Consider the following 54,833-nt stretch of genomic DNA (forward strand, 5'->3'; position numbering starts at 1 on the left):
GCTTCGCAGCCCAGCGCGGGGCAAGCCCGCTCACCACAGCAAGCCAGCTCACCACAACAAGCCGGCCTGCCACAGAACCCTCGCTCACCGCCTATGCCGCCTAGCTCACCAGGCTGCGCAGCGCACTGATCTGTGGAATCTCCACCCGTTTCATGTACACGCGCAGCGGCTCGCTGATGTTGATGCGGTCGTCGATATTCTGGTCGAGCAGCAACTGGATACGCTCGCGGGACAGGGTCATGGTCTGCTCGGGGGCCGGCAGCCAGACAAATTCAGCGGTGGGGATAATGCCGTCGTCGGCCACGTCCATGCCGAAGGAATCTTCGCTGAAACGCACGATGTACTGGCCGGTCTTGCGGTTGAGGCCAACAAAACCGTGGAGTTGGTCGGCGGCCTGGCAGATAAGCTCGGAGGTGATGCGCATGGTAAACCTCACTGAAAAGTCCCACAGGGACTGGAAAGATGGCTTACACGCGTGGCAGAAAATACCGTCCTCTAGCGGGGCGGCTGCGAGCAAGAGTACTGCAATGCCGCGCAAAAAAACCGAGAAAATTGGCACGTGCGCACGTTAATGTCGGTTTGGTGATAGCGCCTTTCGCAATCAATTGTTAAAAAGGAGGCCTTCTCAAAGCTACCTCCACGAAAGGACTTCGCATATGCCTGTCACGTTTTCCAAGAGCGCCCTGCTGCTCGCACTGGCGCTTGGCCTCGGCCAGGCACAGGCTGCCGAACCGATCAGCCCGGCTGAATTGGCGACAAACGAAGGCATTCCCTACCCCGCCGTGATCGCTCACCGTGGCGCGTCCTACGACGCGCCGGAATCCACCGCCGCCGCCTACAAAGTCGCGCGCGACCTGGGTGCCGACTACCTGGAACTGGACCTGCAGCGCAGTAAGGACGGCGTGCTGTTCGCCCTGCACGACAACAACCTGCAGCGCACCACCGACGTGGCCACCAAGTTCCCTGAGCGCAAGGACGCCCCGGCCAACGAGTTCACCTGGAAAGAACTGCAAACCCTCGACGCCGGCAGCTGGTTCAACGCTGCCTACCCGGACCGTGCGCGTCCAGGTTTCGTTGGCCTGAAGATCCTGAGCCTGGACGACATCATCAAGATCGCCGAAGGCAACCCGCAGCACAAACCCGGCCTGTACATCGAAACCAAGGAACCCAAGCAATTCCCGGGTATCGAAGCCGACCTGAAAAACAAGCTGCTGGATAAAGGCTGGTTGAGCTCCGCCGGCTCCAAGCTGGGCAAGAGCAACACCGGCGTCGGCCAGGGCAAGGGTCGTGTGGTGCTGCAGACGTTTGAAAAAGACAGCTTGAAAGAGCTGCAGAAAGAGATGCCGAACACCCCGAAAATCCTGCTGTTGTGGGTTGGCCCGGGCAGCATCGAGCCGAAATCCACGCAGACCTTTGCCGAATCCGGCGAACCGACCAAGGCCGCCTATTACGCCAAGCAAGAGCCGAAAGACGCTGCCGAGTTCGAAAAGTGGGTCGACGAAGCCAAGAGCCTCGGCGCCATCGGCACCGGCCCATCGGCTGAGCTGACCGCCCATGGCGACCAGAGCTACACCGACCTGGTGAAACCTGAAATGAACAAGCTGACCCACGACAAGGGCCTGCTGGTACACGTCTACACCGTGGATGAGCCGGTCGATTTCGACAAAGTGATGAAAGCCGGCGTCGACGGTATCTTCACCAACCGCGCCGCCGAACTGCTGAAGTTCTACAAGCGCTGGCCGTCGTCCAGCGTTCAGGACCTGCTGAACGACTATAAGTACTGAGTGAGTCGGGCATTGGTGTCAGTGCGCCATTAAGGATGAGTTAAGTTGCGCCGGTTAATCTGGCGCCACTTAAACAGCTCACCAGAGAAGGACACACACCATGAAAACCCTGACCGCCCTGTTCGCCGCCACCGCCCTGACCCTGACCGCCGGCCTGGCCCAGGCCGATGTTCGCCCGGACCAGATTGAAGGCCTGCTCAAGTCCGGCGCCGTGATGCCGTTCGAGAAACTCAACGCCGCCGCCGTGGCCACCCACGCCGGTAGCAGCATCACCGACACCGAGCTGGACCACAAAAACGGGGTACTGGTCTACGAAGTCGACCTGACCGACACCGCCGGCAAGCGCTTTGAAGTGAAGCTCGACGCCAAGACCGGCGCGGTGCTGGAAAACAAGCAAGACACTTGAGTTGATCCTCGAAAAAACGCGCCACCTCCGGGTGGCGCGTTTTTTTATGCGCAGCGTTAAAACGTCATATAACTGTCATACCTCCTTGCAATGATTCGCCCACGCGAACCTGTGAAACGTCCTACAGGCGCTTTCTCTGCGAGTCTCCATGAACCACAGCCTCGACCACAGCCACCAGGACTCCGACCTGTTTGGCTTGCTTTACGGTTTTCGTTTTCGTCCCGGTGAAAAGGGCGAACAGATTGATTCGGCCGCGGCCCTCGCGGCCTTGCAGCAACCCGCCGACCCGGAAGAGTTCCTGTGGCTGCACTTGAACCTGGCCCACGCCGCCTGCGAACGCTGGATGCAGGCCAACCTGGATTTACCCGAAGAATTCTTCGAGGCCCTGCACGAAGGCTCGCGCTCCACCCGTATCGAACACGTCGACTCAGCCTTGCTGGCGGTGGTCAACGACGTGGTGTTCAACTTCAGCAGCATGGTTTCGTCGGATATTTCCACGCTGTGGGTCTGCGCCCGCAGCCGGCTGTTGATCAGCGCACGCCTGCAACCCTTGCACTCGGTGGACAAGCTGCGCTCGTCGGTGAAGGCCGGCGAACGCTTTCGTTCGCCGCTGGAGTTGCTGGTGCACCTGCTGCGCGACCAGGGGGAAGTGCTGACCCAGATCGTGCGCAAGACCAGCATCAGCGTCGACCATATCGAGGACCAGTTGCTGTCCTCGCGCCTGTCCACCAACCGCGCGGAACTGGGGGCGGCGCGCCGGGTGCTGGTGCGCCTGCAACGCCTGCTCGCGTTGGAGCCGGGTTCGCTGCTGCGCCTGCTCAACCGCCCGCCGCAATGGCTGCAAAAGGAAGACGTGAAGGAGTTGCGCAAATCCACCGAGGAGTTTGCGCTGATCATCAACGACCTGACGGCGCTGGGCGAACGGATCAAGCTGCTGCAGGAAGAGATCGCCGCCAACCTCAACGAGCAAAGCAGCCGCACGCTGTTCACCCTTACCGTGGTGACGGTGCTGGCGTTGCCGATCAATATCATCGCCGGTTTTTTCGGCATGAACGTGGGCGGTGTGCCACTTTCACAGGACCCCGAGGGGTTCTGGATCCTGGTGGCGTTGGTCGCGACCTTCACGCTGATCGCCGGGCGCTGGGCGTTTCGCAAGTTTTCAAATTGAAATGCAATCAACGGTCGAATCGTCGCACCGCCCCTCCCCCATAAGGACTACGGTGTTTTGTAGACCAGTGGCAGATCCAATTACCTAAACAATGATTTGCGGCAGCATCGCTGTAACATTCTGCAATGAATATGAGCGGCATCCTCCCCACACGGATGCCCCGGCATGGCCACCCCTTCCCTGACTGCCTCCACGCACTCATCCTCCGTCGACTCAAAACCGCGCCTGGACAAGAAACCCGGCCTGGTGACGGTGATCGTTTTCTTTGCCGTGCTTGCCATGGGCCTGTTGTTTACCGCCTACAGCCTCATGCACGACATGCACGAAATGGGCGCCCAGCTCACCACGTGGACGCCGTTCCTGCTGCTGGGTGTGGCGCTGTTGATTGCCCTGGGTTTCGAGTTCGTCAACGGTTTCCACGACACTGCCAACGCGGTGGCGACGGTGATCTACACCAACTCGCTGCCGCCGCAGTTTGCGGTGGTGTGGTCGGGCTTCTTCAATTTCCTCGGTGTGCTGCTGTCCAGCGGCGCGGTGGCGTTCGGCATCATTGCCTTGCTGCCGGTGGAGCTGATTCTGCAGGTGGGTTCATCGGCCGGCTTCGCGATGATCTTCGCTTTGCTGATCGCCGCGATCCTGTGGAACCTCGGCACCTGGTGGCTGGGTTTGCCGGCCTCGTCGTCCCACACCCTGATCGGTTCGATCATCGGCGTCGGCGTGGCCAATGCCTTGATGCACGGGCGTGACGGCACCAGCGGTGTGGATTGGAGCCAGGCGATCAAGATCGGTTATGCGCTGCTGCTCTCGCCACTGATCGGCTTCGCCTTCGCCGCCTTGCTGTTGCTGGCCCTGCGCGCCTTTGTGAAAAACCGTGCGTTGTACAAGGCCCCCAAGGGCGACACCCCGCCGCCGTGGTGGATCCGCGGCATGCTGATCGCCACCTGCACCGGCGTGTCCTTTGCCCACGGCTCCAACGATGGGCAAAAAGGCATGGGCCTGATCATGCTGATCCTGGTGGGCACCCTGCCCATGGCCTATGCGCTGAACCGCACCATGCCGGCCGAACAGTCGTTGCAGTTCGCCGCAGTCGCCGAAGTGACCCAGGTGGCGCTGATGAAAACAGCGCCGCGGGCGTTGGCGGGTGACCCGCGGCCGGTGCTGTCGACCTACATGCGTACCAAGGAAGCCACACCCGAGTTGATTCCGGCCCTCGCCGCCCTCGCCGGCCAGATCGGTGACCAGGTCAAAGGCTACGGCTCCCTCGCCAAAGTCCCCGCCGAAGCCGTGGGCAACGTGCGTAACGACATGTACCTGAGCAGCGAAACCATTCGCCTGATGGACAAAGGCAAGGTCGGCAATTTCGACGCCGACACCCAAGGCAAGCTGCAACTGTTCAAGCAACAGATCGACGATGCCACGCGCTTTATTCCGCTGTGGGTCAAGATCGCCGTGGCCATCGCCCTGGGGCTCGGCACCATGGTCGGTTGGAAGCGCATCGTGGTCACCGTGGGCGAGAAGATCGGCAAGACTCACCTGACTTACGCCCAGGGCGCCTCGGCCGAGACGGTGGCGATGCTGACCATTGGCGCAGCGGATATGTTCGGTCTACCGGTGTCGACCACCCACGTGTTGTCGTCGGGTGTGGCGGGGACCATGGTGGCCAATGGGGGTGGGCTGCAGATGCGGACCATCCGCAATTTGCTGATGGCGTGGGTGCTCACCTTGCCGGCGGCGATTGTGTTGTCGGGCAGCCTCTACTGGCTGTTCACCCAACTCTTCTGACCAAGCCAAGATTGAAAATGTGGGAGGGGCTTGCTCCCCCCCACATTTGGATGTGTGTCCTGTCAGTTGTTGAAGAGTCCCGCCATGGCCTTGAGCCGCTTATTGTACACCCGCCGCGCCTCCAGTGCCTGCTCCAACGTCACCGCCACAAACCCCGCCCGCTGGTTCGGCTGCATCTGCCCGATCAAGTCCAGGTCGGCACTGATCACCGTGCCAATCATCGCGTAGCCACCGCCGGATACCGCATCGCGGTGCAGCACAATCGGCTCCAGCCCCGCCGGTACCTGTATCGAACCGATGGGGTAGCAACTGTCGACGATATTCGACGGATCCGACCCCGCGCCGAACGGCTGCTCACGCGGTTCAAAGCTCAGCGCACTGCCGCCCTTGAAGCGGTAGCCGATGCGGTCCGCCTCGGAGCCGACCGTCCACGGTTCGGCAAAAAAACTGCGCTTGGCACCCGCGGTCAAGCGCTCGTAATACAGCCCCGGCACCACGCGCAACGTGACATCGCCGCCCACCGAGCGGCGCAATGCCATCGGCAAACTGTTGCCTGCCCGCCCGAGACCGCTGGCTTCACCGATGGGCAGCTCATCGCCTGCCTGCAAGCGTCGCCCGTGGAAACCACCAAGGGCGCCGAGGGTGTAGGTGGAACGGCTGCCAAGCACCAACGGCACGTCAATGCCACCGGCGACGGCGAGGTAAGTGCGGGCACCGGCCTTGGGAAATTCGAAACGCAGCACCTGCCCGGCACGTACCTGGAACGCGGTGTCCTGATGCACCACTTCACCGTCCAGGCGCGGCGACATCAACGCACCGCTGAGCGCGACCAGGGTATCGCGCTGAAACTCCAGTTCCGGCCCGATCAAGGTGCATTCCAGGCCGGCAGCGCCTACCGGGTTACCCACCAGATGATTGGCCGCACTCAGGGCGTATTGGTCCAAAGCACCCGATGGCGGAATGCCCAGGTGGTAATAACCTTCGCGGCCCAGGTCCTGCACAGAGGTGGCGAGGCCGGGTTTGAGGACCTTGATCATGCCAGCGCCTCCTGCAGGGTTTTCGGATAGCCGATGGGGTCGGCGAGAAACGCATCGAGGGAAAATTCCACCGGGCGAATGCGCAGGTCGAAACGTCCTGCCTCCACCTCGGCAACCGCCAGGTCGTAGGCGTCCCGGTCGATGGGTTTGAATTGCACGATGTCACCCGGCCGGAAAAACACCATATGCGCCTTGAGGTAGGCCAGCTGCTGCGCCGGGTCGTAGATCGGTGCCGGGGTCACGCCAAACATCTGGTAGCCGCCGGCGCCGCGCACCGAGTAGATGCAACCGAAGCAACCGCCATGGCCGAGCGTCAGCTTCGGCGTGTCGGTGCGCGGGCGCAGGTACTTGGGTACCTGCAACTGCCGCTCGCGCTCGACCATCTGGAACATGAACGGCAAGCCCGCGACAAAACCCACCATCGAGACAAACCACGGCGCACCACTGTGGGCGGCGATAAACGCCTCGACATCGGCCAGGCCATTGATGCGCGCGGCGTATTCCAGGTCGGTGGCGCCGGGGTCTTGATGGCGGTCGCGAAAGCGCATCAGGGTTTCATGGGTCCAGGGGTCGTTATAGAGCACCGGGATTTCGATGATGCGCGTGTGCAGGGTGCGCTCGGCCACGGCCTGGGCTTCGGCGCTCTGCACGGCGTCGAGCAGCACATGGGGGGCGATGCGGTCGGGGTCGAAGCGAATCTGGAACGAGGCATTGGCCAGGCACACATCCAGCACGCCCTCCAGCGCCAGGCGTTCCACGGCACGGGTCACGGCCATGCCCTTGAAAAAAGCCTCAAGGGACATGCTCTCGCTGACTTCGGCGAACAGGTGTTCATCACCGCCGAAGCTGTAGCGGATGGGGGACGTTTCAGCCATGTCTGTTCCTCTTGGAATCGTTATAGAAAGGCAGGCAAAAAAGTAAACGTACGATCTTATTAGGGGGTTTTGACTGTGATGCCGGCCTGGTCCAACGCTTCACGGGTGGCCTCCACCAACTCCAGCGCGCCGGGGGTATCGCTGTGCAGGCAGATGGAGTCGAATTCAATAAACAGGTCTTCGCCTTCTACGGTACGCACCAGCCCCGTCTGACACGCCCGTAGGACACGGGCCGCGACCGTGGCCGGATCCAGCGCACGTACGTTGCGGGTAAACACAATGGAGCCGGTGAGATCGTACTCACGGTCGGCATAGAATTCGCGCACCACCGGCTGCCCGAGTTCCTTGGCCACGCGCCAGATCACCGAGTTGGGCATGCAGTACAGCAACAGCGTCGGCTCGATGATTTGCAGGTTCTGTACCAGCAGGCGCGCGGCTTCTTCGTCGCGGGCCAGGTGCATGTAGAGCGCGCCATGAGGCTTGATGTGTTGCAGGGTCATGCCCTGGGCGCGGGCGATTTCGCGCAGGGCGCCCAGTTGGTAGAGCATGTCGTCCACCAGTTCCTGGGCCGGCGCATGGATATGTCGACGACCGAAACCCACCAGGTCGCGAAAGCCAGGATGCGCGCCGATGGCCACCCCCAATTGCTTGGCCCGCGCGACGGTGCGGCGCATGGTGCCGGGGTCGCCGGCATGGAAGCCGGTGGCGATATTGGCCGAGCTGATATAGGCCATCAGCTCCGCGTCGACGCCGTCGCCGATGGTCCAGGGACCGAAGCCTTCGCCCATGTCTGAATTGAAATCCACTGCCTGCATCGGGGACGCTCCGCCAAAAGGTGATGCTCGAAAGTAGGCTGCGGCTTGACCCCTTGGGAAGATCTATTATCAGATGGCTCATCTTCTGAAAATCAGATAAAGCCATGTCCCTGACCTTGCGCCAAATCCGCTACTTCGTGGCCACCGCCGAAATCGGCCAGATTTCCCAGGCGGCGATTCATCTGAACATCTCCCAGTCTGCCGTGACCACGGCGATCAAGGAGCTGGAAGCCCTGCTCGGCGGGCAACTGTTTGTGCGCTCGGCCCAGGGCATGAACCTGACCGATGCCGGGCGGCACTTTCTCAACCGCGCCTACGTGATTGTGCGCAGTGTCGACGATGCGCTGAACAGCCCGTTGCCCGACTACCGCGCCAGCGGCGTGCTGCGGCTGGCGGCCAGCTACACGGTGCTGGGTTACTTCCTGCCGCACCACCTGCAGCGCATGGAGCACTGGCACCCGGATGTGACCCTGGAGGTGTTCGAGCAGGAGCGCCAGGCCATCGAACAGGGTCTGCTCGATGGCCAGTTCGACATGGCCGTGGTCCTCACCGCGAACCTCACACACCCGGCGATCGTCTCGGAAATCCTGTTCAACTCGGAACGTCGTTTATGGCTGCCCAGCCATCACCCATTGTGCGAACGCGGTGCGGTGAGCCTGGCGGATGTGGCGCAGGAGCCGTACATCCTGCTCACCGTCGATGAGGCCGAACACAGCGCCATGCGGTACTGGGAACAGGCCGGGCAAACGCCCAAGGTGCGGCTGCGCACCAGTTCGGTGGAGGCGGTGCGCAGCATGGTTGCCAATGGCAGCGGCGTGGCGATCCTGTCGGACCTGGTGCACCGGCCCTGGTCGCTGGAAGGCAAGCGCATCGAAACCCTGACCGTCACCGACCCCGTCACGCCCATGAGCGTCGGCCTGGCCTGGCACCGCGAACGCGCCTTTACCCCGGCAATGCAGGCATTTCGCGATTACTTCCACGACGCCTTCCTCGCGCCGCAACAGCTGTCGGCGCGGCGTTAAAGCTGCGAATGCAGAATGGTCGCCAGCCAGTCCATGAACACCCGCACCCGCAGGGGTAGATGCCGCTGCCCGGCGTAGAGCAGGGACACATCCAGCGGCGGGGCCGGATAGTCCGGCAGGACCGCCACCAGCTCCCCGCTGGCCAATTCGTCACCCATGCCCAGGGCCGGCACCTGAATAATCCCGAAACCGCCCAGGCAGGCGGACTTGTAGCCATCGGTGCTGTTGACCGTGACCCGCCCGCCCATGGGAATGCGCAGCACCTTGTTGCCCTGCACGTACTCAAACCCCGCCGAGCGTGAACCCAACGGCCGCACGTAATGCACCAGGTGATGGTCGGCCAGGTCGGCCAGTGTCCGGGGCACGCCGTAGCGTTGCAGGTAGGTGGCGCTCGCGCAGTTGATCATCGGCATGCTGCACAGCAGCCGCGCCACCACGCTCTGGTCCGGCTGCGCGCCCACGCGCAGCACGCAATCGAAGCCTTCGGCGAGCAGGTCGACCTGGCGGTCGGTGGTGCTGATCTCCAGTTCGATCAGCGGATGCGCGTCCATGAATTGCGGCAGACGCGGCAGGATCAAGTCCCGCGCCATCATGTTGGGCATGTCCACCCGAATCCGCCCGGCCAGTTGCGCTTCGTCCTGGCGAAACAGCCCTTCCAACTCCTCCATGTGCGCGAGCAAATCCTTGCTGCGCTCATACAGCACGCGGCCATCCTGGGTGGCCTGCACCTTGCGCGTGGTGCGCTGCAACAGGCGGGCGCCGAGCAGCTCTTCCAGCGCCTGCACATGTTCCGACACCGTGGAGCGCGGCAGGCCCAGGCTCTCGCCGGCACCGGTGAAACTCGACAGCTCAGTGACGCGCACAAAGGTGCGCAGCAGCTCCAGTTTGTTCATGGGATTGTTCGCCTTATTCGGCCAGTGATTCCGGTATAGCGCTGTTTATCACGTTATCCACGGACAAATACACTTATTCCCACGATCACATCAGAGGACTGCACCATGACCCGTAAAATCGCATTGATCACCGGGGCCAGCCGTGGCCTGGGCAAAAACACCGCCCTGCACCTGGCGGCACAAGGCGTCGACATCATTGGCACTTACCACAGCAAGGCCGATGAAGCGCAGGCATTGGTCGCACAGATCGAACAGCTGGGCGGCCGTGCCGCGATGCTGAAACTGGACGTGAGCCAGAGCGCGACATTTGCTGATTTCGTCGGTGAGATTGCTGGCGTACTCAAGGACGTTTTCGCACAAGACCGCTTCGATTTTCTGATCAACAACGCCGGTATCGGCATTCACGCCAGCTTCGCCGAGACCACCGAAGCGCAGTTCGATCAATTGGTGGCGATCCAATTCAAGGGTCCGTTTTTCCTGACCCAACAGCTGTTGCCGTTGATCCACGACGGCGGGCGCATCGTCAATATTTCCAGCGGTCTGGCGCGTTTCAGCCTGCCCGGCTACGCCGCTTACGCCGCCATGAAAGGCGCGATGGAAGTGCTGACCCGCTACCAGGCCAAAGAGCTGGGCGGCCGTGGCATCAGCGTTAACATCCTGGCCCCCGGCGCCATTGAAACCGACTTCGGCGGTGGTGCCGTGCGCGACAACGCCAACCTCAACGCCATGGTCGCCAGCAATACCGCCTTGGGCCGCGCCGGGTTACCGGACGATATCGGCGGCGCGATTGCCAGCCTGCTCGCCGACGGTAGTGCCTGGATCACCGGCCAGCGTATCGAGGCGTCGGGCGGCATGTTTCTGTAGGAGCTTGTCGCGCAGTACGTCATACCCCCAGTGATACACATAGGTGTACGGCAGGAAAAACAGCAGTACGCCTATGTCGAGGATAAACGCCTGCACCAGGCTGATGTTCAGCCAGGCGGCAATCAGCGGTACACACACCAGGATCAACCCACCTTCAAACATCAAGGCGTGCAGCACGCGGGTCCAACCGTTGCTGGCCAGTTGCAGGCGCGCCTTGAGGCGGTCGAACAGGCCGTTGAAAATCACGTTCCAGGCCAGCGCCAACAGGCTGATCGCCAGGGTGACCATGCCCATCTCCAGGGCAGGCTTGTCCATGATCCACGCCAGCAACGGGGTGCAGATCAACAATGCCAGGGCTTCGAAACCAATGGCCTGGCAAACACGTTCAGTAATCGACTTGGTAGGGTTCATGACCCGGCTCCGTGAGTGACGATGGTTGTCATCATTAGCCTTTGACTCGATACTTCATAACCAATAACCATCGATCAAGGCGATAGTCATGGCCTCTAACGAAGTGCTGCAGGCGTTTGTGCAGGCGGCCACCCAAGGCTCGTTCTCGGCGGCGGCGCGCAAGCTCGGCAAGAGCCAGTCCACCGTCAGCGCGGCCGTGGCGAGCCTGGAGATTGACCTGGATGTGGTGCTGTTCGATCGCAGCAGCCGCAAGCCGACGCTGACGCCGGCGGGCCATGTGTTGCTGCAACGCGCCGAGCAGGTGCTGGAGGCCAGCAGCCGGCTGGAATTGGCGGCGAGCCAGTTGGCCCAGGGGTTGGAGCCGAAGCTGAGTATCGCCATGTCCGATACCTACCAGTCCGACCGTTTCGAGGTCGCCCTCAGCGCCTTTGAACAGCGCTACCCGGACCTGGAGCTGGAATGCCTGATCGCCGAATGCGAAGACCTGATCGCCCTGGTCCAAAGCGGTCGCGCGCAGATTGCGTTTATTGAACACCAGGAAGAGTATCCGCCGGACCTGACCCGCGCGCCCGTGGACGAGCGCACGGAAATTGCCCTGTTCGTGTCACCCAGACATCCGCTGGCGGGCGTCGGTACCCTCACCGCGCACACCCTGCAACAGCACCGCGAATTGCGCCTGGCCAGCATCATCAACCCGAACGAAACCCGCGCCAATGGCCGTGTGTGGTCGGCCCCCAGTTACCTGATGCTGTTGGAGATGGCCCAGTTGGGGTTTGGCTGGGCACCGATTCCGCGCTGGCTGGTGGAGCGCTTTGGTGGTGGGCAACTGGTCGAACTCAAGGCCCGGGGTTGGCCGCGCTCGGTAGCCGTGGATGCACTGTGGTCCCGACACCATCCGCCGGGGCCGGCGGGGAGTTGGTTGTTGGGGAAGATGCTGGAGTGATTTTTTTCAGACAATTGAGATTAATGTGGGAGGGGACTTGCCCCCTCCCACATTTTTGATCTTCATTGCTTGGGGAGATTGAGTTCGGCCAGGCGGTGTTTCAGGAAGCGTTTTTCCGGGATTTGCCGGGTCAGCGACAGGGCTTTTTCGTAGGCTGCCCGGGCCTCTTCCACCCGCCCCAACTGCCGGCAAAACTCGCCCCGCGCCGAATGTGCCAAGTGGTAATCCAGCAACGCCCCGCGCGCCAGAATGCCTTCCACCAACTGCAGCCCCGCCAACGGCCCTTCGCCCATGGCCACCGCCACGGCGCGGTTCAACTCGATCACCGGCGACGGCACGGCCCTGAGCAACACATCGTAGAGCCCGATAATCTGCGGCCAATCCGTTTCCCCGGCCCTGGGCGCTTCGGCATGCACCGCTGCAATCGCCGCTTGCAGGCAGTACGGGCCAAAGCCGCGACGGCTCAATGCCTGCTCCACCAGCCCACAACCTTCGGCCATCAGCGACGCGTCCCACCGCGAACAATCCTGTTCATCCAACAACACCAGCTCGCCGCTGGCCGAGGTGCGCGCCGCCCGGCGGGATTCGTGCAACAGCATCAGCGCCAGCAGGCCCATCACTTCCGGCTCCGGCAGCAATTCCAGGAGCAAGCGGCCGAGGCGAATGGCTTCGCGGGTCAGGTCCTCGCGCGTAAGGTCCGCGCCCATGGACGCCGAATAGCCTTCGTTGAACACCAGGTAAATCACCCGCAGCACGCTGTCCAGGCGCTCGGGCAGCTCGGCCAGCGACGGCACTTGATAAGGGATTTTGGCCTCGCGAATCTTGCCCTTGGCGCGCACGATGCGTTGGGCGATGGTGGTCGGGGTGGCCAGAAAGGCGCGGGCGATTTCTTCGGTGGTGAGATCGCAGATCTCACGCAAGGTCAGCGCCGCCTGGGCGTCGGCCGCCAGCGCCGGGTGACAGCAGGTGAAGATCAGGCGCAGGCGGTCGTCTTCCACGTCCTCAACGCTCCAGTCAGCGGCTTCCAGTGCATCGGCCTGCGCCTGCAATAACGGGGTAAAGCGGGCCTGGCGGCGTAAACGGTCGATGGCCTTGAAGCGTCCGGTCGACACCAGCCAGGCCCGTGGGTTGTCCGGCACCCCCTCTTGCGGCCAGCGCTCGACCGCGACGAAGAACGCCTCGTGCAAGGCTTCTTCGGCGAGGTCGAAATCCCCCAGCAGGCGGATCAGGGTGGCGAGGACGCGCCGGGACTCACTGCGGTAGATCGCCTCGATGGGAGGCGTCAATCGCGCATACCCTGGGTCACCAGCGTCACCAGGCGGTCCAGGCTCTGGCCCCAGCCGTCGTGAAAGCCCATGGCTTCGTGGGCCTGCTTGTCTTCGGCGCTCCAGTGCATCGCGCGGGCGGTGTAGAGGGTCTTGCTACCCTCGACTTCCTGCAGCGTCACTTCGGCGGTCATGAACGGTTTGCCCGAAGGGATCCAGCCCGGCGTATAGGCGTCGGTAAACACCAGGCGCCGAGGGGCGACAATCTCCAGGAACACGCCCTGGGTCGGGTACTCGCTGCCATCCGGCGCGCGCATCAGGGTGCGAAACAGCCCGCCGACCCACAGGTTCATTTCGCACTCGGGGGTGGTCATGCCGTGGGGGCCCCACCATTGTTGCAACAACGCGGGTTCGGTCCAGGCGCGGAACAGCCGGCTGCGCGGCGCATCGATCACGCGGCTGATGGACAGTTCAAATTCGGCAGGTTGCGTAGGCATGGCTAAACCTCCTCAAGCGTTATGGTTGTTGTGTTCAGAGATTCAATTGGCGCACCGGGCGCACTTCCACACTGCCGACCCGGGCGGCCGGAATCCCACCGGCCACCTGGATCGCTTCATTCAAGTCCCGCGCCTCGATCAGGTAGAACCCGGCGAGCTGCTCCTTGGTTTCGGCAAACGGCCCGTCGGTAATCGACAACTTGCCGTTGCGCATGCGCACCGTGGTGGCGGTGGTCACCGACTCCAACGGCTCGGCGGCGAGCATACGGCCACTTTTTTGGAGGGACTGCGCATAGGCAAGACACTCCGGGTCTGCGGGGCTGTCCGGCGAGGTGTGCAGCACCTGCTCGTTGCTGTAGATCAGGCAGAGGTATTTCATGTGCGTCTCCGTCTTCGGACTATTGACTATAGTTCGCGGCGCTCAAGGTTTCAGGTTGAACAATGCCGTGCCACTTGCCATGTCGAACGGCGCCGACCAATGCTCATGCACCACCTTCCATTCGCCGTCGAAACGTTGATAACCGGCGGTCACCCGCATCCAGCAGGCCTTCACTTCACCGTCCGGCCCGGCGCCGCCGCAGTGGGCGAGCCAGTGGGCGAATGCGCTGTCCTGGGACTCGACGATACGCAGTTCGTGGAACTCGAAAATGCCCGGGCCGGGGCAGTGCTCCATGCAGGCCTCCCAGTGCGCACGATAGGCCGCCTTGCCTTTGAACTGCAGGGCGGTCACGGCGTCGAACGAGACGATATCGTCGGCGTAATAGCTGACAATCTCATGGATATTCCGGGAAAGCACGGCTTGCTTCCATTGCTCGATCAGGGTGTTGATGGCGGTACTCATGGTGATACTCCTTCGGGTTGGAAAATCACGGAAGACACCCTTAGTCGAACGGCCCTCGGGCAAATCGACAGCCCGTTGAAAAATAATGTCGTCCAGCACAAACCCGATAGACTGCGCCCTTCCTTGCCGCTGTTCGGACACGCCGATGCAAACCCGCCTTGTCGCCTACGAGACGCTGAATGCCGTGCAACAACAGCACGTTAGCGCCATCGAAGTTCACCCTGAACAGCTGCCGTTTTGCGGCGACATGTATTGCGCCCTCAATTCGCTCCTGGCCAAGCCCAGCCCCGGCGTCAAAGGCTTTGCCCTGCTGGCCGACGACACTCCGGTGGCCTTCCTCCTGCTTAAACGCCCACCCTGCCTGCCCCACTGGGCCGATGAACACAGCGCAACGCTGCATGCATTGCAGGTGGATCGGCAGCAGCAAGGGCGTGGATTCGGCAAGGCCTGTTTGCAAGCCTTGCCGGCGGCGGCATTGCAGGTGTGGCCGCAGATCAAGGCGCTGGAGTTGTCGGTGGACACGGACAATGTGGCGGCGATGGGGTTGTATCTGGGCGCAGGATGGGTGGACAGTGGGGAGGCGTATAAGGGCCGGATTGGGTATGAGCGGAGGTTGAGGTGGGTGTTTGCCGAGTGACACTTGAAGCCTAACTGATACCCGGCCCTCGGTGTCTACTGTCAGATTTCACAGCTATACAAACATTGTTCATTGCCCTGTACTGGAATGCCAACGTTGTCGCTCATGGTTAGCAACGAGCAGGAGTGGAAACTCGCGACTTCCGGTATGGAGAACGACCATGAGTACCCCATCAACGAAAAAAAGGCGAAACACCGCAGGGCACCCAGACCTATCCTTTGGCAACTCAATGCCTAAAGACGGCACGGTTATCGCAGAGCCTTCGGGCGGACTGTCCCGTGTACTTAGCGACGGTTCGACGATTACGGTGGGCCTGACGGCTGTTGAAAAAACCAAAGTTATCGTTGTCAGCAAACACACGCTTGCCGGGGAACTGGATAAGAATTACGGGGTTTGGATGACCCCCGTTCCAAACACCTTTGTCCTCGTGGACCTGCTCATTCAGCGTGATAACAAGCCCCTCTTATTGAGCGCACAGGGAGACCTGTACACTGCATGTGTTACTCGATTCAATGCCGATCAGGGCACTGTGGACTTTTCGTTTGGCGATAAAGGTACAACTGAACTGGGCGATTCATTCAACCCGCATTTGTTGATAGCCGGCGCTATTGCAGTGCAGGCCACCGGGCATATCGTCGTTGTATTCAATGATGCTGAAACCAGCTTCATCTACCAACTCAACAGCAACGGTCAGGAAAGCAACTTCGGAAATCAGGGTCCGATTGAAGCACCCAACACCCGACTCGATAGGGTGTTGATTACCGACCGCGGTTTTGTCTTTGCCGGTTCCAGTGCAAGGAAGGCCCATATTCTAGGGCTTCTGCACGACGGCGAACTGGACCACAGTTTTGGCAGCCAAGGCGTTGTCGTATTGCCATTTACGACCAATGAAGACAGAAAAGTCGATGCGCTTGCCAAGGACCGGAATGGCCAAATCGTTGTCATAGGTGGCAGTTTCGGGATCCCGCGAGGGATGAACTTCGTAGCCGTTCTGCTTGCCAGCGGCCAACTTGATCCACAATTTAATGAAGGGAAACCTCTGGAAAGCGAAGCCAGCTACGGTAACTACACCAGTGGACTGGTCCAGCCCGATGGGAAAATTGTGGTATTGGCTCGCTACGGTAATGGCAGCATCGTCCGACTGCTGCGGTTCAATCCGAACAGTCAGCCGGACGCTACCTTCGGTATAGGAGGCATCGCGGATGCGTGGCGAGACCCACAAGGAAGACCTGAGCACACCGAAATCAACCGGGTGGAGTGGGTGACGGTCAATAGCACATTACAAAGCAGCGGTATCCTGCACACCTCGCGCGCATCCTTCATCGGGCGCCTGCTCAGCCAGTGATGCTAGCGGCTGAACTGCCAAGGCAGCTCAGCCGTGTTGCATCAAGCCTTGGGCTCCACCGGCAACCAGATCTCCACCGTGCCCGTGCCCTTGCGCCCATCAAAATCCGCGCTATAGCGCTCGAAATCCGCCCCCGCCACCTTGTAGCCCGAGTGCGGCAACCACTCGAACATGATGCGCTCATAGGTCTGCTCCAGTGCCTGCACCGGGCCATAGTGCGGGAACACCGCGTAGTGGTGCGCAGGCAGTTCGACGGACTCGAAGTTGCTCGGCACATCGCCCTTGGACGGTACTTCCACCCCGGCCATGTAATCGAATTCACCGTGGCTGGGGTTATGGCAAACGCCGTAGGTCACCCCGCCGACGCGTTTCTTGATGTGTTTTACGCTTTCGTCGAACACACTCCACAACTTGGGGATATCGCCCACGGTGGCCTTCGAATAACGCCCTTGCACCCCGGCGATCACCAGGGCCTTGCCGTCTTCCATGCGCGGCTCTAACGGTTGTTTTGTCTGCTGATCCATCTGAACAGTCTCCTTCTTATGAGGGAACAAACCCGTATCGAGTATAGGGGCATATCCTTGCAGTACTCCACGCAGAAAATTTCCCGACACATCTGGACAACTGGCCATCATCGACCGTATTGTCTGCCCCGCAGGCCACCGCAGTGGCCGACGTCGCTCGGACGGTTCCGGGCGCTTACGTACTCTCGAGGCAACAATGGCAGACCTTGGTTCGCCGCGCCGCTTTGCGCGCATAGATCGACTCCCCCCTTACGTTTTCAATATCACTGCCGAGCTGAAGATGGCTGCGCGTCGGCGCGGCGAAGACATCATCGACTTGAGCATGGGTAACCCCGACGGCGCCACGCCTCCCCATATCGTGGAGAAGATGGTCACCGTCGCCCAACGGGAAGACACCCACGGCTACTCCACCTCCAAAGGCATTCCGCGTCTGCGCCGGGCGATTTCGCGCTGGTACAAGGATCGCTACGCAGTGGACATCGACCCCGAGTCCGAAGCCATCGTGACCATCGGTTCCAAGGAAGGCCTGGCACATCTGATGCTGGCCACCCTGGACCAGGGCGACACGGTGCTGGTGCCCAACCCGAGCTACCCGATTCATATCTACGGTGCCGTGATTGCCGGCGCCCAGGTGCGTTCGGTGCCGCTGGTGCCTGGCGTGGACTTCTTCGCCGAGCTGGAACGGGCGATTCGTGGGTCGATTCCGAAGCCGAAGATGATGATCCTCGGCTTCCCGTCCAACCCGACTGCGCAGTGCGTGGAGCTGGACTTCTTCGAACGGGTGATCGCCCTGGCCAAGCAGTACGACGTGCTGGTGGTGCATGACCTGGCCTACGCCGACATCGTCTACGACGGCTGGAAAGCCCCGTCGATCATGCAGGTGCCGGGGGCCAAGGACATTGCGGTGGAGTTTTTCACCCTGTCCAAGAGCTACAACATGGCCGGCTGGCGCATCGGTTTCATGGTGGGCAACCCGGAACTGGTCAATGCCCTGGCGCGGATCAAGAGCTACCACGACTATGGCACCTTCACCCCGCTGCAAGTCGCCGCGATTGCCGCACTGGAAGGCGACCAACAGTGCGTGAAGGACATCGCCGAGCAGTACCGCCAGCGCCGCAACGTGCTGGTCAAGGGCCTGCATGAGCTGGGCTGGATGGTGGAGAATCCCAAGGCGTCAATGTACGTCTGGGCGAAGATTCCCGAGGCGTATGCCGCCATGGGTTCGCTGGAGTTTGCCAAGAAGCTGCTGCTGGAAGCGAAGGTCTGTGTGTCGCCGGGGATTGGGTTTGGCGAGTATGGGGATGATCATGTGCGCTTCGCGCTGATCGAGAACCAGGACCGGATTCGCCAGGCGGTGCGCGGGATTCGCGGGATGTTCCGGGCGGATGGGCTGGTCGCTAAAGCCTGACCCGTTCCACCTGAACAAATGTTGTCAAACTGTGGGAGGGGCTTGCCCCCTCCCACAGTTGATTGGGTTTTCACCCTTGCCTTGTAGTGTGTCGGTTAGACCACCAACGACAGCAACATGATAAAGATCAGTGCCACAACGGACAGGATGGTCTCCATTGCCGTCCAGGTCTTGAAGGTCTCGGCCACGGTCATGTTGAAGTACTGCTTCACCAGCCAGAACCCCGCATCGTTGACGTGAGACAGGATCAACGAACCCGCCCCCGTCGCCAACACCAGCAGCTCACGGTTAACCCCGGGAATCATCCCCACCACCGGCACTACGATGCCCGCGCCGGTAATGGTCGCCACGGTGGCCGAACCGGTCGCCACACGAATCACCGCCGCCACCAGCCACGCCAGCAGGATCGGGTTGATCTGTGCGTTCACCGCCATGTGGCCGATCACGTCACCCACGCCGCTGGTCACCAGCATCTGCTTGAAGCCACCACCGGCACCGATGATCAGGATGATCGCGGCGGTTGGCGCAAGGCTGGCGTCGAGAAGCTTGAGGATCTGCTTGGAATGGATGCCCTGGCGACTGCCAAAGGTGTACAGCGACAGCAGCAACGCCAGCAGCAAGGCGGTGATCGGGTGACCGATCATGTCCATCCAGTTGCGCACCACGTTGCCTTCGGCAAAGGCGATGTCGGCGAAGGTTTTGAGCAGCATCAGGAACACCGGCAGCAGCACGGTGACCAGGGTGATACTGAAGCTCGGCAGGTTTTTGTTCTCAGGCTCGCGGGCCAGTTGGTCGACCAGTTCCTGGGACGGGTTGCCCGGGATGTACTTGGCGATAAACGTACCGAAGATCGGGCCCGCGATGATGGCGGTCGGCAGCGCGACGATCAGGCCGTACAGGATGGTCTTGCCGATGTCGGCGCCAAACACCCCGATGGCCAGCAGCGGGCCCGGGTGCGGCGGTACCAGGCCGTGGACTGCCGAGAGGCCGGCGAGCAGCGGGATGCCGATCTTGATCAGCGACACGCCGGTGCGGCGCGCAACGATAAACACCAGCGGGATCAGCAGTACAAAGCCGATCTCGAAGAACAGCGGAATGCCCACCAGGAACGCGGCGAACATCATGGCCCACTGGACCTTGTCCTTGCCAAAGGCGCGGATCAGGGTCTGGGCGATCTGATCGGCACCGCCGGATTCGGCCATCATCTTGCCGAGCATGGTGCCCAGCGCGAGGATGATGCCGACAAAGCCAAGCACCCCGCCGAAACCGTCCTGGAACGCCTTGATGATCTTGTCCACCGGCATGCCCGAGGTCAGGCCAAGGAAGCCGGCCGCGATGATCAGCGCGATAAACGGGTGAACCTTGAAGCGGGTGATCAAGACGATCAGCCCGATGATGGTAACGACTGCATCTAACAGCAGGTACGACTCGTGGGACATGCCAAACATGGGGGGTCTCTCCTGTTTGTTGTTGTTATTAAAGCGGGTGTTGAATTTCCTGCCGGGGATAGCGCTATCTTTTCCGGCAAAAAATCAGTTGGATGGTTCAAAACCGTGTGCCAGCCACCAGGCGTTGGTCTGCCTGGCCAACTCCTCGACGCTGTCTTCGCTGGCGTTGAGGGCTAGGGTCAGCGGCTCGCCCTTGGGCGATTCAAGGGTGGCGAACTGGCTGTCGATGAGGCTGGCCGGCATGAAATGGCCGGGGCGATGGGACACGCGGTCGGCGGCGACTTCGCGGGTCAGCTCCAGGAATACAAAGCCCAGGCCCGGCGCGGCTTCGCGCAGGTGGTCGCGGTATTTCTTTTTCAGCGCGGAGCAGGTGAGTACCGGATGTTCACCGGCCTTGAGCGAACGGCGCAGTTCATCGCACAGGATGTCGAGCCAACCGGCGCGGTCGTCGTCGTTGAGGGGGTGGCCGGCGCTCATCTTTTCGATGTTCGCGGCGGGGTGAAAGCTGTCGCCTTCAATGGCGGTGGCACCGTTCAGGCGGCACAGGGCCTCACTGACGCTGGTTTTGCCACAGCCGGCAACACCCATGATGACCAGGGCGGTAACAGGTTGACTCATGAAACACCTCAAGACGCAGATAGCGCTACCTTTGCACGCGGTGAGGCAAGTGCAAAAACAGGCTTTTCCCGCGCCGTCTTGTCATTTTTATGGAGTGACGCGTGCATCCGCTCCAATCATTTGAACCGGATCAGGCAACCCATAGTTCAATAATTTGCAGCCTTTTGGAGACAGCGCTACCTTAGTGCCTCGATTTTTGTTTGGCAAGCCGCCTGATGACCTCCAAGAACGATAAAAATACCCGCACCACCGGTCGCCCTACCCTTAACGAAGTTGCCCGCCTGGCCGGCGTCAGCCCGATTACCGCCTCCCGCGCGCTGCGCGGCATCAGCACCGTGGCCACCGAGTTGGTGGAAAAAGTCCAGCACGCCGCTGCCGAACTCAACTACGTGGTCAACCCCGCCGCCCGCGCCCTGGCTTCGGCCCAGAGCCATTCGGTGGTAGTCCTGGTGCCGTCGCTGTCCAACCTGCTGTTTATCGAAACCCTCGAAGCCATCCACCAGGTGCTGCGGCCCAAGGGCTTTGAAGTGCTGATCGGCAACTCCCACTATTCGCGCGACGAAGAGGAAAACCTGCTGCGCAACTACATGGCCTATCAGCCACGGGGGTTGCTGCTGACCGGCTTCGATCGCACCGAAAGCGCCCGACGGATGGTCGAGGCCAGCAATGTGCCATGTGTGTACATGATGGACCTGGACCCCAACGCCGGCGTGAACTGCGTGGGCTTCTCGCAGCTGGCGGCGGGTGAAACCGCGGCCGCACATTTGATCTCCCGCGGGCGCAAGCGCCTGGCGTATATCGGCGCGCAACTGGACCAACGCACCCTGCTGCGTGGCGAAGGCTTCCGCCGCGCGCTGCAACAGGCGGGCCTGTACGACCCGGCGCTGGAACTGCTGACACCACGCCCTTCCTCGGTGGGCCTGGGCGGCGAGCTGTTCCTGCAACTGCTGGCCACCCATCCGGATGTGGATGCGATCTTCTTCGGCAACGACGACCTGGCCCAGGGCGCGCTGCTGGAAGCCATGCGCCACGGCATCAAAGTGCCAGAACGTGTCGCGGTGCTGGGCTTCAACGACTTGCCGGCGTCGTCCTTCATGGTGCCGCGCCTGAGCAGCATCAGTACCCCCAGGGAAGCGATCGGGCGGCGGGCGGCGGAGCATTTGTTGACGATCATGGCGGGCAACAGGATCGCCAAGCCGGTGGTGGACATGGGATTTGAGTTGCAGGTTCGCGAGAGCACGTAGTCCCTCCCACATTTTGACCCCGCCCGCTCGGAGGCATCGCCGTAGCTTCTCCCGCCTGCTAGATTGGCTGTTCTCCATCGCAAGGAAAGCACCATGGCACATTCACTGAAAATCCTGGGTCGCACGTCCTCCATCAACGTGCGCAAAGTGCTCTGGACCTGCCAGGAACTGGGCATCGACTACGTGCGCGAAGACTGGGGCATCGGCTTCCAGCCCACCCAGTCCGCCGAATTCCTCGCCCTGAACCCCAACGCGCAGATACCCGTGCTGATCGACGACCACGGCGTGCTGTGGGAGTCCAATACCATCTGCCGCTACCTCGTGGGGCTTTACCAGCGCCACGACCTGCTGCCCATCGAGCCCGCCCCACGGGCCCGGGTCGAGCAGTGGATCGACTGGCAGGCCGTCGAGCTCAACCGTGCCTGGGGCGATGCTTTCACCGCCCTGGTACGCAATAACCCGGACGGCCTGGACGCGGCGCAGATTGAAGCCGCCGTGCAACGATGGAACGACAAGATGGGCATCCTCGAGCAACAACTGAGCAAAACCGGGGCCTTTGTTGCCGGCGATGAATTCACCCTCGCCGACATCCTCATCGGCCTCTCGGTGCACCGCTGGCAGATGACGCCCATGGCGCGCCCGGCCTACCCCGCCATTGCGGCCTACTACCAGCGCCTCGGCCAGCACCACGGCTTCCAGCTCTTCGCCCTCGACGGGCATAACTAAGGACATGCCCGTGAAAGGACTCAACGTACTGCTCACCGGCGCCTGCGGCAGAATCGGCAAGACGTTTTTCGAAGCCTCGAAAGACCGCTACCGTTTCACCCTCACCGACCGCATCGCGCCTGATTTCGACCTGGGCGAACACCGCTTCGTGCACGCCGACCTCAGCGACAAAGCCAACCTCGCCAGCCTGCTCGAAGGCATCGATGTGATCGTGCACCTGTCGGGCATCCCCCACGCCAGCGCCACGTTCGACGAATTGCTGCCGAACAATATCCTCGCCACCACCTACCTGTTCGAAGCCGCCGTGGCGGCGGGTGTACAGCGCCTGGTGTTCGCCAGCAGCGCACAAACCATCGAAGGCTACCCGGTAGACCGGCAGATCACCCCAGGCATGCAGGTGATGCCGGCCAACCTGTATGGCGTGAGCAAATGCTACGGCGAAGCGCTGTGTGGCTACTACGCGGCGAAAACCCCGCTGTCGACGATTGCCCTGCGCATCGGCGCGTTCGAATTCGTTGAAACCCACGACCTGAACAACGCCCGCGACCTCAGCGCCTGGCTCAGCCCGCGGGATGCCGTGCAGCTGCTGCAGCGTGCAGTGGAGGCCGAGGGCGTGAAACACCTGATCGCCCATGGCATTTCCAATAACCGTTTCAAGCGCCTGGACCTGAGCGAAACCACGCGGGTGTTGGGTTACCATCCGCTGGACGATGCATTTCAGACCTTCGATATCCCCATCACTGACTGAGTTTTCCCCGCCATGCCTGCACTCCCTGCTACAGACGGCATCGACCCGATCCGCGCCGCCCATATCAGCGCGCGTATCGACCGCCTGCCCGCCGTCGCCACGGTCTGGCGCCTTGTAGCGCTGCTGTCGATCGGCGGCTTTTTCGAGCTGTATGACTTGTTCCAGACCGCCTACATCAGCCCCGGCCTGATCAGTGACGGGATTTTCCACACCGGCAGCGAGGGCGTGTTTGGTTTCTCCGACCAGGCGGCGTTCGCCTCGGCGACCTTCCTCGGCCTGTTCCTCGGCGCCAGCCTGCTCAGCCCCATCGCCGACCGCTTCGGGCGCCGGGCGATCTTCACCTTCGCGCTGATCTGGTACACCGTCGCCACGGTATTGATGGGCATTCAGACATCCGCGCTGGGCATTATCGGCATGCGTTTCCTGGTGGGTATCGGCCTGGGCATCGAGCTGGTGACCATCGACGCGTATCTGTCTGAACTGGTGCCCAAGCGCATGCGCAGTTCGGCGTTCGCCTTTGCGTTTTTCATCCAGTTCCTGTCGGTGCCGGCCGTGGCATTGATGTCATGGTGGCTGGTGCCCCAGGCGCCGTTCGGGGTGTCTGGCTGGCGCTGGGTGGTGCTGAGCAGTGCGGTGTTCGCGCTGTTTATCTGGCAACTGCGCAAGCGCCTGCCGGAATCACCGCGCTGGCTGGCGCAGAAAGGTCGCTTCGAAGAAGCCGGCAGGATCATGGACACCCTGGAGGCGCGCTGCCGGAAAGACCATGGCAAACCGCTGGATGAACCCGAACCCGAAGCCGTCAGCGTGCAAGGCAGTGGCCGTTTTGCCGACATCTGGCAACCGCCGTACCGCCGCCGCGCGTTGATGCTGATTGTGTTCCATGTGTTCCAGGCCATCGGCTTCTTTGGTTTCGGCAACTGGTTGCCGGCACTGCTTTCGGGCCAGGGTGTCAGCGTGACCCACAGCTTGCTGTACGCCTTTATCATCACCCTCGCCTACCCGCTGGGGCCGTTGCTGTTTGTGAAGGTGGCCAACCGCTTTGAAAACAAATGGCAGATCGTCGGCTCCGCCATGGGTGCGGTGATCTTCGGCAGCCTGTTCGCGTTGCAGACCACGGCGGTGGGGCTGGTGATCTGCGGGGTGATGATCACCTTCTGCAACGCCTGGCTGAGCTTCAGTTACCACTCCTACCAGAGCGAGCTGTTCCCGACCAATATCCGCGCGCGGGCGGTGGGGTTCTGCTATTCGTTCAGCCGCTTGTCGACGGTGTTCAGCAGCCTGTTGATCGGTTTTATCCTCGAACACCTGGGCACACCCGGTGTGTTGGCGTTTATTGCCAGCAGCATGCTGATCGTGATGATCACCATCAGTTGGTTCGGCCCGCGTACGCGCAACCTGGCCTTGGAACATATCGCCCATTGACGGCAACGGTTGGCCGCCTGCGGGACAATGTTTGCCGCGGCGGCCAGGCCAAATCCAGTCAAACCGGGGTTATCGGACCCGGCATGTTATTTGCTCCCGCTATGGCACCGCACATTTTCCCAGGTGACCGATCATGCTGGTTAACAACAATCCCCAAGCCGTGTCGACCCTTCAAAAGATCACGCGTCCCGACATGGACCCGGCCAACGCCGCCGCCAGCACGCTGTACAGCGGTGCCCTGCAAGCGGCGCAGCAAAGCGTGACCCTGCCGGCCGCGCAGAAGGATCTGGACAAGGCCGGCGATCGCATCGACGAAGCTTTCGCCAAGACCCGCGTGCAGTTGCAGGCCAGCACAGCGGCCACCACGGTGACGACGGATGTCCCCGCCACCAGCTCCGCCCGCGCAGACTTCACCGATTACATGAGCAAAACCCCGGCCGAGCGTATCCGTGAGCAATTGCTCAAGGAACAGGGGTTGACCGAGGCGGATGTGCAGAACATGTCGCAGGAAAAGCAGGACGCCATTTCCAAGCAAGTGGCCGAGCGTTTGAAGCAGCAGCAAGAGCAGCAGGTAGCGGCGAAGACCACTGAACCGCAGGCGCAGGCAGTGAAAGAAACCCTGGCGGCGATCTAAGCCACAGGTGGGACGCCGAGCGTCCCTGGCGGCATTCCCACGCGGGTGCGTGGGAATGATCATTAACTCAGTGACCGAACAGGCCTGTCTCGGTTTTCTTGGCTTTCTTGTCGGCGCGTTTTTCGTCGGCGGTCTTTGCCGGTTTCTTCTTCGCGGCTTTCTTTGAATCCATACCTTTGGCCATGATGCATGCTCCACTTACAGGGGATGTAACACTGGGTATACCACCTATTGCCGCACAGAAGGCGCTTATAATCCCCGGCCCTTGATTATGTTGCCCAAACACCATGCCCGAACTGCACATCGCCCCCCTGGCTGAGCCGCTGTGGCCGCTGCTGAACAAGTTTTATCGCCGTCATGACTCCCCGATGAAGGCGCTCAAGGGCGGGCGTTTGTGGGTAGCGCGCGACAGCGAGATTGTCGCCGGCCTGTGCCTGACACCCGTGGTCGGCGGACAGTGGTTGACCGGCGTGTTTGTCGACCCGGCGTATCGCGGCCAGGGGTTGGCGGGGCGATTGATAGCCGCGGCGGCGGCCGAGGTGCAAGGCACGCTGTGGTTGTTGTGCCATCCGGACCTGGAAGGTTTGTATCAGCGCATGGGTTTCACCCAGGACACGCTATTGCCGCAATCCCTCAGCGAGCGGCTGGTGCGCTACAAGCGCAACAAACCGATGATCGCGATGGGCTTAGATCGTTTAGTGAGGTCGTCCTCGGATAATGTGTGATCGCCCCGTATGGGCCCCATGCTAGCCTCGGCGACACAGTGGCCCACTTTTCGGATGATCATGAAAGCGACCTTTGCAGCTCTGTCCCTTACCGCACTCCTCGTTCCCACGTTCAGCCAGGCCGCCGACGCACCGATCAGCGCCCAGCAATACGCCAGCGTGTTGGCCGGCAATTGGCGCGACCCGGCCAACAGCGCCCGCGACGGCTATCGCCACCCGCAGCAGACCTTGGAATTCTTTGGCCTGGGCGCCAGGCAGACGGTGATCGAAATTACCCCAGGGGGCGGTTGGTACAGCGAACTGCTGGCGCCGTTGCTCAAGGATCACGGGCATTACATCGCCGCCGTGCAAGCGCCAAGCAGCAGCGCCTATGCGCGCACGTCCGAAGAGAACCTGAAAAACAAATTCGCCGCCGACCCGACGCGCTATGCCAAGGCAGTCGTGGTCGAGTTCGACCCCAAGGCACCGGTGTTCGGCAAACCTGCTTCTGCGGACGCCGTGCTGACGTTCCGCAATGTGCATAACTGGGTGCTGGCCGATACCGCCGAGGCCACGTTCCGCGCGTTCTACACGGTGTTGAAACCGGGTGGCGTGCTGGGTGTGGAAGATCACCGGGCCAAGGACGGGGCCGAGCTGGAGGCGATCAAGGACAGCGGTTACCTGACCACCGCCCAGGTGGTGAAACTGGCCACCGATGCGGGGTTCAAGCTGGCAGGACAGAGTGAGGTCAACGCCAACCCGAAGGACACCAAGGATTATCCCGCCGGCGTTTGGACGTTGCCGCCGACGTTGAAATTGGGGGAGCAGGATAAGGCGAAGTATGTGGCGATTGGCGAGTCGGACCGGATGACGTTGCGGTTCGTCAAACCGGCCAAATAACCTGGTCCCGCCCACATTTTGTTCTCAACGGGCCGGCGATTACTCGTCAGCGGTTGGGTCCATGTCGGGAAACATCACTTCAATAAAGCCGAACTTGCTGAAGTCGGTAATGCGCGAGGGGTACAGCCGGCCGATCAGGTGATCGCATTCATGCTGCACCACCCGCGCGTGGAAGCCATCGGCAAAACGTACGATCGGCTCGCCCTTCGGATCAAAACCCTCGTAGCGAATCTGCTGGTAACGGTCCACCGCACCACGCAGTCCGGGCACCGACAGGCAGCCTTCATAGCCTTCTTCCAGCACCGGGCTGAGCGGCGTGATCAACGGGTTGATCAGGATGGTCTGCGGCACCGGCGGCGCATCCGGGTAGCGCTCGCTGGCTTCGAACCCAAAGATCACCAGTTGCAGGTCGACGCCAATCTGCGGCGCGGCCAGGCCGACGCCGCCCACGTGCTCCATGGTCTGGAACATGTCGTCGATCAATTGCCACAGCTCGGGGCTGTCGAACATTTCCGGCGGTACCGGTGGGGCGATACGCAGCAGGCGTTCATCGCCCATTTTCAGGATTTCACGGATCATCGATCAGACTTCATCGGTAGTGGGTTTGGAGTGGTCGCGGCCGAGGCCGGAGACATGTTGTTTTTCGTGCGCGGGCGCGGGCTCATCGAAATCCTTTGCGCCTGGCTCCTTGCCTTCGGCCGACATGTGCTCGATCACGGCATTCATCTCCGCCCCCAGCAACAGCACGGCGGCGGAGATGTAGAAGTACAGGAGCAACACGATGATCGCACCGATGCTGCCATACATGGCGTTGTAGTCGGCGAAGGTTTTGACGTAGTAGCCAAAACCGAGGGAGGCGACGATCCACACCACCACCGCAAGCACCGAACCCGGGGTAATAAAGCGAAATTTCTGCTCCACGTCCGGCATCACGTAATACATGAGGGCCACGGCAAACATCAGCAGGATCACGATCAGCGGCCATCGCACGATGGTCCACAAGGTCACCACGAATTCCTGCATGCCGATCTGGCCGGCCAGCCATTCCATCACCTGCGGGCCGAGCACCATCAGCGCGGCGGCGGCCAGCAGCATGCCGGCGATGCCGATGGTGTAGAAAACCGACAGCGGAAAACGCTTCCAGATCGGCCGGCCTTCCACGACGTCGTACGCGGCGTTCATGGCGCTCATCATCAGGCGCACGCCAGCGGAGGCGGTCCACAGGGCAATCACGATACCCACCGAGAGCAGGCCGCCCTTGGATTGCTGCAACTGGTCGATCACCGGGTTGACCTGCTCCAGGGCCTGGGGCGGCAGCACCAGTTCCGATTGCAGGCGCAGCCAGGTGAAAAAGTCCGGCAGGTGCAGGAAACCGATCAGGGCGATAAGGAACAGCAGGAAGGGAAACAACGAGAACAGCATCTGGTAGGCCAGTGCCGAGGCGTAGGTGGACATCTCGTCATCGACGAATTCCTTGACGGTGCGCACCAGCACTGTGTGGAGCTTGAGACCATCGAGAACCGGAAAAATCATAGCGTCTCCTTTCGCCGCAAAAAGGGGGGTCATGGGCGACTCAGGGGCCGTTTTCTACATCAAGGTAGCCTATTTGGCGACCTTGAAACAATTTCGAAACTTTAATCACTGCATGTGACATAAAAACGGCCATCCGTGGATGGCCGTCCGGCTGCACGATGGCAGTCTTACTTGGTCGCTTTTTTCACCGCGTCCTTGGTGTCGCCCACGGCTTTTTCAACCTGGCCTTTCTTTTCCTGCACGACGCCTTCAGCGCGCAGTTTGTCGTTGCCGGTGACTTTGCCGACGCCTTGCTTGATGTTACCGACGGCTTCGTCTTTCAAACCTTTTGCCTTATCCGCTGTGCTGCCCATGGTATTTCTCCGAAAGAACAATCAAAGGGTTTTGGTCATTACGTAGAGATTGACCCGAGGCCGTTCGGCAGAGTTTCAATTATTTTTCGGTGAACATTTCATCGCCAACGACAGGTTTGGCTTTATGTTTTGCAGCCAACCCACGAGAATGCCCGGCACATTCAGGCTCCAACGCTGAATAACAGATCCCGTAGGAAGGTTATGAAACTCAATAAAGCACAGGCCATCGCCCGCAGAAACCAGGAACTGGGCGGTGCCGTACTCGGCGTCAACAACTGCCACTTCACCGACCTGGACCGCAAACGCAACATCTGGTGGTTCGATCTGCCGGTGGGGCGTATTGCCGTCGGCCAGTACGAGTGGATTCACCTGTTGATGCACAACGCCGAGACCGACCAGCTGCTGCACCTGAAGGTGCCGACCGTGTTCCTGCGTGAAAAGCTCGAGGGGCTGGTGGTGCGCAACGCGGGCAAGCGCAAGCCGGAGATTACCCTGGAGCTGAGCGCGGATAAGGACTCGTTCTTGAAGGATGTGCGGCCGGCGGGTGCGGGTGTGAGCTTCGCGCAGTTCGCCGTGTAAGAACGCGGTCAAAAAAATGTGGGAGGGGGTAAGCCCCTCCCATATTTGGATTGGATTACTTTTTAAGACCGAGTTTCTTCAGTTCTTCATCGCGCAACTCGCGGCGCAGGATCTTGCCCACGTTGGTGGTCGGCAACGCATCGCGGAACTCCACGGCCTTGGGCACCTTGTAGCCGGTGACGTTGGCGCGCATGTGCTCCATGACCTGCTCCTTGGTCAGGGTGGCGCCCGGCTTGACCACGATGAAGAGCTTGATGTGTTCCCCGGATTTTTCATCCGGCACACCGATGGCCGCGCACTGCAGTACGCCCGGCAGGCCCGCCAGCACGTCCTCCAGCTCGTTGGGGTACACGTTGAAACCGGAGACCAGGATCATGTCCTTCTTGCGATCGACGATGCGCATGTAGCCATCCGGCTGGATGATCGCGATGTCGCCGGTCTTCAGCCAGCCTTCGCTGTCGAGCATCTCGGCGGTGGCGTCTTCACGCTGCCAGTAGCCCTTCATCACCTGCGGGCCCTTGACGCACAGTTCGCCGACTTCACCCAGGGCCAGCTCGACACCGTCGTCGGTGATGACCTTGCACAGGGTCGACGGCACCGGAATGCCGATGGTACCGATCTGGATATGCTGGATCGGGTTCACCGTGGCCACCGGGCTGGTTTCGGTCATGCCGTAGCCTTCGCAGATGCCGCAACCGGTCACCGCTTTCCAACGCTCGGCCGCCGCCAGTTGCAGGGCCATGCCGCCCGACAGGGTGACCTTCAGCGCGGAGAAGTCCAGCTTGCGGAAGGCTTCGTTGTTGCACAGCGCCACGAACAGAGTGTTCAGGCCGACAAAGCCGCTGAACTTCCACTTCGACAGTTCCTTGACCATCGCCGGCAGGTCGCGCGGGTTGCTGATCAGGATGTTGTGGTTGCCGATCAGCATCATCGCCATGCAATGAAAGGTGAACGCATAGATGTGGTACAGCGGCAGCGGCGTGATCAGGATCTCGCAACCTTCATTGAGGTTGGAGCCCATCAGCGCCTTGCATTGCAACATGTTGGCGACCAGGTTGCGGTGGGTGAGCATCGCGCCCTTGGCCACGCCGGTGGTGCCACCGGTGTATTGCAATACGGCCACATCGCCGCTGGCCGGGCAGACTTCGTTGACCGCTTGCCCCTGGCCCTTGGCGAGTACGTCGTTGAACTTGATCGCCTTGGGCAAGTGATAGGCCGGGACCATTTTCTTCACGTACTTGATGACGCTGTTGATCAGCAGGCGCTTGAGCGGCGGCAGCAGGTCGGCGACTTCGGTGACGATCACATGCTTGACGGCGGTCTTGGGCACGACCTTTTCCGCCAGGTGGGCCATGTTGGCCAGGCAGACCAGCGCCTTGGCGCCGGAATCATTGAATTGGTGTTCCATTTCCCGCGCGGTGTACAGCGGGTTGGTGTTGACCACGATCAGGCCGGCACGGATGGCGCCGAACACGGCGACCGGGTATTGCAGGACGTTGGGCAACTGCACGGCAATGCGATCGCCGGGCTTCAAGTCGGTATGCTGTTGCAGGTACGCGGCGAAGGCGCCGGACAGTTCGTACAATTCACCGTAGGTGATCGTCTTGCCCAGGTTGCTGAAGGCCGGTTTGTTGGCGAAGCGCTGGCAGGACTGCTTCAATACCGCCTGAATATTCGGATACTCGTCTGGATTGATTTCTGCAGCAATCCCGGCGGGGTACTTATCCTTCCAAAAGTCTTCGTGCATGGAAGCCCACTCCTCAGCGACGCGAATTCATCATCGCATTTGATGCGATTATTATTGGTGTATGTTTTTTTTTGGTGAATCTGGCGCTTTCAAGCAGGCCTAGACGTCACAAAGCGCGCCGAGAGTAGCAGCTTTGCCAAGGGCCGACTAGAGCCTAAAGAGGGCCCCGCAGTCATAATCACGACTGTCCTACAATATTTGGTCACACTTTAAACAGAAGTGAAATACGTTGATGAAAGGCTCTGGAATAAGGCCTTCAGGACGACACACGATAAATGTGGGAGGGGGCAAGCCGAATCGTCGCACCGCGACTCCCACATTTTTACCGAATCCACATCAGGCGATGTCGCGTAGTTCCCTGCGCAGGATCTTCCCTACCGGCGTCATCGGTAACGAGTCGCGCAAGACAATGTGCTTGGGCACCTTGTAACCCGTGAAGTTGGTCTTGCAGTACGCCTTCAACTCCTCAAGGCTCACCCCTTCTGCGCGCGCCACCACGAACAGCTTCACCGCCTCCCCCGTGCGCTCGTCCGGCACGCCGATCACCGCGCAGTTGGCCACGGCCGGATGGGCCATCACCACGTCCTCGATTTCGTTGGGGTACACATTGAAACCCGAGACGATGATCAAATCCTTCTTGCGGTCGACAATGCGCACAAACCCATCTTCGTCGATCACCGCGATGTCACCGGTCTTCAGCCAGCCTTCGGCGTCCAGGGCCTCAGCAGTGGCCGCCGGTTGCTGCCAATAGCCCTTCATCACCTGCGGGCCCTTGATACACAACTCACCGCGCTCGCCCAGGGGCAGCTCGGTGCCTTCGTCATCAATGACCTTCATCGCCGTGGCGGGCACCGGGATGCCCACGGTACCCAGGCGTGATTTGTTGCCGTAGGGGTTGGTGCTGGCCACCGGCGAGGTTTCCGTCAGGCCATAGCCCTCGCCGATCGAGCAGCCGGTGATCTGCTCCCAGCGTTCGGCCGTGGCCTTGATCAGGGCCGTGCCACCAGAGTTGGTGAGCTTGAGGTGGGAGAAATCCAGGTTCTTGAACTCCGGGTGGTCCATCAACGCCACAAACAGCGTGTTGAGCCCCAGCAGCCCGGTAAAGCGCCACTTTTTCAGCTCCTTGATAAACCCGCCGATGTCCCTGGGGTTGGTGATCAGTACATTGTGGTTACCCGAGACCATCATGCACATGCAGTTCGCGGTGAAGGCATAGATATGGTACAGCGGCAGCGGCGCGATCATCACCTCCTGCCCTTCCTTGATCAGTGGGTGGCCGTCATCGCCGGTCTGGGACATACAGGCGCGCACCTGTTGCATGTTCGCCACCAGGTTGCCATGGGTGAGCATCGCGCCCTTGGCCAGGCCGGTGGTGCCGCCGGTGTATTGCAGCACGGCAATATCGTCCAGGTTCACCGGATGGCGCGTCACGCCGAGGCCCGCGCCCATGCGCAGGGCGCGCTTGAACGACACCGCACGCGGCAGGTGGTAGGCCGGGACCATCTTCTTGACCTTGTCGACCACGGTGTTGACCAGCCAGCCTCTGGCGGCGGGCATGAAGTCGCCCATCCTGGCTTCGATCAGGTAGTCGATCTCGGTGTCTGTACACACGTCCTGCACCCGCGAACCGAACAGGTTGAGGTAGACCAGGGCACGCACGCCGGCGTCCTTGAACTGGTGGCGCATCTCGCGCGGGGTGTAGAGCGGGTTGGTGTTGACCACGATCAGCCCGGCGCGCAGTGCGCCGAACACGGCAATCGGGTAGTGCAGCACGTTGGGCATCTGTACGGCGATGCGCTCGCCGGGCTTGAGGTCGGTGTGCTGCTGCAGGTAGCCGGCGAACGCCGCACTCTGGCGCTCAAGCTCGGCGTAGGTCAGGGTGACGCCCATGTTGCTGAATGCCGGACGGTCGGCAAAGGCCTTGCACGAGCGCTCGAAGACTTCGATTACCGACTTGTAGGCCGACAGGTCGATGTCATTGGGAACGCCCGCCGCGCGTTTGTCATTCCAGAAATCAGGTTGCATTATTCTTGTCCCCTTACCTGAAGGTGTCCGGCCGCTTTTATAGAAAGCGGAGCTTGGGGGACGTTAGCAGCTATGGCCAAACAGGCAAATACAGCAAATTGCGTCATTGATTGTATGAATCTTGTCCCTGATGCGCAGGCAGATACCCCGTCGCCTGACAGATGAGCTATACACTGCAACAACGTCGATCAGACCTTGAGCAGACCTTGAGAAAGGGAACCCCATGAACCACAGCACCTTCTGGCTGACCGCGAATGACCGCAGCCGCCTGTACGTCAATCATTGGATGCCCGACGGGCCGGCCAAGGCGGTGGTCATGCTGTCCCACGGCATGGCGGAGCACAGCGGGCGCTATGCGCGGCTGGCCGAAGCCTTGTGCAGTGCAGGCTATGGCGTGTATGCGCCGGACCAGCGTGGCCACGGCCGCACCGCCGACGAAGGTACGCTGGGCCTGTATGCCGAAAAGGACGGCTGGAACAAAGTGGTGGGCGACCTGGCCAGCCTCAACCAGCACATCGGCCAGCAGCATCCGGGGCTGCCGATCATTTTGCTCGGCCACAGCATGGGCAGCTATATCGCCCAGGCCTACCTGCTGCACCACAGCGCCAGCCTGCATGGAGCGATTCTCAGCGGTTCGAATTTCCAGCCGGTGGCGCTGTACCGCGCCGCACGGCTGATCGCTCGCGCCGAACGCCTGCGCCAGGGTGTCCGTGGGCGCAGTGCGTTGATCGAGTTCCTGTCCTTCGGCTCGTTCAACAAGGCATTCAAGCCCAACCGCACCGCGTTCGACTGGCTCAGCCGTGACCCGAACGAAGTCGACAAATACATCAACGATCCACTCTGCGGTTTCCGCTGTACCAACCAACTATGGATCGATCTGCTCGGCGGCTTGCAGCAAATCAGCAAAGCGTCCAATCTCGCCCAGATCGATCCGGGCCTGCCGATCCTGGTGATGGGCGGCGAATGTGATCCGGTCAGTGAGGGCAAGCGTCTCAAAAGCCTGGCCCATGCCCTGCGTGAGGCCGGCAGCCAGCACCTGCAACTGAATATCTACCCGCAGGCACGTCACGAAGTGTTCAACGAAACCAATCGCGACGAAGTCACCGCCGATGTGCTGAGGTGGCTCGACCAGGCCCTGACCTTGCGCAGGCCGGCCCACTGCGAATAAATTTACGTTTAAAATCAGATAGTTAAATTACCGATTAGCCACAGGATGCACCTTTAGATGACCCAGGTAACCAACACCCCGTACGAAGCCCTTGAAGTCGGCCAGACCGCCAGCTACAGCAAGACCGTCGAAGAGCGTGATATCCAGCTGTTTGCCGCCATGTCCGGCGACCACAACCCGGTGCACCTGGATGCCGAATACGCCAAGGCGACCATGTTCAAGGAGCGTATCGCCCACGGTATGTTCAGCGGCGCCCTGATCAGCGCAGCCGTTGCGTGTGAGCTGCCCGGGCCGGGCACTATCTATATCGGCCAGCAGATGACCTTCCAGAAGCCGGTGAAAATCGGCGATACCCTGACCGTGCGCCTGGAAATCCTCGAGAAGCTGCCGAAGTTTCGCGTACGTATTGCCACCCGTGTGTTCAACCAGCGCGATGAGCTGGTCGTGGATGGCGAGGCGGAAATTCTTGCACCACGCAAGCAGCAGATCGTGACCTTGACCGAGCTGCCGCCGATCAGCATTGGCTGAGTACGGTTTTCAAGGCCAACACCCTGCAAATGTGGGAGGGGGCTTGCCCCCGATGGCGGTGTGTCAGTCATTGAAATATCGACTGATCCACCGCTATCGGGAGCAAGCCCCCTCCCACATGTGTTACACAGCAGCGCTTAGGACTGAGCGCGAGCCTGGTTACGCAGGGCTTTTACCTGGTCGTGATTGCGTTGCACGCCGTGGTACTGACGCTCAACCAGGTCACGAATGCCCAGCAGGTTGTGCTTGTTGATCTTCTCGATGGCTTCTTTGTAAGCCTTCAGTGCGTGGTCTTCGCCGCGCTCGGCTTCGTTCAGCACAGCCTCTTCGTCCTTACCGGTCAGCATCGACTTCACGTCGACCCAGCCACGGTGCAGGGCGCCGGCTACGCTGCCGGAGTCTTCCGGATCACCGCCCAGGGCACGCACGGCGGTCTTCAATTCGGCGGCAGCGGTAGCGCAGTCAGCGGAACGCTTGGCAAACAGCGCCTTGAGTTCCGGATGCTTGATGTCTTCTGCGCATTCCTTGAAGCCTTTCTGGCCGTCGATGCTGGTCTCGATCAGGTCGTTCAGTACGGAGATCGATTCTTTGTTGATGTCAGTCATTTTTCAATTCCTTAGGCAGGTGAAGAAGGGTTGTCTTAATGATTGCAGCGCTCGTGCCAGGTTTTGAAAAATTACTTTTATGTTTATTTTCAATAACTTAAAAATATTTGAACCATCTGTATGTACGTTATTTGCATGATCTGTCATTTGGCCTTCATGCAGAATGCCTGTATTTTCGAAGACCTCGCCTCACTTCACATGAAGCCCATGAATCCCGAAAAACTCGAACTGCTGATCACCCGCGAAATGCCCTTCGGCAAATACAAGGGCCGGATCATCGCCGACCTGCCGGGTCCCTACCTGAACTGGTTCGCCCGCGAAGGCTTTCCCCACGGCGAACTGGGCGGGTTGCTGGCATTGATGCAGGAAATCGACCACAACGGCTTGTCCGAATTGTTGGAACCGCTGCGCGTTAAACACGGCAAACCCGCCCCCCGCCATTAAGAGACTCACCATGCCAAGGAATGCCGACAACGAACCTCACTGGCAGGCCATCGCCCAGCGCTATGCGCTGGAGCCCGGCCCGATCAACCTGGAGAACGGCTACTTCGGGCGTATGAGCCGCGAGGTGCAGGCGCAGTACCTGGAGCACGTGGCTTTTATCAACCGCAGCAACTCGCTGTATGTGCGCCAGCGCTTCGAGCAAGGTGAAAACGTCGAGATCCGTCGCCAACTGGCGGGCCTGATCGACGTCGACCCCGAGGCAGTCGCCTTTACCCGCAACGCCACCGAAGCCTTGCAGTCGCTGATCCGCAACTACAACCGCCTGCAACCCGGCGATCAGGTGCTGATCAGCGATCTGGAATACGACACCGTCAAAGGTGCGATGCGCTGGTTGGCGGGTGTTCGCGGTGTAGAAGTGATCGAGTTGTCCCACACTCATCCGGCCAGTTTCGACAGCCTGGTGCAGACCTATCGCGATGCGTTCGCCCGGTACCCGCGCCTGAAGCTGATGGCACTCACCCATGTGACCCACCGCACCGGCCTGGTGATGCCCGTAGAGGCCATCGCCAAGGCCGCGCGTGAGCATGCCATCGACGTGATCCTCGACGGCGCCCATGCACTGGGCCAGATCGAGTTCAACCTCGCCGAACTGGGCATTGCGTTCGCCGGCTTCAACCTGCACAAATGGATCGGCGCGCCGCTGACCCTGGGGTTCCTCTATATCGCCCCCGAATGCCTGGCTGATATTGATCCGGACATGGGCGAGTTCCACTACCCCGCCACCGACGTGCGTGCGCGTACGTCGTACAGCACGCCGAATTTCCCCGCGTTAATGACGTTGCCGTTGGTGCTTGAAGAACATCGCGCCATGGGCGGCGCGGCGGCCAAGGGTGCGCGGGTCAGTTATCTGCGGGATGTATGGGTGAGCCAGGTGCGACCGTTGCCGGGGATCGAGGTGCTGACGCCGGATGATCCCCGGCTGTATTGCGGGATCACGGCATTCAAGTTCAGCGGGCGGGATCAGCAGGTGATGGTGGATCGCATGCTCAACGACTATGGGCTGTTCACTACTACGCGCACCGGTACGGCGTTTGGTACCTGTATCCGCGTGACACCGGGGTTGGTGACGTCGGCGGAGGACATCAATGTTCTGGTCAATGCCATTACCGAGCTAAGCAGAGATTAAAGGTGGGCCTCAGGTTTTTACCGGCAAAAAAAAGCGGTACACCGACCAAGTGCACCGCAAAAATGCCGTTAAGCACAGCAACAACGATTCGATGAATCAGATCAATCCAGCAGCGCCAGCGCCTGCGCGGTGACTTCCTGGATGCGGGCCCAATCGCCGTTCTTGACCCACTCCGGGTCAAGCATCCAGCTACCGCCCACGCACATCACGTTTTTCAACGCCATGTAGCTTTTGATATTGGCCGGGCCGACGCCGCCGGTCGGGCAGAATTTCACTTCGCCGAACGGGCCGCCCAGGGCCTTGATCGCGGCAACACCGCCGCTGACTTCAGCCGGGAACAGTTTGAAGCGACGGTAGCCCAGGCCGTAGCCTTCCATGATGCCGGAGGCGTTGCTGATGCCTGGCAGCAGCGGGATCGGGCTGTGCACCGAGGCTTCCAGCAGGTCACGGGTAATGCCGGGGGTGACGATAAATTGCGAACCGGCGACTTCCGCCGCTTCAAGCATATGGCGGTCGAGTACGGTGCCGGCGCCGGTGCACAGTTCAGGCCGCTGCTCACGCAGCACCTGAATGGCCTTGAGGCCGAACTCGGAACGCAAGGTCACTTCCAATGCGGTCAAACCACCGGCTGCCAGGGCATCGGCCAGCGGCAGGATGTCCTGCTCGCGAGCGATGGTGATCACCGGCAGGATCCGCGCCTTGGCGCAGAGGCTGTCGATCAGGGCAACTTTATCCGCCATGGACACGGTCGGTTGAGGGCTTTTCATAGCGGCTGATCCTTGGCTCATGGGCACCAGTAAATCTCTAAAGTAGGTTGCAAAAACGCGCGAATCGGCATGGCAGCAACGTCGTCACTGGCCAGCGCGGCGCTCAAGGTGGTCAATTTCGAACTGCCGGAAATCGACAGCGCGGTGTAGTGGGCCGTGGCCAGCAATGCGCGACTCATGGTCAGGCGCTGGTGCGGCACGGTCGGCGCCAGCATCGGCCAGCAACGGCGGGTACCGTCGGCCTGCAGTGCAGCGGCGAGGTTCGGGCTGTTGGGAAACAGCGATGCGGTGTGGCCGTCATCGCCCATGCCCAGCACCAGCACATCAATGGCCGGCAGCTCGGCCAGCAGGCGATCGGCCTGCTCGGCAGCGTCTTCAAGGTTGGCGGCGGCGCTGTACAGGCTGAGGAACCTGGCCTTGGCCGCCGGGCCTTGCAACAGGTGCTGCTTCAACAGGCCGGCATTGCTGTCGGCGTGTTCCACCGGCACCCAGCGCTCATCGGCCAGGGTGATGGTGACCTTGGACCAGTCCAGGCCTTGCTTGGCCAGGTTCTGGAAAAACGCCACGGGGCTGCGGCCACCGGACACCACCAGGGTCGCCTCGCCACGGGCACTGATGGCCGCGCGCAGTTGCTCGGCCACGTCGTTGGCCAGGCCGTCCGCCAGCAGCACAGGCGTGCGGTACTCGTGGGCAGTCACGCCCCGAGGCAGTTTCAATTCAGATATCGCCATACCAAGACCTCCCATCCCGCGTGATCAGTGCAATCGAGCTCATCGGCCCCCAGGACCCCGCCGCATACGGCTTGGGCGCATCACCGGATTTTTTCCACCCGGCGATCAACTGGTCACACCACTTCCACGCGGCTTCGATTTCATCTTTGCGAACAAACAGGTTCTGATTGCCGCGCATCACTTCCAGCAACAACCGCTCGTAGGCATCGGGGATGCGTGCGCTGCGGTAGGTGTCGGAAAAATTCAGTTGCAGAGGCCCGCTGCGCAGTTGCATGCCCTTGTCCAGGCCCTGCTCCTTGGTCATCACGCGCAAGGAAATGCCTTCGTCCGGCTGCAGGCGGATGATCAACTTGTTGCTGATCTGCAAGCGCTGCTCGGGGGCGAAGATGTAATGAGACGGTTCCTTGAAGTGAATGACGATCTGCGACAGCTTCTGCGGCATACGCTTGCCGGTACGCAGGTAGAACGGCACCCCGGCCCAACGCCAGTTACGGATATCGGCCCGCAGCGCGACGAAGGTTTCGGTGTCGCTCTGGGTGTTGGAATTCTCTTCTTCCAGGTAACCCGGCACCGGCTTGCCGGCGCTGTAGCCGGCGATGTACTGGCCACGCACCACTTGAGTGGTAAGGCCATCCGGGCTGATCGGCGCCAGGGCCTTGAGCACCTTGACCTTCTCGTCACGGATGCTGTCGGCGGACAGGTCGGCCGGCGGGTCCATGGCGATCAGGCAAAGCAGCTGCAGCAAGTGGTTCTGGATCATGTCGCGCAGCTGGCCAGCCTTGTCGAAATAGCCCCAACGGCCTTCGATACCGACCTGTTCGGCCACGGTGATTTCCACGTGGGAGATGTAGTTCTGGTTCCACTGGGTTTCGAACAGGCTATTGGCGAAACGCAGGGCGATCAGGTTCTGGACGGTCTCTTTGCCCAGGTAGTGGTCGATACGGTAGGTGCGGTTTTCCGGGAAGAACTGCGCCACGGCATCGTTGACCTTGCGCGAGGATTCCAGGTCCGAACCGATGGGTTTCTCCAGCACGACGCGGGTGTTTTCCGCCAGGCCGACCTTGGACAGGTTCTCGCAGATCGCACCGTACACCGCCGCAGGCGTGGCGAAGTAGGCAATCAGGCGTTGCTCGGTGCCGGCCTTTTCCGCCAGGGCCACGTAGTCATCGGCTTTCATGAAGTCGACGTGGACATAGGTCAGGCGCGCCAGGAAGCGCTGGGCGATGCTCTCGTCCAGTTCCTTGCCGACGTATTTACGCAATTCTTTTTCGATATGGGCCAGGTGTTGCTGCTCGGAACCGGCTTCCCGGGCCAGGGCCAGGATACGGGTATCGTCGTGCAGCAGCCCGGCGCCATCCAGCTGATAGAGGGCAGGAAATAACTTGCGCAGCGCCAGATCACCCAAGGCGCCAAACAGGGCAAAGGTGCAGGGTTCTACGGTTATCGAAGGCATGATGTTTGTTCTTTTATCAAGTTAAGCTACAAATACCTTTTTTCAAGGCATCACTCAAGGAAAAATGTAGTAATAACCACAACATTTTCCGGAAATACGCATTCCGAGTGGTGGTGTTCAGCTACCCTCAGTAGGATAGGCCACCGCAAAAGGCCACTCGTCGATTGGTTGCCACCCTTTTATTTGCATCGTCGCCCGAAGGAAAGACTGAATGGACCGCGTGCGAAATCTTCTGGAACAGATCCGGAACCGCCTCGAAGAATTGAACAAGGCTGAGAAAAAAGTGGCCGAGGTCATCCTGCTCAACCCGCAGCAGGCGACCCGCTTCTCCATCGCAGCCCTCGCCCAGGCCGCCTCGGTCAGTGAACCGACGGTCAACCGTTTCTGCCGTTCGTTCGGCGTCAGCGGTTACCCTGAACTTAAATTGCAGTTGGCGCAAAGCCTGGCCAGTGGCGCAGCGTATGTCAGCCGCGCCGTGGAGGCCGATGATAACCCCGAGGCCTACACCCAGAAGATCTTTGGCAGCGCCATCGCCTCGCTGGACGCCGCCTGCCAGGCCCTGGACCCGGCCCTGATCAGCAAGGCCGTGGACCTGTTGATCCAGGCGCGGCAGATCCACTTCTTCGGCCTCGGTGCTTCGGCGCCGGTGGCCATGGACGCGCTGCACAAGTTTTTCCGCTTCAACCTGGCGGTCACCGCCCACGCCGACGTGCTGATGCAACGCATGATCGCCTCGGTGGCCCACACGGGCGAGCTGTTCGTGATCATTTCCTACACCGGGCGCACCCGTGAGCTGGTGGAAGTGGCGCGTATCGCCCGGGAAAACGGTGCGTCGGTGCTGGGCGTAACCGCCGAGAACTCGCCGCTGGCCAAGGCCAGTACCGTAAGCCTGAACATTCCGCTGCCCGAAGACACCGACATCTATATGCCGATGACCTCGCGGATCATTCAGTTGACGGTGCTGGATGTACTGGCCACCGGCATGACCTTGCGCCGCGGGGTGGATTTCCAGCCGCATTTGCGCAAGATCAAAGAGAGCTTGAATGACAGCCGGTATCCGGTGGGGGATGAGTTCAACTAAGCCAGCCTGTGTGCTGGCTTCACTGGCCTCATCGGGGACGATTCAACTTGCCCCCGATGAGGCCATAAGCCACGACGCTAGACTCCCGCCCGTGCCTGCAGACTGAGATGCGCCCGCTCCCCCGGCGCCAGGCTCGCCCCGGCCATCGCCGACTCCACGCACACAAACCCCGACGCCTCGTTAAAACTAACGCCCAATAGTGGCCGGCTGCCCGGATGCCATACGACGGTGTCGGCGCTGTCGCCGGTATCGATGCACAGTTCACGCTGCCAGGCGTGATCCTTGAGCTGCAGTTCGCCATCGTGCTGGAACACCCGCTGGCACCCGCCATCCACCCTTAGTTCGCCTTCCTGCTGGCACGCCTGGCGATTGAGCTGGTCGTAACCGTGCGCGCCGTCGAGCCCAGACAGCGCTATCTCATCAACGTGTCCAATACGCCAGTAAGCGTGCAAAGCATGGCTCAACTGGCACGGCAACTCGTCCTGATGCTCGGTGCTCAGGCGCAGTTCCAGGGGGTCGCCCAGGTGCGCGTGCAGGTCGACCTGCCAGTCGCACAGCTGCAATTGCCAGTGCAGGCGCACGCCGTCGTCGTCGCTGCTGCTGTCGAGCAGTTTCCAGTCGATCAACCGCGCCCAACCATGGGACGGCCAAGCGTTTTCGCTCGGATGGCGGCCATACCATGGCCAGCACACCGGTATGCCGCCACGGATGGCGCCGACTTGCGGCCACTTGGCTGCGCACCACAGCCAGGGTTTCTGGCCACGGGGCTGAAAGTGCAACAGTTGCGCGCCCTGGCGACTGAACACCGCCTGGCACAGCGGATGGTCGATTACCAACACGTCGCGCATCTGAAAGCGCTCCCAGGCGAACACCGGACGCTCGCGCAGGGATTTGAAAAAGCGTTGCAGCGGTTGCTCATGCATGTGCCACGGTCCCAAATATCACAGTGCCACCCAAAAAAAAGCGGATAGCCATGGCTACCCGCAAAATGCGCACAGAGAGAAGGAGCTTATCGCAACAGCGTTAGAACGTAGACTGAATTTTCAGGCCCGCCACCAGCGCGTTGTCGACTTTATCCACGCCGCCCGGTTGGACAACGTATTGCAGGTTGGGACGCACGGTCAGCCAGTTGGTGACGTGGAAACCGTAGTTGATTTCGAAGTTGTACTCAGTTTCGCGGATCGGCGAGAACAGCGGGTTGTCGTAATCGGCCACGCCGTTGGCGGCATTCAGCAGTTCGGCGTTTTTCTTCACGTCATCGTTGACGTGCAGACGTGCGGCACCAATACCGACGTCATCTTTCGGACGCGCGTCGAATGGGCCTTTGTACACCAGCATCAACGACTGGTAGTTGTCGACCAGGTTGGTTTCCTTGTCGTGGAAGGTCGCGTTGGCGGCGATGTTCAAGCCACGGGAAGCGTCGCCGTTATGGGTGGTGAGTTGCTGCTGGGCAACGAACCAGTAGCCTTTTTTGCTGCTGCGGGTACGGTAGGCCGCACCGGTGGTAGCAGCATCGTTGCCATTGACGTCTTCACGAACGTCAGCAGCATCGGCGGCGCTCTTGTAGTAACCCACACGGTATTCGCCCGGCAGGTTATTCACCTTCGGCGACCAGACCAATTCCACCGGAATCACGGTGCCCTTGGTGCCGCTGCCGCTGAGCTTGAAGCCGTTGCCGTGCTCCAGCTGCGACGGGTTCTGGTTGTACGCACCGATTTGCGCATACAGCTCAGGCGTGATGTTGTACTTCACGCGGATCGCGGCCTGGCTGACCGGCCAGTTGTACCAGGTGTTTACATAGTTGCCGACCTGGGAGCCACAGAACGACAGGTTCTGGAAGTCGCACGGGAAGGTGTTGAAGTCTTCGCCTTCACCGAAGTAGCCGAGCTTCACGTCCAGCTTGTTGTCGAACATCTGGTGCTGAATCCAGAACTGGGTCAGACGCACCATGTGGCCACGACCGTAGACTTCCATGGACGAGCTCAGCGTGCCGGCACGCGGGTCGCCAATGCGGTCGTTGGAGATGTTCTGGCCATTACGGTTAGTCAGCTGGATCTTGGCCTGGGTGTTATCCCAGCCCCACAGCTTTTGCAGGTCCAGCGCCACGCCCAACCCAAACTGGTCGGAGTAACGGCCGGTCTTGTCGTCGTTGTAGCCGCCGCGCAGGTTGGCGCCCATTTCCCCTACGTAGTCAGCCTTGATGTCGATACCTTGCTCGATCAGCTTGGTACGCTCGCCGCCCCAATCACCGGTCATCCACTTGGAGTCGGCACTGAATGCATCGGCCGCCATCGCATTGGCGGACAGTACAAGGGCTGCTGCTGCTGACAGTTGGCAGATCAGCCGAGTGTTGTTGTGTTGCTTTTTCATCCCTACATCCTCGTCTTTATTGTTATTAAACTGTTTTTATCTAACGCGGGTTACTTTTTTCATCTAAAACAACAACTTATCTACTTCAGCGACCTTTGAATTGGGCCACGTTGTCCGCATGCCCCTGTGCGGGCAATGAAGAAGCAGTGCCGAGGCGCTCGCCCGTGTTGGCGTCGAACAGCAATACCTTGGATGGATCGAATTGCAGTGTCAGGGTCTCGCCCACCTGCGGCGCCACATCAGGCGCCAAACGGCAGCAGACCTTGGTGTCATTGAGCTGCACAAACACCAGTGTGTCCGGGCCGGTCGGCTCGGTGACCTGGACCTCGGCACGAATGCTCGACGAACCATTACCCTCACCCGACGCCAGCACGATCTGCTCCGGGCGCAGGCCCAGAATCACATCACGGTCTTCCAGGCCGGCGTCGTTCATACCCAGCGGCAATTCGCATCGCGCCTGGCCGCTGTCGAGCAGCGCCACCAACTTCCCGTCCTTGCGTTTTAGGCGCATAGGAACGAAGTTCATCGGTGGTGAACCGATAAAGCTTGCCACAAATAGGTTAGCAGGGTCGTTGTAAATTTCTTTCGGCGTGCCGAATTGTTGGATGATGCCGTCCTTCATCACCGCCACTTTATCGCCCAGGGTCATCGCTTCGATCTGGTCGTGGGTCACGTAGACCGTGGTGGTCTTGAGGCGCTGGTGCATCAGCTTCATTTCGGTACGCATCTCGACGCGCAGCTTGGCGTCGAGGTTCGACAGCGGTTCGTCGAACAGGTAGATCTTCGGCCGACGTGCCAGGGCCCGGCCCATGGCCACGCGCTGTTGCTGGCCGCCGGAGAGCTGGCCCGGCTTGCGGTTGAGCAGGTGTTCGATCTGCAGCAGCTTGGCCACCCGCGCCACTTCGGCGTCGATGTCGGCCTGGGGCATCTTGCGGATCTTGAGGCCGAACTCGATGTTCTCGCGCACGCTCATGGTCGGGTACAGCGCGTAGGACTGGAACACCATGGCGATGTCACGGTCCTTGGGGCTCATGCCGCTGACGTCCTGGTCGCCGATCATGATCGCGCCGCCGGTGATGGTCTCCAGGCCGGCGATGCAGTTCATCAGCGTGGACTTACCGCAACCCGAAGGACCGACCAGGATCAGGAACTCCCCTTCCTTGATCGACAGTTCGATGTTCTTCAAGGTGTCGGGCAGGCCGGCGCCATAGGTCTTGTTTACATTGCGAAGTTCAAGCGTAGCCATGATTACCCCTTGACCGCGCCGGCCGTCAGGCCGCGCACGAAATACTTGCCTGCGATCACATAGACCAGCAGGGTCGGCAGCCCGGCGATCATCGCCGCCGCCATATCCACGTTATATTCCTTGGCCCCGGTGCTGGTGTTGACCAGGTTGTTCAGCGCCACCGTGATGGGCTGGGAGTCGCCACTGGAGAACACCACACCGAACAGGAAGTCGTTCCAGATCTGGGTGAACTGCCAGATCAGGCAGACCATGATGATCGGCGTGGACATCGGCAGAATGATCTGACGGAAGATGGTGAAGAAACCGGCCCCGTCCAGGCGTGCCGCCTTGATCAGCGCATCCGGGATGCTCACGTAGTAGTTACGGAAGAACAGCGTGGTGAACGCCAGGCCGTACACCACGTGCACAAACACCAGGCCGGTGGTGGTGCTGGCCAGGCCCATCTTGCCGAGGGTGAACGACGCGGGCAGCAGCACGGTCTGGAACGGCAGGAAGCAGCCGAACAACAGCAAGCCGAAGAACAGCTGCGAACCACGGAAGCGCCAGAACGACAGCACATAACCGTTCAATGCACCGATGGCGGTGGAAATCAGCACGGCCGGCACGGTGATCTTGAGCGAGTTCCAGAAGTAGCCATCCACGGTGGCCCAGGCCTTGACCCAGCCGATGCCGCTGACCACGGTCGGCCAGCTCAACAGGTTGCCGGTGCTGATGTCTTCCGGGGTCTTGAAGCTGGTGAGCAACATCACCACCAGCGGTACCAGGTACAGCAATACAGCGAGGATCAACACCGCGTAGATCGCGATGCGGCTCAGGCTGATGGCAGGTTTGGCAGCGAGACTAGTCATTACGCTTGGTCCTCAGCTCGGAGTAGAGGTAAGGCACGATGATCGCGAGGATCGCACCGAGCATCAGGATTGCACTGGCCGAGCCCATGCCCATCTGGCCACGGCTGAAGGTGAACGAGTACATGAACATGGCGGGCAGGTCGGACGAATAGCCCGGGCCACCGGCCGTCATGGCCGCCACCAGGTCGAAGCTCTTGATCGCAATGTGCGCCAGGATCATCACCGCACTGAAGAACACCGGACGCAGGCTCGGCAGCACCACGCTCCAGTAGATGCGCGGCAGGCTCGCGCCGTCGATCTGGGCGGCACGGATGATCGACTGATCAACCCCACGCAGGCCGGCGAGGAACATCGCCATGATGAAACCGGAGGCTTGCCACACGGCGGCAATCACCAGGCAGTAGACCACCCGGTCCGGGTCGATCAGCCAGTCGAGACGGAAGCCTTCCCAGCCCCAGTCACGCAGGAGTTTGTCCAGGCCCATGCCCGGGTTGAGCAGCCATTTCCAGGCGGTACCGGTGACGATCATCGAGAGCGCCATCGGGTACAGGTAAATGGTGCGGATAAAACCTTCGCGGCGGATTTTCTGGTCGAGGAAAATCGCCAGCGTCACGCCGATCACCAGGGTGATGCCGATGAACATCCCGCCGAACAGCGCCAGGTTCTTGCTCGCCACCCACCAACGGTCGTTGTCGAACAACCGCTCGTATTGCGCAAGACCCGCCCATTTGTAGCTTGGCAGGAACGTAGAGGTGGTGAACGAGAGCACAAACGTCCACAGGATGTAGCCGTAGAAACCCACCAACACGATGAACATGCTGGGCGCCAGCACCAGTTTGGGTAGCCAGCGCTGCAGTGCATCGAACGGCGAGGCTTTGCTGAACACAGCAACAGAACTCATGGGGAAATCCAATACAGGGAAAAAGGACTACAGAAGCACGCCTTGTGAGGGGTCAGGGATCCCCCTCACAAGGTCAACCGTTACTTGGCAGACTTGATCGCAGCGCCGAGTTTCTTGGCGGTGTCGGCCGGGTCGGCTTTCGGGTCGTTGATGTAGTTGGTCACGACATCGAAGAACGCACCTTGCACCGCCAGGGTGGTGGCCATGTTGTGCGCCATGCTTGGCTGCAGGCCGCCGGTCTTGGCGTCAGCCAGGAAGTCCTTGGCGGCGGTCTGGGCGCAGGAGTCGAAACCGTAGGAGTCCATTTTGTTCAGCATGTCGTTGCGAACAGGGATCGAGCCCTTGTTGATGCTGAACACCTTCTGGAAGTTTTCACCCAGCACGACTTTGGCGATGTCCTGCTGGCCAGCGGCAGTGCCTTTGTCTTTCTGCTTGAACACCGCCAGGGAGTCGATGTTGTAGGTGAAGGCTTTGTCGGTGCCCGGGAAGGCTACGCACTCGTAGTCTTTGCCGGCGACTTTCTTCGCGGCGGTCCATTCGGACTTGGCCCAGTCACCCATGATCTGCATACCGGCCTTGCCGTTGATGACCTTGCCTGCTTCGAGGTTCCAGTCCTGGCCTTTGCCGTCGACGTCCATATAGGTCGCGACTTTCTTCAGCTCGGTCAGGGACTTGACCATTTCCGGGCCGGTCAGCGCAGCGTTATCGAGGTCGACCAGGGCTTTCTTGTAGCCATCGGCGCCCATTACCGACAGGACCACCGCTTCGAACACGGTGCTGTCCTGCCAAGGCTGGCCACCGTGGGCAAGCGGGATGAAGCCCGCGGCCTTGAGCTTGTCGCCGGCGGCGTAGAATTCTTCGAGGGTGGTGGGGTTCTTGGTGATACCGGCTTTCTTGAAGACTTCCGGGTTGATCCACAGCCAGTTCACGCGGTGGATGTTGACCGGTACGGCAACGTAGTCGCCGTCGTACTTCACGGTGTCGGAGACTTTCTTGTCGAGCAGGGAATCCCATTTTTCGTCTTTGGCGACGGACTTCAGGACGTCGGTGTCGAGCAGGCCGGTAGAGGCCCACTCCTGGATGTCGGGGCCTTTGATCTGGGCAACGCCTGGCGGGTTGCCGGCGACCGCGCGGCTTTTCAGCACGGTCATGGCCGTGGCGCCACCGCCACCTGCGACGGCGCCGTCTTTCCAGGTGAAGCCGTCTTTCTCTACTTGGGCCTTCAGGACATCTACAGCCGCTTTTTCGCCACCCGAGGTCCACCAATGCACAACTTCAACCGTCCCTTTGGAGTCGGCGGCAAATGCACTGAGGGGAAACAACGAGGCAACGGAAATAGCTACGGCGAGGCGATTAATCGCGTTCATCTGAATACCTTTTCTTGTTGTTATGCATGCAAGTCTGGAGCTTGCGCTGCACGGAGTTTAAACATGGTTTTTTCGAGCACAGGTAACAAAGGGATGCACAAATGTCACCACTTGGTGACATAACACCCAGCGCCTAAAGCGCTGGCCATGCTTGGGGCCAGGGGCAGTGCAGGCAGCACAACCGCTTGCCAGGCATGGTACAGGTCCGGTTTACCGCCCCAGATGGTGCTGCTGGGCTGGTTGTGCGGGCTGAGTTCGTGGTGCCAGCTGCCGTGGAGGCGGTCGATGAAATGGGTGTCGCAAAACTCCCAGAAACGCCGGTACCAGGTTTCGTAATGCAGCTCACCCGTGCGTTTGAGCAAGGCCTGGGCAGCGGCGCTGGCTTCGGCGTGGGTCCAGTGCAGACGCTCGCGCACGACCGGGCGGTGGTTCCAGTCGAGGGTGTAGACGATACCGGGGGCGCCATCCACGGCCCAGGCATAGTCGCAGGCGCTGGCGAACAGGCCCTTGGCGGCGCTCAGCAGCCAGTCCGGCGTGGCCAGCCCGGCCTGCAGGCGCGCGGCTTCCAGGTGCAGCACCAGCCGCGCCCACTCAAAGCCATGGCCAGGGGTGATGCCATACGGGCGGAAGCCATCGGCGGGGTTGTCTTCGTTGTAATCGAGCAGGGGTTGCCATTGCGCGTCGAAATGCTCGATCACCATGAACTGGTTGGCGGCGGCGTGGGTATGAATCACTCGTTCGACGATGCGCAGGGCGCGGTCCAGCCAACGAGTGTCGGCGGTGACATCGGCCAGGGCCAGGAAGGCTTCGGTGGCGTGCATGTTGCTGTTGGCGCCGCGATAGGCTTCGACGCCGTTCCAGTCCCGGGCGAAGGATTCGAGCATCACGCCCTCCTCTTCGCTCCAGAAGAACTGGTCGATGATATGAATGGCGTCGCTCAGCAGATTTTGCGCGCCAGGCGCGCCCGCCACCACGGCAGAGCTGGCGGCCAGGGCGACAAAGGCATGCAGGTAGGCCGCCTTGCCGGTGTTGCCGTCCAGGGCCTGGGGTGCGGCGAACCAGCCACCGTGTTCGCTGTCACGCAAAGGTCCGCCCAGGGCCGCAACACCGTGCGCCACCAATTCGGCATAACCCGGCAAGCCCATGGCATGGGCCATGGCGAAGCTGTGGGTCATGCGCGCGGTATTCATGGTTTCGGCGTGGGCATCGGCCGGCAACTGGCCTTTGTCGTCGAGGTTGCCAAACCCCTCAGGCAGACGGGAGGCCTTGGCGAATGCCAGCAGGCGTTGGCCTTCGGCGGCGAGCCAGGCGTGATGGGCAGGTGCATTCAGCCAACTGCTGGCAGGCAGTGGTTGCGTGGTCATGGGTGGCCCTTATTATTGTTTGTGGGATGACGCGGAGTCTAAACAAGGGCGAGGTGGGGGCAAGTAACGAAGGGGATGGGAAATGTCACCAGATGGTGACATTCAAGCCGCTCAGTCGGCCTGTGGCGAGCGGGCTTGCCACAGGCCCGATATTACTGGCCGAGCGGCGTGACAGCCGCTGGCGCGTTGAGGCGCTGATTCAGGTTCTGCACCTGGCTCTGCAAGGTGGTGATATTGCGGGTGGTCTGGATGCGAAACACGTCGAACTCCTTGTTGGTCGGCGCATCGCTGTTGGCCGGCTGGCTGTCCTGGGCGCTTTTGAGTACCACGAGGTCCTGCTCAAGACGGGCGATGGCTGCGCTCGGGTTACCTTGCTTTTTCAAGGCGGCCACATCAGCAGCCAATTCCTTTATCTCGGTATCGCGCTTGCCGGCATCGCCCTGCGCTGCCTTCAGGGTGGCCACTGCATCGGTCAAGGCTTGCACCTGGCCCTGCAGCTTGGCATTGGCGCCCGACAGCTCAGTGGTGCTGGCAGTCATTTGCGCCAGGCGCTTGTCCAGCTCGGTGGCCTGGCCGGCAACGCCGAGTTGCTGCTTGCCCTGCTCCAGCAGCTGGGTTTCCAGCTGTTTGATCTGCAGTTTCAGTGCTTCGCTGCCGTTGTTCACGTTGGCTTCACTGGCTACGACCTTGCCGGAAATGTCCTGCAGGCGCCCTGCCGCTTCTTCGCTGATGCGCGCAAAGCTTTCCTGGGTAGCAACCAACTGCTGGCCCATCAGGGAAATCTGCTGGAAGCTCCACCAGGCCAGGCCGGCGAAGGCGATCAGCAGCGCGCCGATCAATGCCCACAGCGGGCCGGTGCTGGCGCCCTTGACCTTGACCACGGGCGTGTTGCGCGAACGCACCGAGGTGGCCGGGGAAGGCTCGAAATCATCGTCATCCCCAAGATCGGCCCGCAGGCTGGGAATGTTGTCGAAATCGTCTTTGGCATCGTTACGCATGAATCAACCCTGAATCAGTGAGTTAGCCGGCTGGAAAGCCGAGCGACGGGAGTATAAACCCCAACCCCATCGCGTTGATCGACCCGGAACCTGGAATTCGGTTCCCGATGTGTTGCCTGTTGTGACCTTATTTGAACCCGGGATCCTGGGCCTTCCACCAACTGCAGAACTCGTCGAGGGCGGTCCACAGGCTGACCTTGGGCTCGTAATCCAGATAATGCCTGGCCCGGCTGATGTCGAGGGTGAAATCTTTGTTCATTACCTGCATGCCCAGGCGCGATAACGCCGGCTCCGGACGACCGGGCCACATTGCGCAAAAGGCTTCGTTAAGCGCCGCCACGCTGTAGGACAAGCCGTAGGAGCGATAACGGGTCACCTGGGGCAACTCCATTTGGCGCATCACGTAATTGACCACATCCCACACCGGCACCGGCGTGCCGTTGCTGATGTTGTAGGCCTTGCCCAGGGCCGAACCGGTGGCCAGCAAACTGCTGAGCAGCGCTTCGTTGAGGTTGTGCACACTGGTGAAGTCGACCTTGTTGAGACCGTCGCCGACGATAGCCAGGCGGTTCTTGCGCTGCATTTTCAGCAGGCGCGGAAAAATACTCATGTCACCGGCACCGGTGACGAACCGCGGGCGCAGGGCCAGCACCTCGAGGCCGAACTCCTGGGCGCCGAACACTTTCTGTTCGGCCAGGTACTTCGTGGCCGCATAGGGATGCTTGAAGCGCTTGGGGACTTGCTCTTCGGTCAACCCGAGGTGATCGCGCCCGTCGAAGTAGATCGACGGCGACGACAGGTGCACCAGACGGCCCACGCGCTGCTTGAGGCAGGCTTCCACGACGTTTTCAGTCACCAGCACGTTGCCTTGATGGAAGTCCTGGTACTTCCCCCACAAGCCCACGGCGCCTGCACAATGCACAACGGCTTCGACATCGCGGCACAGGTCGCGCACCAGGTCGGCATCACTCAAGTCACCCTGGATAAACTCGGCACCGCGTCGAACCAGGTGCTCCACCCCCTCGGCGCGCCGCCCGTTGACCCGCACGTCCAGGCCCTGCTCCAGGGCGAAACGCGCAAAGCGCCCGCCGATGAAGCCGCTTGCGCCGGTGACCAGAATCTTCATGTATTACCCCGTGTTCTTTCATTTTTCATCGCTGTTGCCTTGACGACCGCCATCAGTCCAACGGCACCAACCATTGTCCACAGGCTTGGGCCAGGTGGTCGGTCAACAGGCCCAACAGCTGCCCGCCGCTGCGCCAATGATGCCAGTACAACGGCACATCGATGGGCTTATCTGGCATCAACTCGACCAGCACGCCTTTTTCCAGCTGGTCGCGCACCTGCAGTTCAGGCACCAGCCCCCAGCCGAGCCCGGCTTCCGCCAGGCGGATAAAGCCTTCGGACGATGGGCATAAATGGTGTTCGAAACCACCGTCCACGCCCAGAGACGCCAAATAGCGATGCTGCAGGAAATCATCCGGGCCAAACACCAGCGCCGGTGTGCGCGCCAGTTGGTCGGCACGCACACCTTCGGGGAAATGCCGTGCAACAAATGCCGGGCTGGCCAACGCCCGATAACGCATGGCGCCGAGCAACAGGCTGCGGGCTCCGGCCACCGGGCGCTCGCTGGCGCAGATACAGGCGGCCACCTCGCCGGCGCGCATGCGCTTGAGCCCCACCGTCTGGTCTTCTACCACCAGATCCAGCAGCAAATGCTGCTCGGCACAGAAGTCGCTGACCGCCTCGGCCCACCAAGTGGCCAGGCTGTCGGCATTCAGGGCGATGCGCAGGCGTTCGGGCATGCCTTCTTCGTCCAGCGCCGGCACCTGGCTTTGCAGGTCGCGCTCCAGCAGCCGCACTTGCTGCACATGGTTAAGCAAACGCCGACCGATATCGGTGGGCGCCGGCGGCGTAACCCGCACCAGCACCGGCTGGCCGATGCGTGCTTCCAATAACTTGATGCGCTGGGAAATCGCCGATTGCGACAGCCCCAATACCTGGGCACCGCGCTCGAAGCCGGCCTGTTCCACCACCGCCGCCAGGGCGGAAAGCAATTTATAGTCGAACATCAGTTTCTCTAATGAGCGATCAGCAATATTGGTTTTTCTTATACAGCCTGGGCCATGAGAATAGCCAGCATCGCTTCTCTCTTCATAAGGACCTTCAGCATGGCTGGCGAAACCGCCCTGGCAACCCTGCTGCGCAGCATGAGCCCGCAGCTCAATGACGGTGACTACGTGTTCTGCACCCTGCCTGACCATCGGATTCCGGCCGGTTGCGAGGCCATCGGCAGCTTTCGCGAACAGGAAGGCCTGACCCTGATCCTGGAGCGCCGGCAGGCGGAACAGGCCGGCCTGGCGTTCGACTACATCGCGGCGTGGATCACCCTGAATGTGCATTCAGCGCTGCAAGCCGTGGGCCTGACGGCCGCCTTCGCCAGCGCACTCGGCAAGGCCGGGATCAGTTGCAACGTGATCGCCGGCTACTACCACGACCACCTGTTCGTCGGCCGCGCGGATGCCGAGCGAGCCATGGACGTATTGCGGCAACTGGCAGCGACTTCGGAGTAATGGTTATGTGGCAAAGCTATCTGAACGGATTATTGGTGGCCCTGGGGCTGATCATGGCCATCGGCACGCAAAACGCATTTGTATTGGCGCAAAGCCTGCGCCGTGAACATCACCTGCCAGTGGCAGCGTTGTGCGTGGTGTGCGACGCCTTGCTCGTGGCAGCCGGGGTATTCGGCCTGGCGACGGTACTGGCACAAAACCCGCTGCTGCTGGCAATTGCCCGCTGGGGCGGCGCCGCGTTCCTGCTGTGGTACGGCACCCTGGCGCTGCGCCGGGCGTTTTCGACACAGGGCCTGGAGCAAGGGGGCGACCTCAAGGTCCGCTCATTGCGCGCCGTATTGCTCAGTGCCCTGGCGGTCACGTTGCTCAATCCGCATGTGTATCTGGACACGGTGCTGCTGATCGGCTCGCTGGGCGCGCAACAAACCGAACCCGGCGCCTACGTGGCCGGGGCCGCGAGTGCATCGTTGCTGTGGTTCGCCACCCTGGCGCTCGGCGCGGCCTGGTTGGCGCCGTGGCTGGCACGCCCGGCGACATGGCGCCTGTTGGACCTGTTGGTAGCAGTGATGATGTTCAGCGTGGCCTATCAATTGATCAGCGCCTGATGAATATTCCAAAACGCTCTGGAACCTCTATCCCACACAGTTGTTGCGTGGTTTTGCCGCACCCCCGGTGCTATGATCCGGACCCTGCGCCGCAAAGAGTACAAACTCCCCGGCGCTTGTTTGGCCGCCCGTGATCGGCCTTGCGCTCACCGCAACTGACCTGATTAGGAGAATCATCATGGCTTTCGAATTGCCGCCGCTGCCCTACGCACACGATGCCCTGCAGCCGCACATCTCCAAGGAAACCTTGGAGTACCACCACGACAAGCACCACAACACCTATGTCGTGAACCTGAACAACCTGGTGCCAGGCACCGAGTTCGAAGGCAAGACCCTGGAAGAAATCGTCAAGTCTTCTTCGGGCGGCATCTTCAACAACGCCGCTCAGGTCTGGAACCACACCTTCTACTGGAACTGCCTGGCACCAAACGCCGGCGGCCAACCTACCGGCGCGCTGGCTGAAGCCATCAACGCCGCGTTCGGTTCGTTCGACAAGTTCAAGGAAGAATTCACCAAGACGTCCGTCGGCACCTTCGGTTCCGGTTGGGGCTGGCTGGTGAAAAAGGCTGACGGTTCCCTGGCCCTGGCCAGCACCATCGGCGCCGGCAACCCGCTGACCAGCGGCGACACCCCGCTGCTGACCTGCGACGTGTGGGAACACGCCTACTACATCGACTACCGCAACGTGCGTCCAAAGTATGTGGAAGCGTTCTGGAACCTGGTCAACTGGAAGTTCGTCGCTGAGCAGTTCGAAGGCAAGACCTTCACTGCCTAAGCAACCCTTGCAGTAGAAAGAGCCCGGCGAATGCCGGGCTTTTTTATGCGAGGCAGGAATGATGGAACTCAGCAATGGGAACTTGCCACCTATACGGCGAGAGGAATCCCCCTCTTATCCAATATCGGAGAGTTCTCATGCCAATAGCAGAAACCGCAGCAGTCGGATTAGCCGTCGGGGTCGCCACCCAAGCGGCTCAAACCGCGCTCCCCGTAGTCGCTGATGTAGCCGCTCCTGTACTGGACAGCGCCGCACCAGGCGCAGGGCAAGCGCTCAAAGGAACAATCAACTTTGCATCTTCCGCCGCAGAGGTACTGCCGAAGATAGGAGGATAAAGAGGGAATGGCGGATCTCAATCCGCCTACAGCCCCCTCGCGCCCCAGTTTTATTTCTCACCCCACGCGACGCTGAGCCACAACGCTCCTCGACATTTTTCCCAAACCATCCCCAGCCGCAATGTTCCTTTGACTGCCAACCTCAGATTGCCAATACTCATGGCATATTGAAGGCCACCCGCATGAGACAAGGAATGCCCCTTTGAAGCTGGAACTCAAAAACAGCTTGTCGGTGAAGTTGCTACGGGTCGTGCTGCTGTCGGCGTTGATCGTGGGCGTGACGCTGAGCG

Annotated in this window: 59 protein-coding genes (1 of these 59 running past the window's edge); 27 read left to right on the forward strand and 32 right to left on the reverse strand. The window is 60.9% G+C overall.

What is annotated here, in order from left to right; translation table 11 throughout:
* Positions 1-100 precede the first annotated feature (100 nt).
* On the reverse strand, positions 101-424 hold the full coding sequence (locus J1N02_RS06715) for a DUF2025 family protein (RefSeq protein WP_027605634.1): 324 nt from the start codon (positions 422-424) through the stop codon (positions 101-103).
* A gap of 232 nt (positions 425-656) precedes the next feature.
* Between J1N02_RS06715 and J1N02_RS06720 the strand changes: the two genes are divergently transcribed.
* From J1N02_RS06720 to J1N02_RS06735, 4 genes are all read left to right on the forward strand, one after another.
* Positions 657-1,784, forward strand: coding sequence for a glycerophosphodiester phosphodiesterase family protein (locus J1N02_RS06720; protein ID WP_027605633.1), 1,128 nt, complete (start codon positions 657-659; stop codon positions 1,782-1,784).
* A 100-nt stretch (positions 1,785-1,884) separates the two neighbouring features.
* On the forward strand, positions 1,885-2,190 hold the full coding sequence (locus J1N02_RS06725; RefSeq protein WP_027605632.1) for a PepSY domain-containing protein: 306 nt from the start codon (positions 1,885-1,887) through the stop codon (positions 2,188-2,190).
* Positions 2,191-2,338: 148 nt separating this feature from the next.
* Complete coding sequence (locus J1N02_RS06730) at positions 2,339-3,358, forward strand: transporter (RefSeq protein ID WP_027605631.1); 1,020 nt, start codon at positions 2,339-2,341, stop codon at positions 3,356-3,358.
* A gap of 165 nt (positions 3,359-3,523) precedes the next feature.
* Positions 3,524-5,140: an inorganic phosphate transporter gene (locus J1N02_RS06735; protein ID WP_421147234.1), complete on the forward strand. Its 1,617-nt coding sequence runs from the start codon at positions 3,524-3,526 to the stop codon at positions 5,138-5,140.
* Positions 5,141-5,202: 62 nt separating this feature from the next.
* On the opposite strand, the gene J1N02_RS06740 is transcribed toward J1N02_RS06735, so the two are convergent.
* The 3 genes from J1N02_RS06740 to J1N02_RS06750 are packed head-to-tail and all read right to left on the reverse strand — an operon-like array spanning position 5,203 to position 7,867.
* A complete protein-coding gene (locus tag J1N02_RS06740) occupies positions 5,203-6,177 on the reverse strand; it encodes a biotin-dependent carboxyltransferase family protein (protein WP_421147235.1) in 975 nt (324 codons plus the stop codon).
* Positions 6,174-7,052, reverse strand: a complete 879-nt coding sequence (locus tag J1N02_RS06745; protein WP_074847505.1) for a 5-oxoprolinase subunit B family protein — start codon at positions 7,050-7,052, stop codon at positions 6,174-6,176. Before J1N02_RS06745 ends, J1N02_RS06740 begins: the two co-directional genes overlap by 4 nt.
* 59 nt (positions 7,053-7,111) lie before the next feature.
* Positions 7,112-7,867 carry a 5-oxoprolinase subunit PxpA gene (locus J1N02_RS06750; RefSeq protein WP_027605627.1) on the reverse strand — a complete coding sequence of 252 codons (756 nt, stop codon included), beginning with the start codon at positions 7,865-7,867 and terminating at the stop codon, positions 7,112-7,114.
* Positions 7,868-7,971: 104 nt separating this feature from the next.
* Between J1N02_RS06750 and J1N02_RS06755 the strand changes: the two genes are divergently transcribed.
* Positions 7,972-8,889, forward strand: a complete 918-nt coding sequence (locus J1N02_RS06755; RefSeq protein ID WP_098478870.1) for a LysR family transcriptional regulator — start codon at positions 7,972-7,974, stop codon at positions 8,887-8,889.
* On the opposite strand, the gene J1N02_RS06760 is transcribed toward J1N02_RS06755, so the two are convergent.
* Positions 8,886-9,782, reverse strand: a complete 897-nt coding sequence (locus J1N02_RS06760) for a LysR family transcriptional regulator (RefSeq protein WP_421147236.1) — start codon at positions 9,780-9,782, stop codon at positions 8,886-8,888. The genes J1N02_RS06755 and J1N02_RS06760 overlap by 4 nt on opposite strands.
* Before the next feature lie 105 nt (positions 9,783-9,887).
* Between J1N02_RS06760 and J1N02_RS06765 the strand changes: the two genes are divergently transcribed.
* Positions 9,888-10,646, forward strand: coding sequence for an SDR family NAD(P)-dependent oxidoreductase (locus J1N02_RS06765; RefSeq protein WP_027605624.1), 759 nt, complete (start codon positions 9,888-9,890; stop codon positions 10,644-10,646).
* Here the strand turns inward: J1N02_RS06765 and J1N02_RS06770 are convergent.
* On the reverse strand, positions 10,545-11,057 hold the full coding sequence (locus tag J1N02_RS06770) for a multidrug/biocide efflux PACE transporter (RefSeq protein WP_043293516.1): 513 nt from the start codon (positions 11,055-11,057) through the stop codon (positions 10,545-10,547). The genes J1N02_RS06765 and J1N02_RS06770 overlap by 102 nt on opposite strands.
* 88 nt (positions 11,058-11,145) lie before the next feature.
* Between J1N02_RS06770 and J1N02_RS06775 the strand changes: the two genes are divergently transcribed.
* On the forward strand, positions 11,146-12,000 hold the full coding sequence (locus tag J1N02_RS06775; protein ID WP_065925265.1) for a LysR family transcriptional regulator: 855 nt from the start codon (positions 11,146-11,148) through the stop codon (positions 11,998-12,000).
* A 62-nt stretch (positions 12,001-12,062) separates the two neighbouring features.
* On the opposite strand, the gene J1N02_RS06780 is transcribed toward J1N02_RS06775, so the two are convergent.
* Genes J1N02_RS06780 through J1N02_RS06795 form a run of 4 tightly spaced genes read right to left on the reverse strand, consistent with a single transcriptional unit; the run spans position 12,063 to position 14,603 of the window.
* On the reverse strand, positions 12,063-13,286 hold the full coding sequence (locus tag J1N02_RS06780; RefSeq protein ID WP_421147237.1) for an RNA polymerase sigma factor: 1,224 nt from the start codon (positions 13,284-13,286) through the stop codon (positions 12,063-12,065).
* A complete protein-coding gene (locus J1N02_RS06785) occupies positions 13,283-13,762 on the reverse strand; it encodes an SRPBCC family protein (protein WP_027605621.1) in 480 nt (159 codons plus the stop codon). The genes J1N02_RS06780 and J1N02_RS06785 overlap by 4 nt, the downstream gene beginning before the upstream one ends.
* A 34-nt stretch (positions 13,763-13,796) precedes the next feature.
* Positions 13,797-14,141, reverse strand: a complete 345-nt coding sequence (locus tag J1N02_RS06790; RefSeq protein WP_027605620.1) for a YciI family protein — start codon at positions 14,139-14,141, stop codon at positions 13,797-13,799.
* Positions 14,142-14,183: 42 nt separating this feature from the next.
* A complete protein-coding gene (locus J1N02_RS06795) occupies positions 14,184-14,603 on the reverse strand; it encodes a YybH family protein (RefSeq protein WP_027605619.1) in 420 nt (139 codons plus the stop codon).
* 145 nt (positions 14,604-14,748) lie between these two features.
* Between J1N02_RS06795 and J1N02_RS06800 the strand changes: the two genes are divergently transcribed.
* Positions 14,749-15,240 carry a GNAT family N-acetyltransferase gene (locus J1N02_RS06800; protein WP_421147238.1) on the forward strand — a complete coding sequence of 164 codons (492 nt, stop codon included), beginning with the start codon at positions 14,749-14,751 and terminating at the stop codon, positions 15,238-15,240.
* A gap of 160 nt (positions 15,241-15,400) precedes the next feature.
* Positions 15,401-16,585, forward strand: coding sequence for a hypothetical protein (locus tag J1N02_RS06805; protein ID WP_421147239.1), 1,185 nt, complete (start codon positions 15,401-15,403; stop codon positions 16,583-16,585).
* A 41-nt stretch (positions 16,586-16,626) separates the two neighbouring features.
* Here the strand turns inward: J1N02_RS06805 and J1N02_RS06810 are convergent, their stop codons facing one another.
* A complete protein-coding gene (locus J1N02_RS06810) occupies positions 16,627-17,109 on the reverse strand; it encodes a GyrI-like domain-containing protein (RefSeq protein ID WP_027605616.1) in 483 nt (160 codons plus the stop codon).
* Between the two features lie 196 nt (positions 17,110-17,305).
* Between J1N02_RS06810 and alaC the strand changes: the two genes are divergently transcribed.
* On the forward strand, positions 17,306-18,517 hold the full coding sequence (alaC, locus tag J1N02_RS06815; protein WP_092358432.1) for an alanine transaminase: 1,212 nt from the start codon (positions 17,306-17,308) through the stop codon (positions 18,515-18,517).
* Between the two features lie 95 nt (positions 18,518-18,612).
* Here the strand turns inward: alaC and J1N02_RS06820 are convergent, their stop codons facing one another.
* Together J1N02_RS06820 and J1N02_RS06825 are read right to left on the reverse strand one after the other, a co-directional pair.
* Positions 18,613-19,965: a GntP family permease gene (locus tag J1N02_RS06820; RefSeq protein WP_027605614.1), complete on the reverse strand. Its 1,353-nt coding sequence runs from the start codon at positions 19,963-19,965 to the stop codon at positions 18,613-18,615.
* A gap of 84 nt (positions 19,966-20,049) precedes the next feature.
* Positions 20,050-20,583 carry a gluconokinase gene (locus tag J1N02_RS06825; RefSeq protein WP_419480086.1) on the reverse strand — a complete coding sequence of 178 codons (534 nt, stop codon included), beginning with the start codon at positions 20,581-20,583 and terminating at the stop codon, positions 20,050-20,052.
* Positions 20,584-20,795: 212 nt separating this feature from the next.
* On the opposite strand from J1N02_RS06825, the gene J1N02_RS06830 reads away from it, so the two are divergent.
* From J1N02_RS06830 to J1N02_RS06860, 7 genes are all read left to right on the forward strand, one after another.
* Complete coding sequence (locus tag J1N02_RS06830; RefSeq protein ID WP_027605612.1) at positions 20,796-21,827, forward strand: LacI family DNA-binding transcriptional regulator; 1,032 nt, start codon at positions 20,796-20,798, stop codon at positions 21,825-21,827.
* A 93-nt stretch (positions 21,828-21,920) separates the two neighbouring features.
* On the forward strand, positions 21,921-22,553 hold the full coding sequence (locus J1N02_RS06835) for a glutathione S-transferase family protein (RefSeq protein ID WP_027605611.1): 633 nt from the start codon (positions 21,921-21,923) through the stop codon (positions 22,551-22,553).
* Positions 22,554-22,563: 10 nt separating this feature from the next.
* Positions 22,564-23,301 carry an NAD-dependent epimerase/dehydratase family protein gene (locus tag J1N02_RS06840; protein WP_027605610.1) on the forward strand — a complete coding sequence of 246 codons (738 nt, stop codon included), beginning with the start codon at positions 22,564-22,566 and terminating at the stop codon, positions 23,299-23,301.
* Positions 23,302-23,313: 12 nt separating this feature from the next.
* Entirely contained in the window at positions 23,314-24,723 is a 1,410-nt protein-coding gene (locus tag J1N02_RS06845; RefSeq protein ID WP_027605609.1) for an MFS transporter, read from the forward strand.
* A 133-nt stretch (positions 24,724-24,856) separates the two neighbouring features.
* Positions 24,857-25,357 (forward strand): hypothetical protein, encoded by a 501-nt coding sequence (locus tag J1N02_RS06850; RefSeq protein ID WP_092358428.1) that lies wholly within the window; start codon positions 24,857-24,859, stop codon positions 25,355-25,357.
* 287 nt (positions 25,358-25,644) lie between these two features.
* Positions 25,645-26,082: a GNAT family N-acetyltransferase gene (locus J1N02_RS06855; protein WP_027605607.1), complete on the forward strand. Its 438-nt coding sequence runs from the start codon at positions 25,645-25,647 to the stop codon at positions 26,080-26,082.
* Positions 26,083-26,142: 60 nt separating this feature from the next.
* Positions 26,143-26,961 (forward strand): class I SAM-dependent methyltransferase, encoded by an 819-nt coding sequence (locus J1N02_RS06860; RefSeq protein ID WP_027605606.1) that lies wholly within the window; start codon positions 26,143-26,145, stop codon positions 26,959-26,961.
* Positions 26,962-27,000: 39 nt separating this feature from the next.
* Here the strand turns inward: J1N02_RS06860 and def are convergent, their stop codons facing one another.
* From def to J1N02_RS06875, 3 genes are all read right to left on the reverse strand, one after another.
* A complete protein-coding gene (gene def / locus J1N02_RS06865) occupies positions 27,001-27,540 on the reverse strand; it encodes a peptide deformylase (protein ID WP_027605605.1) in 540 nt (179 codons plus the stop codon).
* Positions 27,541-27,543: 3 nt separating this feature from the next.
* The gene (locus J1N02_RS06870; RefSeq protein ID WP_027605604.1) at positions 27,544-28,494 is read right to left on the reverse strand and encodes a YihY/virulence factor BrkB family protein; all 951 of its coding nucleotides are present in this window, start codon (positions 28,492-28,494) and stop codon (positions 27,544-27,546) included.
* 167 nt (positions 28,495-28,661) lie between these two features.
* Positions 28,662-28,847 (reverse strand): CsbD family protein, encoded by a 186-nt coding sequence (locus J1N02_RS06875; protein WP_016973106.1) that lies wholly within the window; start codon positions 28,845-28,847, stop codon positions 28,662-28,664.
* Between the two features lie 201 nt (positions 28,848-29,048).
* Between J1N02_RS06875 and J1N02_RS06880 the strand changes: the two genes are divergently transcribed.
* On the forward strand, positions 29,049-29,426 hold the full coding sequence (locus J1N02_RS06880) for a hypothetical protein (RefSeq protein ID WP_027605603.1): 378 nt from the start codon (positions 29,049-29,051) through the stop codon (positions 29,424-29,426).
* Between the two features lie 55 nt (positions 29,427-29,481).
* Here the strand turns inward: J1N02_RS06880 and fadD1 are convergent, their stop codons facing one another.
* Positions 29,482-31,173, reverse strand: coding sequence for a long-chain-fatty-acid--CoA ligase FadD1 (fadD1, locus tag J1N02_RS06885; protein ID WP_027605602.1), 1,692 nt, complete (start codon positions 31,171-31,173; stop codon positions 29,482-29,484).
* A gap of 336 nt (positions 31,174-31,509) precedes the next feature.
* Positions 31,510-33,198 carry a long-chain-fatty-acid--CoA ligase FadD2 gene (gene fadD2, locus J1N02_RS06890; protein WP_027605601.1) on the reverse strand — a complete coding sequence of 563 codons (1,689 nt, stop codon included), beginning with the start codon at positions 33,196-33,198 and terminating at the stop codon, positions 31,510-31,512.
* Between the two features lie 223 nt (positions 33,199-33,421).
* Here fadD2 and J1N02_RS06895 point away from each other — a divergent pair, with 223 nt between their 5' ends.
* Complete coding sequence (locus tag J1N02_RS06895; protein ID WP_421147240.1) at positions 33,422-34,366, forward strand: lysophospholipase; 945 nt, start codon at positions 33,422-33,424, stop codon at positions 34,364-34,366.
* 57 nt (positions 34,367-34,423) lie between these two features.
* Entirely contained in the window at positions 34,424-34,894 is a 471-nt protein-coding gene (locus J1N02_RS06900) for a MaoC family dehydratase (protein WP_027605599.1), read from the forward strand.
* Positions 34,895-35,031: 137 nt separating this feature from the next.
* Here the strand turns inward: J1N02_RS06900 and J1N02_RS06905 are convergent, their stop codons facing one another.
* Entirely contained in the window at positions 35,032-35,499 is a 468-nt protein-coding gene (locus tag J1N02_RS06905) for a ferritin-like domain-containing protein (RefSeq protein WP_010208206.1), read from the reverse strand.
* Between the two features lie 207 nt (positions 35,500-35,706).
* Here J1N02_RS06905 and J1N02_RS06910 point away from each other — a divergent pair, with 207 nt between their 5' ends.
* Together J1N02_RS06910 and J1N02_RS06915 are read left to right on the forward strand one after the other, a co-directional pair.
* The gene (locus tag J1N02_RS06910; RefSeq protein WP_017139191.1) at positions 35,707-35,943 is read left to right on the forward strand and encodes a DUF3820 family protein; all 237 of its coding nucleotides are present in this window, start codon (positions 35,707-35,709) and stop codon (positions 35,941-35,943) included.
* Between the two features lie 10 nt (positions 35,944-35,953).
* Complete coding sequence (locus tag J1N02_RS06915) at positions 35,954-37,129, forward strand: aminotransferase class V-fold PLP-dependent enzyme (protein WP_146477332.1); 1,176 nt, start codon at positions 35,954-35,956, stop codon at positions 37,127-37,129.
* A gap of 101 nt (positions 37,130-37,230) precedes the next feature.
* Here J1N02_RS06915 and J1N02_RS06920 read toward each other — a convergent pair whose 3' ends face one another.
* From J1N02_RS06920 to zwf, 3 genes are read right to left on the reverse strand one after another with little or no spacing between them, the layout of a single operon-like run.
* Entirely contained in the window at positions 37,231-37,896 is a 666-nt protein-coding gene (locus J1N02_RS06920) for a bifunctional 4-hydroxy-2-oxoglutarate aldolase/2-dehydro-3-deoxy-phosphogluconate aldolase (RefSeq protein ID WP_026067364.1), read from the reverse strand.
* 17 nt (positions 37,897-37,913) lie between these two features.
* The gene (gene pgl, locus J1N02_RS06925) at positions 37,914-38,627 is read right to left on the reverse strand and encodes a 6-phosphogluconolactonase (RefSeq protein WP_027605597.1); all 714 of its coding nucleotides are present in this window, start codon (positions 38,625-38,627) and stop codon (positions 37,914-37,916) included.
* Positions 38,614-40,080, reverse strand: coding sequence for a glucose-6-phosphate dehydrogenase (gene zwf / locus J1N02_RS06930; protein WP_027605596.1), 1,467 nt, complete (start codon positions 40,078-40,080; stop codon positions 38,614-38,616). The genes pgl and zwf overlap by 14 nt, the downstream gene beginning before the upstream one ends.
* A gap of 220 nt (positions 40,081-40,300) precedes the next feature.
* Here zwf and J1N02_RS06935 point away from each other — a divergent pair, with 220 nt between their 5' ends.
* Positions 40,301-41,161 carry a MurR/RpiR family transcriptional regulator gene (locus J1N02_RS06935; protein WP_169898656.1) on the forward strand — a complete coding sequence of 287 codons (861 nt, stop codon included), beginning with the start codon at positions 40,301-40,303 and terminating at the stop codon, positions 41,159-41,161.
* A gap of 77 nt (positions 41,162-41,238) precedes the next feature.
* Here the strand turns inward: J1N02_RS06935 and J1N02_RS06940 are convergent, their stop codons facing one another.
* From J1N02_RS06940 to J1N02_RS06985, 10 genes are all read right to left on the reverse strand, one after another.
* Positions 41,239-42,084, reverse strand: coding sequence for a D-hexose-6-phosphate mutarotase (locus tag J1N02_RS06940; protein ID WP_421147241.1), 846 nt, complete (start codon positions 42,082-42,084; stop codon positions 41,239-41,241).
* A 100-nt stretch (positions 42,085-42,184) separates the two neighbouring features.
* Complete coding sequence (locus tag J1N02_RS06945) at positions 42,185-43,531, reverse strand: carbohydrate porin (RefSeq protein ID WP_027605594.1); 1,347 nt, start codon at positions 43,529-43,531, stop codon at positions 42,185-42,187.
* A gap of 85 nt (positions 43,532-43,616) precedes the next feature.
* Positions 43,617-44,777: an ABC transporter ATP-binding protein gene (locus J1N02_RS06950; protein WP_027605593.1), complete on the reverse strand. Its 1,161-nt coding sequence runs from the start codon at positions 44,775-44,777 to the stop codon at positions 43,617-43,619.
* 2 nt (positions 44,778-44,779) lie between these two features.
* Entirely contained in the window at positions 44,780-45,625 is an 846-nt protein-coding gene (locus tag J1N02_RS06955; RefSeq protein ID WP_027605592.1) for a carbohydrate ABC transporter permease, read from the reverse strand.
* The gene (locus J1N02_RS06960) at positions 45,618-46,526 is read right to left on the reverse strand and encodes a carbohydrate ABC transporter permease (RefSeq protein ID WP_003175732.1); all 909 of its coding nucleotides are present in this window, start codon (positions 46,524-46,526) and stop codon (positions 45,618-45,620) included. Before J1N02_RS06960 ends, J1N02_RS06955 begins: the two co-directional genes overlap by 8 nt.
* An 80-nt stretch (positions 46,527-46,606) precedes the next feature.
* A complete protein-coding gene (locus tag J1N02_RS06965; protein ID WP_027605591.1) occupies positions 46,607-47,893 on the reverse strand; it encodes an ABC transporter substrate-binding protein in 1,287 nt (428 codons plus the stop codon).
* 104 nt (positions 47,894-47,997) lie between these two features.
* The gene (locus tag J1N02_RS06970) at positions 47,998-49,257 is read right to left on the reverse strand and encodes an AGE family epimerase/isomerase (RefSeq protein WP_108574744.1); all 1,260 of its coding nucleotides are present in this window, start codon (positions 49,255-49,257) and stop codon (positions 47,998-48,000) included.
* Positions 49,258-49,409: 152 nt separating this feature from the next.
* Positions 49,410-50,255 carry an ATPase gene (locus J1N02_RS06975; RefSeq protein ID WP_027605589.1) on the reverse strand — a complete coding sequence of 282 codons (846 nt, stop codon included), beginning with the start codon at positions 50,253-50,255 and terminating at the stop codon, positions 49,410-49,412.
* A 127-nt stretch (positions 50,256-50,382) separates the two neighbouring features.
* Positions 50,383-51,381 carry an NAD-dependent epimerase/dehydratase family protein gene (locus J1N02_RS06980; protein ID WP_027605588.1) on the reverse strand — a complete coding sequence of 333 codons (999 nt, stop codon included), beginning with the start codon at positions 51,379-51,381 and terminating at the stop codon, positions 50,383-50,385.
* A 52-nt stretch (positions 51,382-51,433) separates the two neighbouring features.
* Positions 51,434-52,327 (reverse strand): LysR family transcriptional regulator ArgP, encoded by an 894-nt coding sequence (locus J1N02_RS06985; protein WP_027605587.1) that lies wholly within the window; start codon positions 52,325-52,327, stop codon positions 51,434-51,436.
* Positions 52,328-52,426: 99 nt separating this feature from the next.
* Between J1N02_RS06985 and J1N02_RS06990 the strand changes: the two genes are divergently transcribed.
* The 4 genes from J1N02_RS06990 to J1N02_RS07005 all read left to right on the forward strand — a co-directional run.
* Positions 52,427-52,828 (forward strand): ACT domain-containing protein, encoded by a 402-nt coding sequence (locus tag J1N02_RS06990; RefSeq protein WP_027605586.1) that lies wholly within the window; start codon positions 52,427-52,429, stop codon positions 52,826-52,828.
* Between the two features lie 5 nt (positions 52,829-52,833).
* On the forward strand, positions 52,834-53,433 hold the full coding sequence (locus J1N02_RS06995) for a LysE/ArgO family amino acid transporter (protein WP_027605585.1): 600 nt from the start codon (positions 52,834-52,836) through the stop codon (positions 53,431-53,433).
* 178 nt (positions 53,434-53,611) lie between these two features.
* Positions 53,612-54,208 (forward strand): superoxide dismutase, encoded by a 597-nt coding sequence (locus tag J1N02_RS07000; protein WP_003212997.1) that lies wholly within the window; start codon positions 53,612-53,614, stop codon positions 54,206-54,208.
* Positions 54,209-54,745: 537 nt separating this feature from the next.
* On the forward strand, positions 54,746-54,833 hold the 5' end (the start) of the coding sequence (locus J1N02_RS07005) for a putative bifunctional diguanylate cyclase/phosphodiesterase (protein WP_027605584.1). 1,964 nt of this gene lie beyond the right edge of the window; the window shows 88 of its 2,052 coding nt (coding positions 1-88); its start codon is at positions 54,746-54,748; its stop codon lies beyond the right edge, outside the window.

Source organism: Pseudomonas sp. NFX5 (assembly GCF_049132125.1).
GTDB lineage: Bacteria > Pseudomonadota > Gammaproteobacteria > Pseudomonadales > Pseudomonadaceae > Aquipseudomonas > Aquipseudomonas marginalis.

What these genes read in the sequence shown, in the direction of transcription:
- J1N02_RS06970 (WP_108574744.1), bottom strand. Translation starts at nt 49,257, where the DNA reads ATGACCACGCAACCACTGCCTGCCAGCAGTTGGCTGAATGCACCTGCC.
- J1N02_RS06730 (WP_027605631.1), top strand. Translation starts at nt 2,339, where the DNA reads ATGAACCACAGCCTCGACCACAGCCACCAGGACTCCGACCTGTTTGGC.
- J1N02_RS06965 (WP_027605591.1), bottom strand. Translation starts at nt 47,893, where the DNA reads ATGAACGCGATTAATCGCCTCGCCGTAGCTATTTCCGTTGCCTCGTTG.
- J1N02_RS06960 (WP_003175732.1), bottom strand. Translation starts at nt 46,526, where the DNA reads ATGAGTTCTGTTGCTGTGTTCAGCAAAGCCTCGCCGTTCGATGCACTG.
- J1N02_RS06900 (WP_027605599.1), top strand. Translation starts at nt 34,424, where the DNA reads ATGACCCAGGTAACCAACACCCCGTACGAAGCCCTTGAAGTCGGCCAG.
- J1N02_RS06875 (WP_016973106.1), bottom strand. Translation starts at nt 28,847, where the DNA reads ATGGGCAGCACAGCGGATAAGGCAAAAGGTTTGAAAGACGAAGCCGTC.
- J1N02_RS06855 (WP_027605607.1), top strand. Translation starts at nt 25,645, where the DNA reads ATGCCCGAACTGCACATCGCCCCCCTGGCTGAGCCGCTGTGGCCGCTG.
- J1N02_RS06990 (WP_027605586.1), top strand. Translation starts at nt 52,427, where the DNA reads ATGGCTGGCGAAACCGCCCTGGCAACCCTGCTGCGCAGCATGAGCCCG.
- J1N02_RS06920 (WP_026067364.1), bottom strand. Translation starts at nt 37,896, where the DNA reads ATGAAAAGCCCTCAACCGACCGTGTCCATGGCGGATAAAGTTGCCCTG.
- J1N02_RS06985 (WP_027605587.1), bottom strand. Translation starts at nt 52,327, where the DNA reads ATGTTCGACTATAAATTGCTTTCCGCCCTGGCGGCGGTGGTGGAACAG.
- J1N02_RS06735 (WP_421147234.1), top strand. Translation starts at nt 3,524, where the DNA reads ATGGCCACCCCTTCCCTGACTGCCTCCACGCACTCATCCTCCGTCGAC.
- J1N02_RS06820 (WP_027605614.1), bottom strand. Translation starts at nt 19,965, where the DNA reads ATGTTTGGCATGTCCCACGAGTCGTACCTGCTGTTAGATGCAGTCGTT.
- J1N02_RS06860 (WP_027605606.1), top strand. Translation starts at nt 26,143, where the DNA reads ATGAAAGCGACCTTTGCAGCTCTGTCCCTTACCGCACTCCTCGTTCCC.
- J1N02_RS06720 (WP_027605633.1), top strand. Translation starts at nt 657, where the DNA reads ATGCCTGTCACGTTTTCCAAGAGCGCCCTGCTGCTCGCACTGGCGCTT.
- J1N02_RS06905 (WP_010208206.1), bottom strand. Translation starts at nt 35,499, where the DNA reads ATGACTGACATCAACAAAGAATCGATCTCCGTACTGAACGACCTGATC.
- J1N02_RS06790 (WP_027605620.1), bottom strand. Translation starts at nt 14,141, where the DNA reads ATGAAATACCTCTGCCTGATCTACAGCAACGAGCAGGTGCTGCACACC.
- J1N02_RS06940 (WP_421147241.1), bottom strand. Translation starts at nt 42,084, where the DNA reads ATGCATGAGCAACCGCTGCAACGCTTTTTCAAATCCCTGCGCGAGCGT.
- J1N02_RS06795 (WP_027605619.1), bottom strand. Translation starts at nt 14,603, where the DNA reads ATGAGTACCGCCATCAACACCCTGATCGAGCAATGGAAGCAAGCCGTG.
- J1N02_RS06850 (WP_092358428.1), top strand. Translation starts at nt 24,857, where the DNA reads ATGCTGGTTAACAACAATCCCCAAGCCGTGTCGACCCTTCAAAAGATC.
- J1N02_RS06760 (WP_421147236.1), bottom strand. Translation starts at nt 9,782, where the DNA reads ATGAACAAACTGGAGCTGCTGCGCACCTTTGTGCGCGTCACTGAGCTG.
- J1N02_RS06765 (WP_027605624.1), top strand. Translation starts at nt 9,888, where the DNA reads ATGACCCGTAAAATCGCATTGATCACCGGGGCCAGCCGTGGCCTGGGC.
- J1N02_RS06770 (WP_043293516.1), bottom strand. Translation starts at nt 11,057, where the DNA reads ATGAACCCTACCAAGTCGATTACTGAACGTGTTTGCCAGGCCATTGGT.
- J1N02_RS06880 (WP_027605603.1), top strand. Translation starts at nt 29,049, where the DNA reads ATGAAACTCAATAAAGCACAGGCCATCGCCCGCAGAAACCAGGAACTG.
- J1N02_RS06980 (WP_027605588.1), bottom strand. Translation starts at nt 51,381, where the DNA reads ATGAAGATTCTGGTCACCGGCGCAAGCGGCTTCATCGGCGGGCGCTTT.
- J1N02_RS07000 (WP_003212997.1), top strand. Translation starts at nt 53,612, where the DNA reads ATGGCTTTCGAATTGCCGCCGCTGCCCTACGCACACGATGCCCTGCAG.
- J1N02_RS06825 (WP_419480086.1), bottom strand. Translation starts at nt 20,583, where the DNA reads ATGAGTCAACCTGTTACCGCCCTGGTCATCATGGGTGTTGCCGGCTGT.
- J1N02_RS06895 (WP_421147240.1), top strand. Translation starts at nt 33,422, where the DNA reads ATGAACCACAGCACCTTCTGGCTGACCGCGAATGACCGCAGCCGCCTG.
- J1N02_RS06845 (WP_027605609.1), top strand. Translation starts at nt 23,314, where the DNA reads ATGCCTGCACTCCCTGCTACAGACGGCATCGACCCGATCCGCGCCGCC.
- J1N02_RS06785 (WP_027605621.1), bottom strand. Translation starts at nt 13,762, where the DNA reads ATGCCTACGCAACCTGCCGAATTTGAACTGTCCATCAGCCGCGTGATC.
- fadD1 (WP_027605602.1), bottom strand. Translation starts at nt 31,173, where the DNA reads ATGCACGAAGACTTTTGGAAGGATAAGTACCCCGCCGGGATTGCTGCA.
- J1N02_RS06995 (WP_027605585.1), top strand. Translation starts at nt 52,834, where the DNA reads ATGTGGCAAAGCTATCTGAACGGATTATTGGTGGCCCTGGGGCTGATC.
- J1N02_RS06945 (WP_027605594.1), bottom strand. Translation starts at nt 43,531, where the DNA reads ATGAAAAAGCAACACAACAACACTCGGCTGATCTGCCAACTGTCAGCA.
- J1N02_RS06745 (WP_074847505.1), bottom strand. Translation starts at nt 7,052, where the DNA reads ATGGCTGAAACGTCCCCCATCCGCTACAGCTTCGGCGGTGATGAACAC.
- J1N02_RS06810 (WP_027605616.1), bottom strand. Translation starts at nt 17,109, where the DNA reads ATGGATCAGCAGACAAAACAACCGTTAGAGCCGCGCATGGAAGACGGC.
- J1N02_RS06755 (WP_098478870.1), top strand. Translation starts at nt 7,972, where the DNA reads ATGTCCCTGACCTTGCGCCAAATCCGCTACTTCGTGGCCACCGCCGAA.
- zwf (WP_027605596.1), bottom strand. Translation starts at nt 40,080, where the DNA reads ATGCCTTCGATAACCGTAGAACCCTGCACCTTTGCCCTGTTTGGCGCC.
- J1N02_RS06910 (WP_017139191.1), top strand. Translation starts at nt 35,707, where the DNA reads ATGAATCCCGAAAAACTCGAACTGCTGATCACCCGCGAAATGCCCTTC.
- J1N02_RS06915 (WP_146477332.1), top strand. Translation starts at nt 35,954, where the DNA reads ATGCCAAGGAATGCCGACAACGAACCTCACTGGCAGGCCATCGCCCAG.
- J1N02_RS06870 (WP_027605604.1), bottom strand. Translation starts at nt 28,494, where the DNA reads ATGATTTTTCCGGTTCTCGATGGTCTCAAGCTCCACACAGTGCTGGTG.
- fadD2 (WP_027605601.1), bottom strand. Translation starts at nt 33,198, where the DNA reads ATGCAACCTGATTTCTGGAATGACAAACGCGCGGCGGGCGTTCCCAAT.
- J1N02_RS06805 (WP_421147239.1), top strand. Translation starts at nt 15,401, where the DNA reads ATGAGTACCCCATCAACGAAAAAAAGGCGAAACACCGCAGGGCACCCA.
- alaC (WP_092358432.1), top strand. Translation starts at nt 17,306, where the DNA reads ATGGCAGACCTTGGTTCGCCGCGCCGCTTTGCGCGCATAGATCGACTC.
- J1N02_RS06950 (WP_027605593.1), bottom strand. Translation starts at nt 44,777, where the DNA reads ATGGCTACGCTTGAACTTCGCAATGTAAACAAGACCTATGGCGCCGGC.
- J1N02_RS06775 (WP_065925265.1), top strand. Translation starts at nt 11,146, where the DNA reads ATGGCCTCTAACGAAGTGCTGCAGGCGTTTGTGCAGGCGGCCACCCAA.
- J1N02_RS06835 (WP_027605611.1), top strand. Translation starts at nt 21,921, where the DNA reads ATGGCACATTCACTGAAAATCCTGGGTCGCACGTCCTCCATCAACGTG.
- J1N02_RS06725 (WP_027605632.1), top strand. Translation starts at nt 1,885, where the DNA reads ATGAAAACCCTGACCGCCCTGTTCGCCGCCACCGCCCTGACCCTGACC.
- J1N02_RS06975 (WP_027605589.1), bottom strand. Translation starts at nt 50,255, where the DNA reads ATGCGTAACGATGCCAAAGACGATTTCGACAACATTCCCAGCCTGCGG.
- J1N02_RS06800 (WP_421147238.1), top strand. Translation starts at nt 14,749, where the DNA reads ATGCAAACCCGCCTTGTCGCCTACGAGACGCTGAATGCCGTGCAACAA.
- J1N02_RS06955 (WP_027605592.1), bottom strand. Translation starts at nt 45,625, where the DNA reads ATGACTAGTCTCGCTGCCAAACCTGCCATCAGCCTGAGCCGCATCGCG.
- pgl (WP_027605597.1), bottom strand. Translation starts at nt 38,627, where the DNA reads ATGGCGATATCTGAATTGAAACTGCCTCGGGGCGTGACTGCCCACGAG.
- def (WP_027605605.1), bottom strand. Translation starts at nt 27,540, where the DNA reads ATGATCCGTGAAATCCTGAAAATGGGCGATGAACGCCTGCTGCGTATC.
- J1N02_RS06715 (WP_027605634.1), bottom strand. Translation starts at nt 424, where the DNA reads ATGCGCATCACCTCCGAGCTTATCTGCCAGGCCGCCGACCAACTCCAC.
- J1N02_RS06750 (WP_027605627.1), bottom strand. Translation starts at nt 7,867, where the DNA reads ATGCAGGCAGTGGATTTCAATTCAGACATGGGCGAAGGCTTCGGTCCC.
- J1N02_RS06740 (WP_421147235.1), bottom strand. Translation starts at nt 6,177, where the DNA reads ATGATCAAGGTCCTCAAACCCGGCCTCGCCACCTCTGTGCAGGACCTG.